Below are 56,114 nucleotides of genomic sequence, written 5' to 3'. Positions count from 1 at the left end.
CCCGCGCGCTCCCGCTTTCAGGTTGTTGAGCGATTCACGCAGAGGCTGGAGGACGGCAGGGAACTGCCGTTGACGCGGGTGATGCTAACCCCGCAGACCGGGCGCACCCATCAGCTGCGCATTCACTGTCAGCATCTGGGACACCCGATTTTAGGCTGCGATCTGTACGGCGGCCTTTTGCCGCCGGGGACCGGACGCGCGCCGCGGCTGATGCTGCACGCCAGCGAGCTGCATTTTACCCATCCCGCCAGCGGCGAGCCGTTCAGCCTCCGCAGCGCCAGCCCGTTCTGATGCGGCTTACCACATCAAATCGTCGGGGATTTTGAAATCCGCGTACGGATCGTCTTCGTCCTGCACGTCCTGGCTCAGCGCGCTGTGTAACACGATGCTGTCGGCATCGCGCTGGGCGATTTTGTCGGCGACGGCGGCGGGGATGATGGCGTACTGCGCCTCGGCGTTGTTATCCGCCGCCAGACGGGCAATGGCGAGACGGCCGTTAATCAGCTGCGTCTGCGTCAGCTTATCGACCGCGACTTTTTTGATAAGGTTATTATCGGTGAAGTTAAAATCGATAGTCCCTTTGGCCACGGTGATGCGGTTCATCTCAATCAGCTGCTTCACCTGGGCTTTCAGCTCTTTCGACAATACCGCCTGCTTTTGCTGCTCGCTCAGCTGCTTATCGCGCTCAAGCTGCGCCTTTTTATTCTCTTCAACCGCTTCTCTGGCTTCACGCGCCTGCACGCGGGATTTTTTCGCCGTACGCTGGACTTTGGCCATTTTTTTGCTGGTCACTAATCCTGCTTTTAACATCTGCTCTTGTAAGGTGAGTTTTGTCATCGTGGTACCGAAACTATGTGAGTCATGGTCAGGATTATACCCGTAATTGCGGCGACTGTGTCAGGTTGCCGGTTGCGATTTTAGCCTGAACGGACAAGGCGCATTGCCGTGACTCGCCCGCATATTGCATTTGCGCCTGATAGTTTCAATTTGAACTAATTTAGTCCCGGAACAATAGAATATCGCTTTGTGGGTCAAAAATTGCCTAAGATGAAAATCTCCGTCTACACTTGAAAAAAAACAATATCTTGTGTTCTGTGCATTTAAAAGATGCAGCGGAGTTCAGTGAGGTCAACATGTCTGTCATCAGCAGAGATTTGCGCGCTCTTGTCGAAGAACAATTAAAATACACCTTGTGTGTTAGCTTAAATAAGGCTACCAACGGCGATGTGTTTAATGCTGTGGCGCTGGCGGTGCGCTATTTTCAACAGGATCAATTTCTCGGCAGCCAGGCCCGGCAGCGCGCGGAAAAGAAAAAACGCGTTTATTATCTGTCAATGGAGTTTCTGCTCGGGCAGTCGCTGCGCAATAATCTGATGAATATGAATTTGCTGAACGATATGCGCCAGGCGGTAAATGAACTGGGGTTCGATTTTGACAATATTCTTGATGAAGAACCCGATGCCGCCCTTGGCAACGGGGGGTTAGGGCGCCTGGCCGCCTGCTTCATCGACTCAATGGCCACGCTGGATATCGCCGCATCGGGTCACGGTATCAAATATGAATATGGCCTGTTCCGGCAATCGTTTCAGAATGAGCAGCAGATAGAACATCCGGATGACTGGCATTCCATGCACTCCCCATGGTTAGTTGAGCACCATACGCAGCCGATGCTGATCCCCATTGGTGGTTATATTGAACATGCGGATGATGTTAACGGGAATTACAATCCGATGTGGCTGGGGTGGAATACCATCGTCGGTATTCCAAATGACTATTTCGTTTCGGGCTACCGGGGCAGCACCACCAATAAGCTGCGTTTATACAGCGCCGTAGCCTCTAATTCTTTCAATATCCATATTTTTAATCGCGGCGATTATATAAAGGCGGTAAGCGAAAAAATCGCCTCGGAGAATATATCGAAAATCCTGTATCCTTCTGATGAAATCCTGACGGGTAAAGAGCTGCGGCTCACTCAGGAATATTTCCTTGTGGCATGTACCTTGCGGGATATCTTTCGTGAATATGCGGAAACTGAAGCGGATATTTCGTTACTGCCGCAGCATGTGGCTATCCAGCTCAACGATACGCATCCGGCGCTGGCGGTTGTAGAACTGATGCGGATGCTCGTGGATGAATACAGCCTTCCCTGGCCGCAGGCATGGGAAATCACGCAGAAAACCTGCGCGTACACGAACCATACGCTGATGCCCGAGGCGCTGGAAACCTGGCCCGTGGCGCTGTTTGAAAAACTGTTGCCGCGTCATCTGCAGATTATTTTTGAAATTAACCACCGGTTCCTTGACGATGTCGCCACCCGCTGGCCGGACAGGCCGCATTTGTTGACCTCTTTGTCTCTGTTTGCGGGGGACAAAGACAAACACATCCGCATGGCAAACCTGGCCATCGTCGGGAGCCATTGTGTTAATGGCGTTGCCATGCTCCATTCGGAGCTTATCAAAACCCACCTGGTGCCTGATTTTTACTTTATTACGCCGGAAAAATTCATTAATCAGACCAACGGAGTCACACCGCGCCGCTGGCTGCAGCAGGCTAACCCCAATCTTGCCGCGTTTTTGAATCAGCAGCTGGGCGCCAGATGGCCGACGGATTTACATTTGCTTCGCCAGCTGGAGAAAAAGGCGGATGACGCGGGCGTTGTCGATCAAATCCGCGCCATTAAATTCAAAAACAAATCCGCGCTTAGCCAGATTGTTTCACAGCATTATGGGGTTACGCTGGATCCGATGGCGATGTTTGACTGTCAGGTAAAGCGTATTCACGAGTACAAGCGCCAGCTCCTGAACATTCTGCATGTCATTGCTCTCTACCTTGATATCAAGGAGAACGGCAAAACCATCGCGCCTAAAGTGCATCTCTTTGCCGGCAAGGCGGCGCCCGGCTATCGGATGGCAAAACTTATTATTCAGTTAATCAATACCGTAGCCAAAAAAATCAACAGCGATCCGCGCATTGCCGGGCAGCTGAAGGTCGTTTTTCTTGAGGATTACAAGGTCTCGTTAGCCGAAAGCATCATCCCGGCAACCGACCTTTCGGAGCAAATTTCGACAGCAGGTACCGAGGCCTCTGGCACCAGTAACATGAAGTTTGCGCTGAATGGCGCATTAACGATTGGCACGTATGATGGCGCCAATATCGAAATTCGGGAGGCGGTCGGCAAGGATAATTTTTATCTCTTTGGCGCTACTGCCGAAGAAATTACTAAAAGCCGACGCGAAGGTAATAATAATCTCTTATACCATCACGGCAATCCGCAGATTGCGCACATTGTCGATGCCCTGATTTCTGGCGTATTTACCCCAGATCATGACCTTTTTGCCCCTTTACACCATATGTTAACTGCCGCTGATAATTATTGCCATCTGCTCGATTTTGAAAGCTATTGTCAAACGCAGCAGCAGGCGATGGCGGATTTTGAGCACCCGCGGCAGTGGCACCGGAAGGCATTACTCAATATTAGCCGGATGGGGGAGTTTTCGAGTGACAGGACTATTCAGGGCTATGCAAAGGATATTTGGGGAATAAATTGCTAAAATGAAAATCCTTGTACGGAGCTGTTTTATTTTCGGGATTTGCCAGGCAGGGAGCATGGCGTGGGCTACAGAAGGCACTGCGCCAAATACCCCCGCTGTCAGGGTTTTTACCAGTCCGTGGGCGCGTTTATTTTCAGGTAGCGAGTCTTCATTTTCAACCGCATTAACCTACAGCACCACGCTGGATCAGGAAATTGTGAAGGTTCCTACGGGGGAGGACAGCTACGAGCTACACGACAGATATAATCAGCGCGTGCTGCTGAGTATGCAGTACTCGCCGCTGAGCTACTTTTTTGCCAACATGACGCTGCGGGCGCCGATTCAGGATATTAACAAATACAGCACCAATTTTGTCTATAGTTTCGGCTATGACGACTGGCATCCCGGTACGTTTAGCCTGGTGTACGGTAACTATAGCGACAACAACTATTTTTACCCCGCGAAAGAGGTGCAGCGTACGCGTTTTGAACAAGGGACGTGGACATTTGCGTATAAGTTCACATTGCCTCAGAACGTGGAAAAACATCTTCTTATCAATAAAGAGGATGCCCTGATCTGCCAGCTCGGTTATAGCTATGTCCCGCGCTATTTTTCCCTTGCGGATAACTCGGTGCAGCGGAACAAAAATATTTTCCTGGCCAGCTGCGGTTATACCTTATTGCAGCATTATTTTTTGCGGGTATCCGCTTTTTATTACCCTGACAGTCAACAGCAGCAGCCCTGGGATTACGATTATACCTACAGCTTCGGCTACGTCTCCAGTTACCTTCCGGGAGCGATGTCGGTGCACTATGATAACTACACGGGGACACGTTACCCCTGGCGCGGCAGCCCCGATGCCAACTTCCGGCATGGGACAATTAATGTGAGCTGGACACTCCCTTTCTAGGATGAATGAACCGTGACAATAACAGTGGCTGACGGTATGGATCAAAAATCCGAATTAACGCTTTTGATTGTCGATGACTCGAAAAGTTATCGCCATTTGCTGGCGAACATCTTAAGCCAGTGGGGATTTCATGTTTTACAGGCTCAGGATGGCCTGCAGGCGCTTACCATACTGAATGAAAACAGCATCAATGTGGTGATAAGCGACTGGGAAATGCCGGAAATGGACGGCGGAGAACTGTGTCGACAGGTTCGCCGGCATGATTACGGCCACTACATTTACATTATTCTGGTCACCGCCCGGCAAACCACGGACGATTTAGTGCTAGGGCTGGAATCCGGCGCGGATGATTTTTTATCAAAACCGATTCATCAAAGCCAGCTCCGCGCCCGGCTGCATGTCGCGGAGCGCATCCTGATGCTGGAAAATAAGCTTGAGGTGCGAAACCAGCGTTTGAGCACCGCTTATCAGCAAATAGAACAGGATTTGCAGGCCGCGGCCCGCCTGCAGCGTCGCGTCTTACCGGCGACCGCGCTGAATTTTGAGGGGTACCAGGCCGACTGGATATTTTTACCTTCAGCCTATGTATCCGGTGATTTACTGAATTATTTCATGCTCGATAAGCACCATATTGCGTTTTATAGCATCGATGTGGCGGGCCATGGCGTGAGCGCGGCGATGCTGTCACTCGCCGTGTCCCGGGAATTTCTTTCCGGTCGGATTAATGAACGGCTCTTAATTGTTGAAGGCCAGATTATCCCACCGCATGACGTCGTTGCGGCGCTGAATCAGCGCTTTTGTCTTGATAATGAGGATATTACCAGCTATTTCACGCTTATTTATGGGCTGATTGATACCCGAACGGGAAAGGGATCGCTTTGCCAGGCCGGACATCCTACCCCCTTTATTATTCGTCAGCGCGGGGAGCTTGTTTCCATAGGGCAGGGCGGGGTGCCGGTGGGATTGTTCCCGGACTCCGAATACCAAAGCTGTGATTTCTCCCTGGAGCCCGGCGATCGCCTGTATTTATACAGCGACGGGATTAGCGAATGTGAGAATCTTGACGGAGAATTATACGGCGAGACGCGGTTGCAAAATATGATGATAGCGCTGCGTGACAAAGACAAAATAGCGCTTTTCCAGCTGGTTGAAGAGGCGCTGGTACGCTGGTGTCAACCTGAGCCGCAGGAGCGCACCGAATATTCACGATTCTTTAATGATGATATTTCATTACTGGCGATCGAACGTATCGCGTAATTCCTGGAACCCATACCGAGGATGCTTATGAACTTTGAAATGCACAGTGAAAATGGCGTAGAGATCGTTGTTCCATTGGTACGCAGGCTGGACGCTTCTGTCGCGCTGACCTTTAAACAGCAGGTGCTGGAGGTTATTGGACAGAACAATAAAAATATATTGCTGGATTTTAGCCATGTAGATTTTATTGACAGCAGCTGTCTTGGCGCACTGGTATCGATACTCAAAAGCCTGAACGGGAAGGGGGAACTGGTGCTGTGTTCGCTCAATAGCAATATCCACAACCTCTTTAAGCTGACCCGCATGGATCGTATTTTTTCTATCAGGGATAATCGTCAGGATGCTTTGCAGATGTTGATGGGCTGATATCACAACGCTTTTTCGGTGGATAATGATGGAAAAAGTCAACACGGTATTTCGCTTACCCACATCACTCGAAAATCTGGAAACGCTGAGCAGCGCCATCCGGCAATTTATCGCTCAGCTTGAGCTTGATCCGGCCGTGGTTTATCAGCTCGAGTTAGCCACGTGCGAAGCCTTCAGCAATATCGTCAGGCATGGCGTAAACCACGATCCCGAGCAGTCTGTCGGGGTCACGTTGTCCTATGCGGATGGCGGGGTAGAGATTGTGCTTTCTGATTCCGGCAAACCGATACCCCAGGCAATACTGCGCGCGCTGGCGGGACGCGATAAATCCCTGCCCGAACCCGATCCTCACCGGCAGGCGAGCTGGCCGGAGAGCGGGATTGGCCTGAAGCTGATTTTTGCCATGATGGACGATGTCAGCTACCGGTCGCAGGAAGGGCGCAATGAGCTTATCCTGATTAAACATGTATAAGCCCATGGCGCGATATCCGCGGGTTTATTTAGCCGTTACTGAAAAATAGCGGCTGTTCTTTCCTAATGTATTACCTGCATGGTCCTGGAGTTCGGTCACCAGGAGCAGGGTTTGCGCCGTGGGCGGTACCAGCGCAAGTTCCGTAACCTTATGGCCGCTGTCCGCCGGGAGATCCAGCGTCAGGCTGCCCCGCGCGAGTTCGCGCCCCCCTTGCAGCACAAACCAGCTGAGCCGGGCGTCCGGGTAATTCAGCCAGCGGTCGTTAATCGCCCAAAGACCTATCCTGCCGCGTTCTCCCGGATGCCAGGTGAGGGTGATTGGCTCAATGGACGGCAGCACCGGCTGGTAGGCTTTCTGTAAGGCAAAATACCCTTTCTTCGGAATGCGCCGGTAGTCGACGACGGCCCAGTTAATCGATGGCCAGGTTTCGCTGAACATAAACTGGAAAAGCGCCGCAACGGGCTGATAGCGTTGACGGCGATAGCTTTCTGCCGCCATCTGCACCACCTCTGCCTGATACGCCTGCGTGTTCGCAATAAATTCCTCTGGCGTACGGCCCCTGGATAATTTGGCTATCCCAAAGGCCTCTGCGGGCTGGAAGTCATGGTATTTCCAGACATCCCAGCCCGGATCGTCAGGCGCGGCGGTGGCAGGCCACATTTTGTTCGCCGGAATGATCGTCCGTAAGGTTGCCATCCCGGGGAGCGCCTGGGCCCCAAATTCGCTGATGATGCTGCTTTGCGCCGCTTTAAGAAAATCGGTCGGTACGCCGAAATACCACCCCTGCCAGTAGTGTTCGGTGACTGACGACCAGCGGTGGACTATCCGGCTGGGATCTTCACGCAGCGCGGCGGCGACGCTTTCCGCCAGCGGTCGGTTCAGGTCCGGCGTCCAGTCGGCAAACCGTTGTTTCATCCAGGGGGAGTCAAACGGGGGTTCGTTTTGGCCCGCCCAGACAATCACCGAGGGGTGATTTCCCCACTGCTTCAGCAAGTCTTTCGCCTGGCGCGAGGCCTTATGGGCAAACGCAGCGCTGTCGTCATACCCCCACTGCAGCGGCATATCCTGCCATATCAGCATGCCGGACTCGTCCGCCTGATCGTACAATGCCTGGCTGGCGACATGCGCGTGCACCCGCACCGCGTTAATGTGGGCATCGCGCATTAACTGCAGGTCCCGCCGGTAGAGCGCGCGGGTCATCGTCCCCAGCCAGGGCGAGCCGATATAATTGGTTCCCCTGATGAACAGACGATGTCCGTTAAGCATCCAGGCATGGTTATCAGGCGCCCAGCGGATTTCCCGCAGGCCGGTTTGCCCCTGTTTTTGATCCATGATGCCGTGGACATCCGACAGCGTCGCCTCAATACGGTAGAGGTTTTGCGCGCCATAGGCGTAAGGCCACCACAGCCGGGCGCGCGGCATCTGAACAGAAACAGCAAGCGGCATGGGGGTTTGCGCGGAGCCGGTCAGCTTTACCCGCCGGGTGTGTTCATAGCGCTTACCCGTAAAATTCAGCGGCACCAGCCGCACAGTAAGGCGCGCCTCGCGCGGACGGTTCACGCGATAGTCGAGGCGAATATTGAGCGTGGGGTTATCAAGCCCGTTGCGCCAGTCGGGTAAGGCGGTGATGTTATCAATAACGGCACCGCGGCTGATGTGGAGCGTGACCGGCTGCCAGATCCCCCCTGAATTCGCATCCTGTGCCTCAGACGACCAGGCTCCCCCCGGGCGCGTATCGTGTTGCGACAGGACGCCTTTGATTGCCTGCTTATGCAGCGGCCAGATTTTGCCCGGGGCTTCAAAAGGGCTGTTTACTTTGACCAGCAGCTGGTTTTGCTGGCGCAGCGCGCGGGTGACATCGAACTGAAAACGCTGGAAATAGCCTTCATGCCGGCCGATAAACCGTTTGTTGAGCCAGACGTCCGCCTGATAATCGACCGCGTTAAAAATGAGCGTTGCCATCCGATCGGCGCTCCGCTCAGGGCCGGTAAAATGGGTGCGGTACCAGAGCGCGCCCTGATGGTTGACGCCTGCGCTATACCAGTTTGCCGGTACCGGAATGGTTTTCCACGGCAGAGAGGCGCCCGTCGCCTGCGTCATGTCCGCAAAGGGCGGATTCGCATCATGATACTGCCACCGGCCATCAAGCGAGAGGGAGTCCGTTGAGGTGGGCTGGGCGGCCTGCGTCGCACAGCCCAGCAGCAGAGCGCCGCACAGGATCCCCTTATTCATTCGACCTCCATCACCGCGAGCAGCGCGCTATGCAGCTGTTGGCACAGTGCTTCAAGCTGCATTTGCTCACGGGTAATGGTATCAAGGGCGTGTTCGATGGCCGCCAGCTCAATGGCCTTCAGGCAGTTTTCCAGAGGCTTGCAGACAAAATGCAGTGTTTCGCCTTTAAAACGATGGGCGCTACGCCGAATGTTATCGAAGGACCGTCCGCTGATTGCCGTATTTATTTCAGCCAGCAGGTGGGGCAGCTCATCAATAAACATCATCGCCAGCTCATCAAACAGCTGCCGGTCGTTGTTCAGCTGGGCGAGCGCCGCCTGAAAGTCAAAGGCCGGAAGCGCGGGCGCTTCTGCGGTCATGACCATATCGATCTCTTTGTCTAACAGCTCCAGGCGAATAGGCTTGGCAATATAACCGTCAAACCCGTGCTGCAGGAATCTTTCCCGGTCTCCTTTCATCGCGTGGGCCGTCATGGCAATAATCGGCTGGCGCGGCGCGCCTGACGGTAGCCGCTCTTCCGCCTGGCGAATGGCGGCTACCGTTTCGACGCCGTCCATTTCGGGCATCTGTAAATCCATCAGAATCACGTCGTAGCGGGCGTTTCCGAGTTTTTCAATCACCTCCAGGCCATTACCGGCAAGGTCGGCGCTGTGCCCTAATTTCCCCACGAAGTTAAGCGCCAGCTTCTGGTTTATCAGGTTATCCTCAGCGATCAGAAGATGGTAATGCGGCGACGTCGAGACGGATGCGGCGGGGGCGGCGCTGCCGCTGTCTTTGACGCCCGCCGTCGGTACCGGCGGCATTGACGACAGTGCCTGCACCATGGTCGCAAAGAGCTCCTGCGCGTCAATGGGTTTCGTGAGAAAGAAAGAGACCCCCACTTTTTTTAGTACGTCTTTGTCGATGCGGTTTCCCGTTGAGCTGAGCATGATGAGCTTGCTCTGGCGCAGGGACGGCGTGGACATAATTTCCAGCGCCAGCGCCATACCGTCCATTTCCGGCATTTGCGCATCCAGCAGCACCAGCGGGAACGCCGCTCTGGCGTTCATGATATCCAGCGCTTCTTTGCCCGAATTTGCGGCGATGGGTTTGAGCCCCATGTTGCGCAATAGCCCCGAGAGCAGGCGCAGATTGGTGTCATTATCGTCGACCACCAGCACCTCCACGCCCGAGAGCGTCGGGGGCCAGGACAAGAGTTTTTTACGGGCGCCCGGCAGCACGGGCAGCGAAAAGGAGAAGCAGCTCCCCTGGCCGACCTGGCTTGTCAGGTGCAATTCTCCGCCCATTTTCTCCACCAGCCTTGAGGAGATGGTTAATCCCAGCCCGGTACCGCCATACTTGCGGGTCGTCGAGTTATCGGCCTGGCTGAAGGATTCAAAAATAACTTTTTGTTTGTCTTCAGGTATGCCGATACCGCTATCATGAAGGCTAAACAGAAGCCTGTGGAGCGCGTCAGGCACCGGCAAAATACGCAATACCACCTCGCCGTGCAGGGTGAACTTCAGGGCATTGCCGATAAGATTGGTCAGCACCTGCCGTAAACGCAGCGGATCGCCGTGGATCTCGATGGCCACGTCAGGGTGAATATCCACCAGCAGCTCAATGTTTTTTTCCGAGAATTTTGGCATTAACGGCCGGGTAATTTCCTGAATGAGCGGGCGAATGGCGAAGTCTTCAGCGTTTAAGGTGAGTTTCCCGGCCTCAATTTTGGAGAAATCCAAAATTTCATTAATGATGTTCAGCAGCGCGCTGGCCGAACTGTGCGCCATATTAATATAGTCACGCTGGTCGGCGGTCAGGTCCGTCTCCAGGCAAAGCTGCGTCATCCCCAGGATACCGTTCATCGGGGTACGAATTTCGTGACTCATATTGGCCAAAAATTCGCTTTTGGCCTGGTTCGCGGCTTTTGCCGCCTCAACGGCCTGCCGGGAGGCGGCTTCGGCGTTTTTTTGCTCGGTAATATCCTGCAGGGTGCCAATGACTTTCTGTGCCGAACCCTGCAGGCTCAGGGTCATGATTTGGCCCTGAATCAGCATCCATCCGTAGGTTTCATCGGCGCGCAGTACGCGCATCTCACAGGTGAAAATGGGCAGCACTGCCCGCGTTGCGTGGTGAATACTCTGATGAAAGTGGGCAAGATCGTCCGGATGAAAGGCCTGCGTCCATAGATCGCTCGTCAGGATGTTTTGCTCGCGCTGAATACCCAGCAGCAGCAGCAGCGCCTCGTTCACCTGTAGTTCATCGCTGTGGTATTCCCAGTCCCAGATGCCAATATGCGAGGTTTCCGCGGCCAGAATAAAATCGCTATGCAGATGTTGTTCATTTTTGATGACATCGGCATACCGACTGATATCGGTATGGGTGCTGATAATGCCGCCTTCGGGCGTCCGCTGATATTGAATGTAGAGCGTGCGTTTGGTGACGCGCCTGACTTCATAGTGATTATTGCGCCGATAGTTCGCCAGCATCGATGCCATCATGCGCTTTTTGCTTTCGGCATGGATGGCCGGGTAAGCGATATCCAGGGACATACGCAGGACATCGGTGAGCTGAACCCCCCGGTGCAGCCAGTCCGCCAGGGCGGGGTAGTACTCAATAAGACGTTGATTCCAGTACTGTAAGTTTTCCTGCTCGTCATAAATGGCCAGCGCGACATTCGGCGCGTTGAGCGCGGCATGCAGTTGCTCATGGCTTATCATGCGGACCCCTCCTGAGCGGGAGGCTTATGGTTTAGCTCGGCCTGTCGGCGCATAAACTCAAGGCCCGGGGCCAGGACAATCGCCCAGGCGGTGATGATTTCTTCATCGCATTCCGGGTCAAGATCCCGGACGGTTTGCAGCACCGCCCGGCGCCATAGCGCATAGGCCGAAGGGGGCAGGTTGAGATTTTGCGGGTTGCTTTCCCGCGTTATTTTCACCAGATAGTCGGCGACAATATGCGTATTGGCGACCGACAGCATATAGAAAAAGGTTTTGTAGATGATTTTTTGCTTTTCCAGGCGCCGGGCCACGGAGTGCGCAGAGGTTTCATCATCGGTACTTTTGGTAAACAACGTGTAGAAATGGGTAAAAAAGCGGTCTCCCTTATCGCCGGGCAAAATTCGGGCATAGCTGTTATTGAATAACTCCTCGTAATTAATCCCCATTCAGTCCCCCTTTCTTAATAACCTGCGGATTTCTCTCCGGCGGCAGACAGTGGCGCGGCCAGTTAAAAACGTCCTGCATTCGGGCGTCAAGGTAACCGCCGTGGTGTACCGGTTTGATGAGCGGGCCGGCGGTGTGCTTATAAAGCATAGCCTCAAGAACAACGGTATTCGTCGTCAGAGTGTAGGTGCGGTTGTACCCGCCGCTGTCTTCATAGCGGCCTTCGAACCACCCATGTTCAGTATCGCGATGCAGGCGTCCAAGCTGCATAAGCGCGTCGGTAAACGGCGTGTCCCAAAGCGCCCACAGGCCGAAAATCGCACGCGTCGAGAGGAGCGAGAGTTCGGGCATGTAGCGGTTGCCATCGGCGAGCGTATTCCAGGGGTAGCCGTTAGCAAAAATACTGTCATAGACCTCCCAGGGGGCGGCCGAGCGGGAATACTGGGCGCGGGCGGTCAGGATTTTGTCCTTTTGCCAGCGCATTTCCTGCACCTGGTAAATCAGCTTTGCGCGGTTTTCCATACGCGTACTGGCTGACGACAGGCCCTCCGGCATCGTCCAGCCGAGTTCGATACCGGTCAGAATATAGGGCGTGCTCTCGACGCCCGCCGGTGAGCCGCTCAGGCGCGGATCGCGGGTCGTGTAGTCAATGGGTAATCCAGACAATATCGCCGTTTTGAACGGCAACGGCTGTTCGGAGGGCCTGAACCCCCACAGCGCGAATGCCGCCCGACTGTAGTCCGAATATTCCGTATCGACGACGGCCTGCGTGCGCCACTGGTTACTCTGCTGTTGTCCATCGAGCGGCAGCCCCTCTTTATCGACGACAGAGCAAAAGTTCCAGCGCATGGCTGCGCGTTCGAGATAGGTGCGGTACTCAGGAAAATAGCCGATGACCATGCGCATACCGGCCAGCAGGCGGGCCAGATCCTGCGCCTTCGTGGCGGCAGACTGCTGGCGGCTCAGCGACCCATCCGCCGCGTTATACAGCGACCCCGGCGTTCCCGCGGGCGTCAGCGGGAGGCTGGCGAGCGTCGTCAGCAGCGTCGATAGCCGCGCATCAAATTCGGCCTGGCTGATGATGTCAAGGCGTCTTGCGGCGGTCAGGGCAATCAGCGTATCCCCGATGTTCCAGAGCGAGGTCACGGGATACTGCTCTTTGCCGTTGACCAGGCCTGAACCGGGCTGGGTGTTGTTCTGCACATAGCGCCAGGCCGTCTGCGCCCACTGCCGCTGTTCGTCGTCGGGCGTTCCCCCGCTGAGCAGGGAGGGCGGGTCGGAGCGCGCCATCATGCTCATCAGCACCGTAAAGGTAATGGCGATCGCCGCCGCGAAGAGAAGCGCTATTGTTTTAAGCATGATGTTGCCACCGGAGGCAGTTTCACAGGCGCGTTAATGTCACACTGCGGACATTTGCAGGCCTTGCAGGACGGCGCATTACGCAAGGCGATACCGGTCTGCTGACACCAGGTTTTCAGGTTCTTATCAGGCTGAATAAAGGGGCGGTTAAACGGCGTGTTTTTATCATCGAACGTATTCACCAGGGTTTTATCCCACAGCGACGGCGCATATTTCGCATCGGTCTGATTGCTGGTGTTGAATTTGAGGAGACGCCCCTCTTTTTTGAACAGCAGGGCCTCCAGCATGATCCCGTTATTGTTGGCGGTGAACTCATGAATCGGGCCGCTGCCGTTTTCGTACAGACCTTCGTAAAAGCCTTTGTCTTTTTCATTGGCATTTTCTATGGCGTCAAACAGCCTGTCGGTATAGGGCGACTGCCACAGGCTCCACATACCCAGCGCGGCTTTCAGCGAGACGGCGGCCATGTCTGGCACAAACTCGCCTTTATCGGTAATGGTGTTCCAGTCAAAGCCATCGGAGTAGACCGTGTCATAAACGAAGTAAGGGGCTTTATCGAGCTGGTGCTCCGAGCGCGCCGTCAGTTTGCCGGTGATTTGGTAGCGGTTTTCCTGGACCTGATACACCCGGTTCGCGAAATCCTGCATCCAGGGGTGGCTATGCTTGCTGTTATCTGCGGAGCTATCGTCGCTGGTGTCCCATCCCATTTCCAGACCATGCAGAACATAAGGCTCTGACGCGACATAGTTATGCTGGCTGCTGGTGCGGGGATCGCGGGAATCATAAGGAACCAGCACGCAGTAAATGTCGGCAAGCTGATAAGGCTCGGGCCGCGAGGCCTGGCAGGTAGAGAAGCCCCAGAGCTGGAAACCGCTGGCCGCATATTCTTCATAGCCAAGCCGTCCTTCCTGAACGTACATCGGCTGCTTGTTGGCATCCAGAACCGCGCCATACAGCGTTCCGCAATCATCCACTACGTGGCTGAAATCCCAGCGAAGTACGACGTTATCGACGTCATTGGCATATTCCGGGTAGCGTTCTTTAATGATTTTCAGCCAAAGCAGCATCCTGCCGATGTCGATAGCGGAAAAGCCAATCTCGCCGGGCTTGTTCAGGTAGTCCACTTTCTCGGCGTTGATCGTGTTATAGGCTTTATTGGGGATTTGATTCTGAAAGAGCTGCAGCGTGTTCAGCGTGCCGAGGAACTTAATCAGGCGCTGATCGAAGGCCTCTTTGTTGATGATGCCGAGCTCACGGGCCGCGGTGAGCGCCGCCAGGTAAGAGGCGCTGTCCCACAGGGTTGTCGACGGATAATTATTCACGGCGTTGACCAGCCCGGTGGTCGGCTGGTAGTTGGTCACAAAATAGGACCACGCTTTGTTCGCGATAGCCTGTTCGCGCGCGGTCAGCTCCCCGTGACGCTGCGGATATCCCGCCGCTGGCAGCTGGGTATCGCCCATCGCGGCCGGAAGCACCATCAGTAGCAAACCGCCCAGCAGGAGCCGTTTGAAAGCGTTGAGCCCCGCGCTAAACGGCCTGACAGAAAAAGACATGTGCATAGTTGCTCCTTTATTGCAGATTATGGCTGCTGGCCGTCAGCGGGCGTTGAAGAGGATGCCGGCATACAGTTCTGGCAAAACAGAGGGCCTTGCGAGAGATAAACAAGACTTTCTAAAACGGCGGCGTTGGTGGTTGCGCTGATGATATTGCTGCGCTGCTGGCTGCCTGAGACGATGCCGTCGTACCAGCCCCGGCCTGGCTCAAAAAGCGCAGCCGACCGTTGACGCATCATGGTGTTCCACGGGGTGCGAAAGAGCGCATACCAGCTAAAAACGGAACGGGTAGACAGCTGTAGCGCGGTATTACTCACTTCTCTGCGCGTCTTGTCGATAGCGGCGGGAGGGCGATGCGCGAGAGTATCGTTCTCAAAACGCGGTAAACGTTCTTCGTAATCGGTCCCCATCCAGGCGAGATCGCCCGTGCTTTTATAGCGGCTTTCCTGCACTTTCATGATCCGCCAGCTCATTTCAGCCGAGTTAATATCAAAACCGACCTCTAATCCCGTGAGCAGGAAAGGCAGGTTTGAGACGACCGGGTGGTCGAGTTTGCCAATGTTCACCAGACCGTCATAAGGAATGTTGACGCCGTCGATGCTGATGATGTGTTGTGAAGGAAAAGGGGCGCTGAGTACCGAGCCCGCCAGAATACTGGTTCTGCGCAGGCTGTTAAGCGCATAGAGCTGATAACCGTAGCTTTGTCGGTTATCCTGCGAGATCAACTGCCAGGTTTTGGGTTCGCGTAAACTCAGGCTCTTTTTCGGTTCCCGCTGGACAAAAAGAGCGTCAAAGCGCCAGCGCCGTGTGAGTTGCTGGATGGCTGGCGCATGTTCCGGGTACAGCCATGCGCTGATGTTCAGGGACATCAATAACCGGCTGATATCGACAGCGGACCAGTCTGGTTGACTCTCATTGTGATCCAGGCTGCGCAGTCGAATCAGTTGCTGGGCGTGATAGTAAACGGCGGGCAGCTTTCCATCAGTGAGGGGGAGCGCGGAAAGTGCGGAGAGTACGGAACGCATCCTGTCGTTGAGCTCATGATGCGAAATGATGCCGAGTCGCTCGGCGCTGATCATCGCGATAAGGTAATTGCCCGTATCCCACATCGTGGAGTAGGGCTGCTTATCAATGCTATTGACCAGCCCCGCAGGCTGGGTGTTATTCACAAAATATTGCCAGGCGATGCGGGCCCAGATCGCCTCATTCAGGGTTAACGCCCGGGGCTCAGGCAGGTCAGGGAAATCATGGCTCAGCGTTAATTCATTCTGCACGGGCTTGCTTTGCGGCATATGTGTTTCAACATATAAAACCACACCGGAAGCAATCAAAAAGCCAATCATCACAGCAAGATAGCTACGCGCCCGCAGCAGGTTCTGTTTCCATGACATCTTAAGCCGCCTCCTGCGCAGAGGACGATTCATTCTCCTCTGGACGCCATAACGCGGCTAACACCATGGGCAGCATGGCGACAATGTTCACGCCGCCCCAGAAAAGATTAATGATATAGCCGGAGGGGTCCGTAACATTGCCCAGCCAGAGCTGTAGCCCGCCCCATATCAGGCCCAGCAGCGTCAGCGCGATAATACACAGTTGGGGCTTCACCAGCGTCAGAAAATTACCCTGCTGGCGCTCTTTGGGCGTGACATGGAATTTGATTTTTTCACCGCGCAACACCGTATCCAGTGCGCGAAGGTTCATGGAGAACAGTGAAAGATAGGACGATTTTCCATCCCATGCGGATATCCCCCACGTACCGAACATAAACGCCAGTTCAGAGAACAGAAAGAACGGCAAAAAGTGGAGGTAAAACGGCGTGGAGTAGGCGGAAACAGGAGGGATACCGGTAAAAAGATACACCAATGGCGAGATTAAAAAGACGGTATTCCACAGGCAGGCAAGGTACGACCAGAAGGTGGTGCCGTACATCAGTTTCTGCGCAATGCTCAGTTTAACCTTACGGTTGCGGAATATCGTGTCGTGCAACAGGATGTCGAGAGAGCCCGCCGCATACTTAAAACGCTGGATCATCCAGGTTAACAGATCCTGCGGCGATAACATTTTTGATTCAACCTCAGGATGCATGACCGAGCGCCAGCGATGCTCACGATCGCCGTGCAGCAGAATAGAGGTATAGATATCTTCAGAGACATGGAATTTATAGGGCGTCAGCTCCGTGTCGTACGCCACATGCATTTTCATGGCCTGACGCAACTCTTCCCGCAGGGCGCCGTCCGGGACCTGTCGGGTATAACGCGTGATTTCTGATTCCACCGTATGGGCATAATGACGCAGCGCGCTCTGCATGATGGCTTCCCTGCGATGGATGGACGCGGCCCCGCAGCAAAACGCGGCGTTAGCCCAGTTCCTGCGCCGCAGTATGACGTCGTAAAACATCTGAGGATCGTTAAAAAAAGGGTCGCGACCGAGAGTGAGCGGCCCTACCAGTTTTTCCACTAACCAGCCAAATGTCTGGCCTGGTCGGCCTAATTTTTTTCGCAGTACGGTGGGCAGGCGTTTCCCGGCGGGGAGATCGTAAAACCACTGGGGCGTCTGCACCCAGGCGACGGCCGGGTCGCGGAAATACCCCAGGGTATTGGTTAAGATCGAGGGGAACACGCGCGTGTCTGCATCGCAAATGACAATAAAATCGCCGTCGGTGTGCTCCATGCCGTTGCGCAAATTACCGGCCTTAAAACCTATATTGGTTTCCCGGCTTAAATAATTGACGCCTTCCTGCTCTGTCACCTGGCGCATTTCCGGGCGTTTGCCGTCATCCAGCACGTGGATTTTATACTCGATCGGGAAAGGGTAGGTGACGCGTTTGGCGTCCTGAATCGATAATCTGACTAACTCGGTATCCTCTGAATAGGTGGCAATAAATAAATCCACTTTGATCGGCCGCGGAGCGCTATTCAGCTCGGGCTCAAGACATTGAGAAATACAGTCCGGCGCTGATTTTTTCTCAACGTCCCGGACCTGCCAGAGATTAATCGTAAACAAAATCGTGCCCATAAAGGCCAGGGTTTCGGCAACGACCAGGGGAACGGCATACCACAGCGCATCATAATTTAATGACTCCATCCAGCGCCAGCGAATGTAATTTATGCCGATAATAATGACCACAACAGATAACACCTGCCAGATAAACTCGATGACCGGATTGTGCTTTAGTGGAGGTGGTGGTCTTCTTTTTTCAAAACATGAAAAATAAAAATTCGCCATGTCATATCCATATTATACTAATGCTATAAAAATAGAGTCTAGACAAGGGTAAAGGATATGCAAGGACGACGCGTAAATTATAAAATAGTCCTGATTTTCAACATGCTGACTAAAAAATGTAAGTCTGTACAAACGCTTTATTCGCGTACATATTTTACGGCTGAAACTATTTTCTTCTGAAGTAATCCGATAGTCATGCCTCTGTCCGGCAATAAATACAGGGTTGTCCCATGAGTGTACATGATACCATTTTACGTCCGGTGTCGGGCTTACAGTATGTATCAGAAGGCAAACGTGATTTACGTATTGATATGCTCCGCGGCATCGCCCTGGTGATGATGGTGGTTGCGCACGTGGAGATTTTATCGGCCTTTAACGTCGTTACCTGGGAGCGCTTTGGCCTGACGACCGGGGCGGAGGGGTTTGTTATTCTTTCCGGGTTTGTCCTGGGGTTCCTTAAACGCCGACAATTGCATACTGAGCCGCTGTTAAGCGTGTCCTATTCTCTGGTCAGGCGCGCCGCGACGTTATATATCGTGAATATTGTCATTATTCTCACCATTCTTATTTTCCGGCATTTCAGCTTTATTGATACATTCGAATTAACGCATTTTACCGATCGCTATTCCGGTGTTGCTTACGCGATGTACCCGGTCAGTGAGCAGGTAAAAGAGGCGTGGTACAATGAAATTCTCTTTTTACAGATTGGCCCGCACCAGTCGCAGATCCTGGGGCTGTATTTTTATCTGCTGCTGCTGAGCCCGATTTTTCTGTGGCTGTTATACTCCGGACGGGCGGTGATTCTGCTGAGTATTTCGCTGATCGTCTACGGCTACTTTCAGGTAACCCGGGAACATCTTATTTCCGCTGAATTTGATTTTGCTTTTCCGCTCATGGCCTGGCAGTTTATCTATGTGCTGGGAATGTGCTGCGGATGGTACAAAGAAGAGCTGCTCTCTCTGGCCAGAACCCAATCCGGCAGGGCGGTTGTGTCCGGTATGGTGCTGATTGCCGTTGTCATGATGTTTATTGCGCAGAACCATACGAACCCGTTTATGCCGCGCTTCCTGCTGCTGCATGTGATCCCCGCCAAAAATTTCGACTGGCTTTATCATAACTTTGCCGGAAAAAATGAGCTGGGTCCGCTGAGAATACTGAATGATGCATGCCTGATCGTCTCCGTTTATCTCGTTCTGACCTATTTCTGGGCACCGGTTAATAAACTGGCGGGCTGGTTTCTTATTCCGCTGGGACAGAACTCGCTGTATGTCTTTATCCTGCATGTGTATGTCGTTTTAGCGGTGAGTCAGTTTGTGACGTTTAATTTGTGGGAGAGAAGCTGGGTATTGAACACTGCGATCCACGCGTCCTGTCTGTCATTTTTATGGCTGATGGCACGGTTTGGCGTGTTGAAAAAGATAATACCGAACTAGCGCCCGGGATGGCCGAACCTTCACGCGGCTCGTCGCGATAGCCCCGACCCAAAGGCCGGGGCGCGTCTGTTTTAGTGCACCGTGACCCAGCGCGGCGCTTTTAACTCTGCCGCAAACAGCCACACCAGCTCGCACAGCAGGCCCGTCAGCGTGCGTTCGGCTTCCGGCGGCAGCGCCTGGCCGCACAGCAGCTGCGTCAGCGACTGGCAGTAGTCGCACAGTACGTCGGCATCCGGCTCAAAGCGCTGCGCAACGTCGGGCAGTTCGGTCACGGTAAAGCGCGCGATCAGGTGCGGCGGAATGGTCTCGCCCAGCGTCGGGCGGAGCAGGGCAAGGCAGGCGCCGATACGGCCCAGCAGCGCCATTTTCTGTGCCGGGTCGCGGCATTCGATCAGGGTTTCGGCAAAGCGGTCGCAGCAGTCGGCCAGATCGGTAAAATCCGTGGCGGCGCTGAAGGGGATGGTCAGTAAATCGTCGTTGGGATCGAGGAATGTAGCCATAGAGGCAGCCTCCAGTAAGTGGTTTTTTGAACCGCCAACGGAGAGGCTAATCTCACGGGTGGCGGACCGGGCGGGGTTAGCCTTACCGGCCTTACTGGACACCGGCGCGTCTTGCGACGCCCCCGCCCGGCCCACCATTGAGGTGTAGCCGTGCGCACGACACAAAAAAGGCGCGGACGCGCCATTGTGTCGCCAGTAAGGGTAACATCCAGGAGGCTAATCCCGACACCTGATTTTGCAGGTGCGGCGTGAGGGTACTGCGGCTGGGGGGAAGGGGACAAGGACGGAATTGGACTTTTTGTTGGGGGGGATTGGGATGTTATGGTTGCCGGTGAGAGCGAGAATCGGACGTTTCCGGTGCACTTCATTCTTTAGGATCCCTGAACCGATTTTTGACAACGCACTTAGCTCTTCCCCTCCAGTCTCACAATTAGCGAACGTAGAAAATCCCTTAATCGTTCTGCTGGAATTGACAGCGGTTGTCCGGTGTTGGTGACCACGCCGACGTCCATGTAGGTGATGCAGTCCTCAATCGTCCGGCGAATGACTCGCTGACCGTTTAGCGACCAGGGGCGGTAGACCAGGTCGGATAAGATGGTGATTCCGTTGCCCTGGGCAACGAGGCTGCGAACGGCTTCAAAGGAATTACTGCGAAAATGGATGCTGGGCTGATAGCCTGCGAGCTGCCAGACATTGGTGATCACCGTGGGATATTGATCGGTTTCGAGCATCAAAAAGGGTAGCTTCTCGATATCCCGCAGGTGGATAACTGACTGACTCAACAACGCATGTCCCGGGGCGATCCACAACTGGCGCAGCGATCGAATAATGGTTTCCACCTCCAGGTCGCTGTCGCGCTGAATGTTCGACGTGAGCAGTAGGCAAAAATCAACCTTCTGCTGGCGCAGAGCGGTCAGCAGGTCAGGTGCTGTGGCCTCGAAATAGTCGATTTCCAGTAAGGGAAAACGATTTTCAATGTCACTCAGCATCTCCGGTAACAGGTATGCCGAGAGCGTCTGGGCTATCCCTATCCGCACTTTTCCGGCGGTCGTTTCCGGTTGGCGATGCAAATCTTCCAGGGCGATGTGGCTGCTGCTGATGATCGTACGGGCATGCGTCAGAAAGCGTTCCCCGGCCAAAGTGAGCCGGATCCCTTTTGGCAGGCGCAGAAAGAGCTGTGCATTAAGCGCCTCTTCCAGATTACGCAACGCGACTGTCATGGAGGACTGTGAAACGTGACAGCGGCTGGCAGCTTTAGACACCTGCAGTGTTTCTGCTAAGGCGATGTAAAATTCAAGTTGCCTGAGGGTGAATTTCATAGTTTAAAACGATACCATCTGAGCAAAACTTTATATTAGCATCTCTATTTTCTTCGCGGTAATGTTTCGGGGAACAAAATTGTATTATTGATGGGGTGGTTATGCCTTATTTATTGCTCACTCTCGCCGCGTGTTTTTGGGGCGGGAATTATGTGGTAGGACATCTGTTAGTCAGTCTTGTCGACCCTGTTTTATTATCCTCTGCTCGCTGGATATTCACTGCCATATTGCTGGTGGCGCTCTATCACCGGCAAATTCGTGGGCAATGGCAGGCTATGCAGCGTTCTTTTCACATCATCACTTTTCTGGCTTTGTTTGGGCAGGTGTTATTTCCACTGACCCTGTACATTGGTCTGCAATATACCTCATCGCTTAATGCTGCTATTTATTTATCAACAACTCCGGCATTGGTCTTATTGATTAATAAGACTATTTTTAAAGAAAAAATAACAACTCAGAATATCTCTGGGGTTATTATCAGTTCTTTCGGTGTGGTCTGGCTGGTGATGCAGGGGGATTTATGGCACCTGGATACCCTAAAGAATCTCAATCGTGGCGATCTGTGGACGATGGGCTCGGCAGCAAGCTGGGCTGTATATTGCGCGTTTCTGCGCATTAAACCCCGTGAAGTGGGGGGAAATGCGTTTGTGGCCATTAGTGCAGCGATAGGTGCCATAGTGCTTCTTCCAATATTGATTTTCTCTATGGTAAAAAATGGCATTCCAGCGCTTGCCGAATTTAGTCACAGCGGCCTGGCTATTGGTCTGCTGTACCTGATTATTTTTCCATCGTGGCTCTCGTATTTGTTGTGGAATAAAGGCATTCAGGCCATTGGCGCGACGCGTGGAGAAGTGTTTTCCCATTTCATCCCGCTGAGTGGTGGTTTATTCAGCGTGCTGTTTCTCAGTGAGCCATTACATGTATATCATCTGGTTAGCGCGCTACTGATTATCTGCGGTATTGCTCTCTGTTCTGGCAAACCCGCGAAAAGAGCGGCCAACTCTGTCGTGTCATAAACCAAACATACTGCGATAAAAGTGATTTCCGCTCCTGGCACAGAGCGGACTGGTTAACTTGCCTGGAGGTCCGCTATGAGCGAAGAACTGACGTTACCGACCCCCGTCGATTTTTACTGATGCAGCACCTCTAATAGGTACATGACTTGAATCAGGTTCAACTTCGTTACTACATATGAAAAATAATGTGTTGATGTATAAATTATTTTTTCTTATGTTAATTCACTCCAACATGAGCTCAAGACCTCTTTCTTAACAACGAAGGGCCATAAAATGAACATTGAGGCATTTGCTTTTGGCACCACCAACTGGGATGAAGTCGAAAAAACAGAACATCCAGGGGAAACAGGCATGGCCTACTGGCGCACACAATTGTTTGGCCACAAGCCGAACCAAATCCGAGTGCGAATGGTTGAATATACCCCAGGTTACCTTGCGGATCATTGGTGCAGTAAAGGCCATGTCCTTTTCTGTATGGAGGGAGAACTTGAAACACTGCTCGCAGATGGCCGTAAATTCACGTTAACTGCGGGGATGAGTTATCAGGTTGGTGATAACGCAGAACCACATCAGTCCAGAACGGCAATAGGAGCAAAACTCTTTATTGTGGACTGACGGATTCGTCGTTGTTGCGATTGCAACGTCCGTTCCTGGCACGGAGCGGACAAATAAAGGTCCGATGTGAGCGAAGATCGGAAGTTTTCACTTATTCTGCGTCTGTACTGGCAATCCCGATTGTAAATTAACATGATCCAAACAGTGGACTTTCTATTAGCTCGGGCGATAATCAATAGCAATCTTGCATTTACTGCGTATACAAAACAATGGCACTAAAAACGATTTACCGACATTTTCACACTGCTTGGAAGGATACGCCGCATGGACCTTTGAGTGATGTTCAACTTGCCAAGATCGCCCTAAATTGCGGCCGTGATGAAATCGCCGCAATCCACTTCGGTTTTAAACTGTTCAGATCAGAGCTTGCTGGTTGTCCTGATTGGGATTTCGATATGAAATATCAGTTATGGGGATCTATTGATACTTTTGAGCGCTTGCTGAAGCAAATAGAACAAGTACAGCCCTGACTGATGAACACAGTCAAATCAGACTTCGCTATCAGCAACGTCCGCTCCCCGCTCAAAGCAGACCTGCAGGTCTGCTTTGAGCGGGGAGCGGACGTTTAACTTCACCATAAGCAGGATGTCTTGGGCACCCTCGCTTGTCGTAAGATGGCCGTTTGTGGACGGCCATCATCGATTATCCCCTACACACTCTATGTCCGAAACCTCAGCCATCCGTTGAACGGGTGAGTATTTCCCATTGTTCAATTTCCTTACCTAACGCTTCGAGCTTCTGCCGCACCAAACTTAATGCATCACTGCCTAACAAGAGATGTGCGGGGGGATTCTGGCTCTCGATCAATTCCAGCATAGCGTGAGCAGCTTTAACGGGATCGCCGAGTTGATAACCGCTTTTTTCCTTACGCGTTTTACGAACAGGTTCAAATAAAGTGTCGTAGTCAGGGATACTGCGGGGACTACGTACCATTGAGCGCCCGGCCCAGTCTGTTCGAAATGAACCAGGTGCCACGGCAGTGACGTGTATGTTGAACGGAGCAAGCTCTTTACTTAACGTCTCTGATATCCCTTCCAGAGCGAATTTGCTGCCGCAGTAATAACTGATGCCTGGTAAGGTAATGAAACTACCCATTGAGGTGATATTGATAATGTGTCCGCGGCGGCGCTGGCGCATACCGGGCAACACGGCTTTGATCATAGCCACCGCGCCAAACACATTTACGTCAAACTGGCGGCGTATCTCTGCGAGCGGGGATTCCTCCAGAATGCCTTCATGGCCGTAACCGGCATTGTTCACCAGCACATCAATCGGGCCGACAGCGGATTCAATCTCTCCAGCCACCTCGTCAATACGCTCAACGTTCGTGACATCAAGCAGGTAACCAAAAGCCCGCTGCGTATCGAGACCCTCGAAAGCCTGCAATGCTTCGCTGGTACGTACAGTCCCTATAACCCGATGGCCCATTGCGAGGGCTTCTCTCGCCAGTGCCTGACCAAAGCCACTGCTGACGCCGGTAATGAAAATCGTTTTTGCAGATGCCATATAAAGAACTCCCATGAATAGTGAAGGTTGCATGGTATTCTCTGTTCTGCCGCACTTTTAGGCCGTATCTTCTCTTTTTCTTGCCTGATTTTATGAGGTGATGTGATGTCCGACATGATTGCCATGATGAAAACGCTTGCGGTACAGGAAGGGTACAACCTCACTTCCATGGCTGATGTACGAATTTTGCGTTCCGATCGCCCGCTAGCCAGAACGCCTGTGCTTTACGATCCAGGGATCGTAATCGTCTGCCAGGGCAGCAAGCGCGGCTATTTCGGTCAACAAACTTATTTATATGATGAGCAACACTACCTGGTGGTTTCAGTTCCAGTGCCGTTTGTAATGGAAACCGAGGCATCGGAAGAGCATCCGTTGCTGGCGATTTATATGCATCTGGATTTTCAGCTTGCCGCTGAACTGATGTTGCAGATTGAACAGCATGGTGCCCCGCGCCCTCCTGTCGCTCCGCAAAGCATGATGTCGAGTCCGATGGACAACGCGGTAAAAACGGCTGTTTTACGTTTACTTGAAGTCCTTAACAGCCCGCTAGAGGCGGCGCTCCTCGGCCCTTCGCGGGTGCGTGAACTCTATTTTCGCGTACTAACAGGTGCACAGGGCAACGCAATGCTTGCAGCCCTGGCTTTGCAGGGGCAGTTTGGCAAAATCGGCAAAGTGTTGCAGCATATCCACGCCACTTACGCTGAGTCGTTAACGCTAAATCAACTGGCGACGCAAGCCGGAATGAGCGTGCCAACTTTTCATAGCCATTTCAAGGCAATAACTCAGATGCCGCCGATGCAGTATGTGAAATCGGTGCGCCTGCATCAGGCAAGGATGCTGATGGTACGCCAACAAATCACCGCCGCCGCGGCGAGTTACGCCGTTGGCTATGAAAGCCCATCGCAATTTAATCGTGAATTCAAACGTCTGTTTGGCCTGCCACCGGCCGAGGAGATAAAGCGCATGCAGCGTAACTTCTCGGTTCCGCCAGAACATCAAGCGTCCGTATTTGTTTCATCGCATTAAGACTTATTCGGTATGGCAAACTCAACCTTCAGGTATGTAATGCCACGCTGCTGGCACGTGGCGGGTGAGTTGGCGGAGCTAAAGTTCAGCTGAGAGCGAGTGTAAGCATCCCTGCAAAACGAACCATTCACTTTTAGAGAGCTTCCGACATACTGATTATGTCCCCGGAGGAGATCACCATGCGTAAAGCCCGATTCACCGAACACCAGATCATTGCCGTTCTGAAGTCCGTCGAAGCCGGACGTACCGTTAAGGATGTCTGCCGTGAAGCCGGTATTTCTGAAGCCAGCTATTACAACTGGAAAGCGAAGTTTGGCGGTATGGAAGCGTCTGATATCAAGAAGATGAAAGACCTGGAGGATGAAAACCGGCGATTAAAACAAATGTTTGCTGATCTCAGCCTTGAATGCCGGGCACTGAAAGACGTTATCGAAAAAAAGCTTTAAAACCAGCGATAAAGCGGGAGCTCGTCAGCTATCTGACGGCACAATTTGCCATGAGCATCCGCCAGGCCTGCAGGACATTATCGCTGAGCAGGACGGTCTATCTTTACCAGCCCGATACCCGGCGCGATGAACCGGTGATCCAGCTGCTGACTGAGCTGGCAGAGCGCTACCCGCGATACGGTTTTAAGAAGTTGTTCCAGTTGCTGCGCAGGCAGGGTAACAGCTGGAACCATAAACGCGTTCACCGGATTTATTGCCTGCTGAAACTGAATTTTCGCCGCAAGGGGAAGCAACGTCTGCCGGTACGTAACCCGGCGCCACTGGTGAGGCCTGAGGCACTTAACCAGAGCTGGTCTATAGACTTTATGCATGATGCGCTGGTCTGCGGCAGGCGTTTCCGGACCTTCAATGTGGTGGATGACTTTAACCGCGAAGCCCTCGCAATAGAAATTGATCTGAATATCCCGGCGCAGCGGGTGGTCAGAGTGCTGGACAGGATAGTGGCGAATCGGGGGTATCCGCTGAAACTGAGGATGGACAACGGCCCGGAACTTGTCTCGCTGACACTTGCGCAGTGGGCTGAAGAGCATGGTGTGGCACTGGAATTTATCAAGCCGGGTAAGCCGACGCAGAATGCCTTTATCGAACGGTTCAACCGGACGTACCGGACAGAAATACTGGATTTTTACCTGTTCAGAACGCTGAATGAAGCACGGGAAATCACGGAACGCTGGATGAATGAATACAACAGCGAGCGTCCCCATGAATCCCTGAATAACCTGACGCTGGAGGAATACCGGCTGATGGCTGAAAAACCGGAACTCTCAAAAAGTGCGTGGAACTAAAGCAGGTGTGCTTACACAGATATCCCAGTCTGTAATGTAAATCGCGTTTTAATACTCAGTATTCATTCAAAGCATTTCTACTACATTATCTAGCCAGTCGGGGAGATGCTTCTTGTACCAGTTGAGGTATAAAGAAAATGCTGGCTTTTGGCGCTCATTAAGCAGCGTAATAACTTCGGTGACAATCCATGCTTTGGCAATGGCAATTTCCCTCGCCAGTGCATAGAAATTAGGGATGTTAGATAGTTGGCAATAGCGTTCTGCAAGTTCTGTATACGCTTGCTTTGTTCCCATTCCTTTTATGAGGGGGGCCAGATCGATAGCCGGGCTCCCTGTTCCAAATCGTTCCCAGTCGAAGAGAACTAAATCACCGTTTTCTCTTCTTCCCCAGTTGCCCGCATTGCTATCACCTGAAATCAGGCGCTGACAGCCAAACAAAACATCACTACACTGCTGAAAGCGCCGTAGTTGTTGTGCACTTTTATCAGGTAGCGCCAGAAGGGTGAGGGAATTTTCAAGCGCTGATGCTGACCATAAATGAGCGTGGTAAAGCCATTCAGAATTCGGAGGATAGCGATGTAAGCGCCCCAGCATAGTCAGTGCGTCATCATTTGCAACCGAGGTCTGGTCGACCTGCAGAGGAATATACTCCATTCTTAACTTATGCAGGGTGGCATCAACCGACAAAAGCTTTGGCGTGGTAATCCCTGCCTGTTTAAGCTCCGTCGCTGCATATCTATAAAAAGCGTACTCCACTTCTCCAACAGGGCATTTCTCAATAACCTGATGATTACAGCCATTAACAACAAGCGCCACTTTAGCGGTGCCCATTTTGGATAAATCGCTACCAGACATAACCTCTCTCTTTACAATACAATTAGCAGGTTGGTTGTGCCAATTATAGAGTGTAATGCAGATTGGAAATCTTAAGGATAGCGTTGCATCGACCCATTGAGCTCACAGCACTTAGCGCTCCTTCAACCCGACCGCTAAGTGCCAGGAGCGATGACGGTCCTCGCTAACTGGGTGCACTAACGGACACATCCCCGTTTATCCGTGTGCCAGGCTGACTGTGTTTTTTATCAAATACGTCGCCTTAGCGAGCCCACTGGCTTTCGCGGAAGAATCAGGAGAACTCCATGATCGCTTTATGCAAAACCTGCGGTACATCCTATGAGATAACCGATACCCACCCAGTGCATTGCAATATCTGCGAAGATGAACGCCAGTATATCCCCATTACGGGGCAGGAATGGGTCGATTTCGACGCTCATTGTGCTTCACACACAAATAAGTGGAAACAACACGACAGCTCTCTTCTCAGTATCCTCACCGTTCCTGATTTTGCGATTGATCAGCGCGCGTTTATTCTGCGTACCCCGGAAGGTAATATTCTGTGGGACTGTATTGCGACGCTCGACGAGGCCACGAAAATGCTAATAACCACCCTGGGTGGGCTTAAGGCCATCGCGATATCGCATCCTCATTACTACACCACCATGCAGGACTGGGCTGAAGAATTTAACGCCCCGATTTACCTTCATGCCAGTGACAGGAAGTGGGTAATGCGCGACAGCCCCTGGATCACCTTTTGGGAGGGCGACACCCTTGAACTGACCCGTGACGTCAGTGTGATACGTCTCGGCGGGCACTTTGCCGGCGGCTGTGTTCTGCACTGGGCGCGGGATGAAGGCGTGGTGCTTTCCGGCGACATCGTTCAGGTCACCCCTGGCGCGCAAACAGTCTCTTTTATGTGGAGCTACCCTAACTTGTTGCCGTTACCAGCCGCAACGGTCAGTGACATTATCCAGCGCCTGAGTAAGGTGAAATTCAAGAAACTCTATGGCGCGTTTGAAGGACGCGATATTACTGAGAATGCCGATGATATCGTGCGTCGTTCAGGCGAAAAGTATATTTCCTGCCTCAGGCAAACGGGCGAAAAATAACGGTTGGCGGATGGCTGCGCCTGGGAAAATACCGGCCTGAAGAATCGCCCGTCTTCCGATGCTGACCGAAATATCTTACTTAGCCCGGTAAGGGCATAGCCCGAATTACAGGAGCACTTAGATTTTAAGTGCAGCAAGGATTGCGGCTTCCATTTTCTCTGGGGTGGTGAACGGGGCAAAACGCTTGAGCGGTTTGCCGTCGCGCCCGATCAGGAACTTAGTGAAGTTCCATTTGATCCGACCACCCAGCACGCCGGGCAATTCGTCTTTCAGGTAACGAAACACCGGGTGGGTGGCAGCACCGTTGACCTCCACTTTCTCGAACATTGGGAAGCTCACACCGTAGGTGATGTGGCAGGTCTGCGAAATTTCGTCGGCGTCGCCGGGTTCCTGCTTCCCGAACTGGTTGCAGGGGAAACCAAGAACCACCAGCCCCTGGGCTGCGTACTTCTGGTAGAGCGCTTCCAGGCCTGCATATTGTGGCGTGAAGCCACAATGACTGGCGGTATTAACCACGATAACCAGTTTGCCAGCGTAGTCGGCCATAGTGATGAGCTGGCCACGTAGACTGGTGGCCGTCAGTTGATAAAAAGTGGTCATGGCGGAATCCTCAGTGCAGAACCGGTTTGACGCCAATATCGCTACGCAGCGCATACAGCGTGGAACGTGTGCAATACATCTTTGCAAAGTCGAACGAAAAGGACAACAAACAGGCGGCCTTTGATATGCCCACCTTGATGGACACACAGTTATATCAAATGTGTTGCATCCATCGATTAAACTCACAGCGAAGAGCGGAAGTTCGCAGTTTATCGCTACCGGATGTGCATTGATAATATTTCCATATATGATTAGCGGTGAGCAGGTCACCGCCACTACTCTTTAAAAAATGACGCCACTCCAACAAGGCCAACAAAAAGAAGGTTGTCAGAATAATCTTTTAATTCTTTAAGATATTCATCGTCATTTTTTTTCATCTTCGCTATAGCGTCCTGAGCACTTTCAGCTTCGACCTCGAAAAAATGCTTTTTGTAACCTTTCCTTTTGAGAAGGTCCTTTGCCTCTTTATTTACGCTACTTTTGGTAAAGACTCTTGCACCAGATTCGTTGTAGTAAAAAACATATACACTCACAGTAAACCTCCATGGTGGATAGCGCGGCTATTTCCTTTAATAACTTATCACTGCACACTTATACAAGTGTAGTAATATCATTAAATACAATGATTACACTGTTGTTTTTTGACTCCAGTTCTGCGACGTGTGCCGTCAGTGCGTCAATCGGTACCATTAACGCCTCATGGGTCAGCGCTGCTGCAACGCAGTTCGGTCCCGACAGAACACATTCGCTTCCACATTACAGTCTGGCAGTGTCACTCTGACCAGCCCTGAAGATTAGCTCATTCCGATGTTAGCAACGCCCGCTCCTGGCACTAAGTGGACTAATTAACTTGCCTGCAGGTCTGCTCTGAGCGAGAAGCAGAAGTTGGCACTTATCACACAAATCAGGGGCAAGTAGCCAATGGGCGCTGTTCCAGAACCGTATTGGTAACAAGATTTATACTTAATTCCAGATGTTCCGGGAATAGGGGCTTGCCATGGAGAGCAACCCGTTTTTCTCACGGCTGCATTCTTTTGTTCATCCTGAGCCGATACAACTTGAGCGTGCTCGGGAACACCTTCGTCACCCTCTCCGGCGTGAGCAGCGGTGGATGGACAAACCAAAGTGACGATACATCTGTTTTTCCGGGTGCGGAAGCACGCAAGATGGCGTTGGAGGAAATGGGGGTGATTGAAGGCGGGAACCAAACCCTGGCGCGCCTCGCAGACTATGTAATCAAAACGCAATCAAAGAGGAAATCATGAGAAAAATAGTTTCGTTTGTCCATGTGTCGCTGGATGGTTTTGTCGCTTCTACCGCTGAGGGCCTGGCGAGTCTGGCCTGGATAAGCATAAGCCCCGACTTGTTTGAATATGTAGAGCAGCGGATTCAGCAGACCGACACCGCCTTATATGGGCGCATCACCTACCAGATGATGGAGTCGTACTGGCCAACTGCTGCCGATAAGCTAGACGCCAGCCCGCATGACCATGCGCATTCGCGTTGGTATAAATCTGCCCACAAAGTGGTGTTGTCGAAAACCCTGTTAGAAAAAAATCACCCTAATACGCAAATTATTAGTAGCAATTTAAGCGACGAAATCAGCAAGCTCAGGCATAGCGCGGGCAGCGAAATCTTAATTTTTGGCAGTCCCTCAGCGACTCACGCGCTAATGGCGGAAAACCTTATTGATGAGTATTGGCTATTCGTCAATCCGATTCTGCTGGGGCAAGGCATTCCCTTGTTCAAAAACATCAAAGACAGAACCTCACTCATGCTGGTGAAGAGTAAAGTTTTCCCGTCGGGAGTAGTGTGCCTGCAATACGAGGTGAAACGAAATCAATAATGCAAGGTTCTGACTGTTCTGCCAGAGGCAGAAAAACCTCCGAACGGCTGCATTTCTGCGCAAGTGTAGCCAATCGATGTTTTGCGGTTACCCTGATTGACAATAGCGCCTAAGGGTCAACACATCCGCTTCTGGCTGTGAGTTCAGCCGATGGATGCAATACACGCGCTTCACTGTACAAATCAGGCCATCTCAAAACGTACTCGCTTTCAACCCAACCGACTCAACCTCCCCAAAATCGTCGGCAAAAACTCCGCCACCGTCGGGTGCACCGGCAGCGCCTGCATCATCAGCCGGTAGCTCGCCCCGGTCGCCATATAATTGGAAATCACCGCCACAATCTCATCGCCGCCAGTTCCCAGAAACGTTGCGCCGAGAAAGCGTTCGCTGTCGGCGTCGACAATCAGCCGGATAAGCCCTTGGGTCTCGCTTTCCTCCTTTGCGCGGCTGACGTCGGCCATGCTGAATTCTGCTGTCAGGATGTTTTGCCCGTGGGCCGCCCGTTCCTGGGCCTGCGCCAGCGTTATGCCCACGCGGCCGAGCGGCGGGTCGGTGAACATGGCGTAGGTGACGACGCGCTGGTCGGCGTCGCGCCACTGCCCGTCCGGGGTCTGACCGTCGAGTTCCGCCAGCACAATCTGGTAGTCATGGTAGCTGGTGTGGGTGAACGCGCCGCGCCCGTTAATATCGCCGAGGGCCTTAATGCCGGGCACGCTGGTGTTGAAGTGCGCATCGGTGCGGATAAAGCCGCGCGGGTCCGTTTCCACGCCGACGGCGGCAAGGTTGAGCCGCTCGGTGTTGGGGATGCGCCCGGTGGCGAACAGGATATGGCTGCCGGTCAGCGTGCGGCCATCGCTGAGCCGCACGCTCACGCCGTCGCCGTATGGGGAAAGGGCGCTGATGGCGGACTCCAGATAAAAGGCGATCCCCTCGTCCTGCAGAAAATCGAGGATCGCCGCGCTGACGTCCTCATCCTCCCGTTCGGCGATGCGCGCCGCGCGGTGGATGACCGACACCTGTGCGCCCAGGCGGCGGTATATCTGCCCCAGTTCGAGGCCGATGTAGCTGGCGCCGACGATAATCAGATGCTGCGGGCACGCCTCCAGCGCCAGCAGGATGGCGTTGTCGAGATAAGGCACCCGGTCGATGCCGGGGAGCGGGGGGATAAACGCCCGGGTGCCGGTGTTGAGATACACCTGGCGGGCGCTGAGGGTCTCGCCGTTCACCTCTATCAGAAAGCGCTCGCCGTCGAGGCCCAGGAAGCGGCCCCAGCCGTGGATCATCTCAAGGTTTTCCGTGCCCTCAAGCCACTGCACCAGCCCGCTGCGCGAGGACTCGACGCGCGCGCGCATCCGCTGGATGGCGGCGGCATAGATAACGTTAACCGGCCCGGTGACCACGCCGAACTCCGCCGCGTGGCGCGCCAGATGGGCGATACGTGCAGACTTTCGCAGCGTTTTGGTCGGCGTGCAGCCGAAGTTCACGCAGGTGCCGCCATAAAAGTTGCCTTCAATTATGACGACCGTTTGCCCGCGGGCGGCGAGGGCCACCGCCAGGGAAGGCGCTGCCTGACCGGCGCCAATCAGAACCGCATCAACATGCCGCATCGGTATTCCTCATTGAGTTTGCCTGAAAGGGCTACAGATTGAGCGTAGCGCAGCGCGTTATCCATGACAAACGCCCGGGGAATTGCCCTTTTTTGGCGCATTACGCTCCCTTTTGGTGCGCAGATTTACGACAAATCTCGCAGACGATCACAGTTCATGAATTAAGTTTTACTAATGAATAATGTTGCGATTATTAGTGCCTCTAATGGCCTGTCAAACCCTTTTTATTCACTTTCTATGCATTAATTGTGAATAGCTACGAATTGTAAGTTATTGATATTAAGTTTAGAACCCGCGTTTATGCACTTTTGCCGCTGGCTGGCACGATGTCTGCAATATACATTTACAGCACAAACACTCATTTTTATTAACACAACGATAACCTTATATTTACCGGAAGAAGAGGTCGCTATGAATCAGTCAGTAACGCGTGGAAATTTTGACGATTGGATGATGCCGGTTTACGCTCCGGCGGCGTTTATTCCGGTACGCGGCGAAGGCTCCCGTCTGTGGGACCAGCAGGGTAAAGAATATATCGATTTTGCCGGCGGTATCGCGGTGAACGCGCTGGGTCATGCGCATCCGGCGATGATCAAGGCCCTGACCGAGCAGGCGGGTAAGTTCTGGCACACCGGCAACGGCTACACCAACGAGCCGGTGCTGCGTCTGGCGAAGCAGCTGATCGACGCCACCTTTGCCGAAAAGGTGTTTTTCTGTAACTCCGGTGCGGAAGCGAACGAAGCGGCGCTGAAGCTGGCGCGTAAGTACGCTCACGACAAGTTCGGCACGCATAAAAACGGCATTGTGGCGTTCAAGAACGCCTTCCATGGCCGGACGCTGTTTACCGTCAGCGCGGGCGGCCAGCCTGCCTACTCGCAGGACTTCGCGCCGCTGCCGCCGCAAATCCAGCACGCGGTGTACAACGATATCGACTCCGCGCGCGCGTTGATCAATGACGATACCTGCGCGGTTATCGTCGAGCCGATGCAGGGCGAAGGCGGCGTAGTCCCTGCCGCTCCGGCGTTCCTCAAAGAGCTGCGCGCGCTGTGCGACCGCCACAACGCGGTGCTGATTTTCGACGAAGTGCAGACCGGCGTCGGCCGCACCGGCGAGCTGTATGCCTATATGCACTACGGCGTGACGCCGGATGTGCTCTCTACCGCTAAGGCGCTGGGCGGCGGCTTCCCGATCGGCGCGATGCTGACCACCGACAAATTTGCCAGCGTCATGGTGGTGGGCACCCACGGCACCACCTACGGCGGCAACCCGCTGGCGTCCGCCGTCGCGGGCGCGGTGTTCTCCCTGATCAATACCCATGAGGTGCTGAACGGTGTCAAACAGCGCCACCAGTGGTTCACCGAACGCCTGAGCGCCATCAACGCGCGCTACCCGCTGTTTGATGAAGTGCGCGGCATGGGGCTGCTGATCGGCTGCGTGCTGAAGGCTGAATATGCCGGCAAAGCGAAGCAGATCAGCCAGCTGGCGGCGGAACACGGCCTGATGGTGCTGATCGCCGGGGCCAACGTGGTGCGCTTTGCGCCTGCGCTGATTATCAGCGAAGAAGAGGTCAAAACCGGTTTCGACCGCTTTGAGCTGGCCTGCGCCCGGTTCCTCTCCGGGGTGACATCATGATGGTGATCCGCCCGGTCGGACGCGAGGATTTGCCCGGCCTGATGGCGCTTGCAGGGAAAACCGGCGGCGGTCTGACATCGCTGCCTGCGGATGAAACCACGCTGTCGGCGCGTATTGAACGCTCGATCCAGACCTGGGAGGGCGTACTGCCGAAAGGCGACCAGGGGTATGTGTTTGTGCTGGAGGATACCGCCAGCGGCAGCGTGGCGGGGATCTGCGCCATTGAGGTGGCGGTGGGGCTGAATGACCCCTGGTACAACTACCGGGTGGGCACGATGGTGCACGCGTCGAAAGAGCTGAACGTCTACAACGCGCTGCCGACGCTGTTCCTCACCCACGATCACACCGGCAGCAGTGAGCTGTGCACGCTGTTTCTCGACCCGGCCTGGCGCAAAGAGGGCAACGGCTATCTGCTGTCGAAATCGCGCTTTATGTTTATGGCCGCCTTCCGCGATCGCTTTAATGAGAAGGTGGTGGCGGAAATGCGCGGGGTGATTGACGAGCACGGCTATTCCCCGTTCTGGGAAAGCCTCGGCCAGCGCTTTTTCTCCATGCCGTTTGCCCGCGCCGACTACCTGTGCGGCACCGGACAGAAGGCGTTTATCGCCGAGCTGATGCCCAAACACCCGATCTATACCGATTTTCTGTCGGAAGAGGCGCGCGCGGTGATAGGCCAGGTGCACCCGCAAACCGCCCCGGCGCGCGCGGTGCTGGAAAAAGAGGGCTTCCGCTACCGGAACTATGTCGATATTTTCGACGGCGGCCCGACGCTTGAGTGCGACATCGACCGGATCCGCGCTATCCGGAAAAGTCGTCTGGTGGAGGTGGCGGAAGGCCAGCCGGCGCCGGGCGATCTGCCGGTCTGCCTGGTGGCGAACGAGCAGTATCAGCACTACCGCGCGATGCTGGTGCAGGCCGACCCGCACACCGATAAGCTGCTGCTGAGCGCGCAGCAGCTTGATGCCCTGAACTGTCATGCAGGCGACCGCGTACGGCTGGTTCGTCTTTGCCCGGAGGAGAAAAAAGTATGAGCTTATGGATTAACGGCGACTGGGTGACAGGCCGCGGACAGGCGCGTAATAAACAGAACCCGGTAACGCATGAGGCCGTCTGGCACGGTAACGATGCGGACCTTGAGCAGGTGGTGCAGGCCGTCGGCGCGGCGCGCGCCGCGTTTCCCGGCTGGGCGAAGCAGCCCTTCGACGCCCGCCAGGCGGTTGCCGAACGCTATGCCGCGCTGCTGGAGGCCAACAAAGAGCAACTGACGGAAATCATCGCCCGCGAAACCGGGAAACCGCGCTGGGAATCCGCCACCGAAGTTACCGCGATGATCAACAAGGTGGCGATTTCGGTGAAGGCGTACCATAGCCGCACCGGCGAGCAGAGCACGCCGATGCCGGACGGCGCCGCCTCGCTGCGCCATCGTCCGCACGGTGTGCTGGCGGTATTCGGCCCGTATAACTTCCCCGGTCATCTGCCGAACGGACATATCATCCCGGCGCTGCTGGCGGGGAACACCGTGGTGTTTAAGCCGAGCGAAATGACGCCCTCCACTGGCGAGGCGATGGCCAGACTCTGGCAGCAGGCCGGGCTGCCGCCGGGCGTGCTTAACCTGCTGCAGGGCGGCCGGGAAACCGGCGAAGCGCTGGGCGGGCAGGCGGATATCGACGGCGTGCTGTTTACCGGCAGCTCGGCGACCGGGTTCTCGCTGCACCGCCAGTTAGCCGGGCAGCCGCAAAAAATGCTGGCGCTGGAGATGGGCGGCAACAACGCGCTTATCGTCGACGAACCTGACGATATCGACGCTGCGGTGCATACCACGATTCAGTCGGCATTTATTACCGCCGGGCAGCGCTGCACCTGCTCGCGCCGCCTGCTGGTGAAGCGCGGCGCGAAGGGCGATGCCTTCCTGGCCCGCCTGGTGGAGGTCAGCCGCCGGATTGTGCCGGACCGCTGGGACGCGCAGGAGCAGCCGTTTATGGGCGGCCTGATTTCCGCGCAGGCCGCGCAGCATGTGCATAGCGCCTGGCGCCAGCACGTGGCGAACGGCGGGGTGACGCTGCTTGAGCCGCGCCTGCTTGAGGCGGGGACGTCGCTGCTGTCGCCGGGCATTATCGAACTGACGGGCGTGAGCAAGGTTGCCGATGAGGAAGTGTTCGGGCCGCTGCTGTGCGTCTGGCGCTATGACACGTTTGCTGAGGCGATCGCGCAGGCGAACGCCACCCGTTACGGTCTCTCCTGCGGCCTGATTTCTCCGGATCGCGAAAAGTTCGACCAGCTGCTGCTGGAGGCGCGCGCCGGGATCGTCAACTGGAACAAACCGCTGACCGGGGCGGCCAGCACCGCGCCGTTTGGCGGCGTGGGCGCCTCCGGCAACCATCGCCCTGGCGCCTGGTATGCCGCCGACTACTGCGCCTGGCCGATGGCGAGCCTCGAATCCGCCTCGCTGGCGCTGCCGGGCACGCTGAACCCGGGGCTGGATTTTTCCCGTGAGGTGCAATCATGAAAGCCTGGGAAGTGAATTTTGACGGTCTGCCGGGGCTGACGCACCACTACGCCGGGCTGTCGTTCGGTAATGAAGCGTCGACGAAGCACCGTTTCCGCGTCTCGAACCCGCAGCTGGCGGCGAAGCAGGGGCTGCTGAAGATGAAGGCGCTGGCGGACATGGGCTTTAAGCAGGCGGTGATCCCGCCGCAGGAGCGCCCGAACGTCGCGCTGCTGCGCCAGATTGGCTTTAGCGGCAGCGATGAGCAGGTGGTGGCGCGCGCGGCCGCGCAGGCGCCGCAGCTGCTGTCGGCGGTCAGTTCGGCTTCGTCGATGTGGGTCGCTAACGCCGCGACCGTCTGCCCGTCCGCGGATGCGCTGGACGGCCGGGTGCATCTGACGGTCGCGAACCTGAACAACAAGTTCCACCGCGCCAGCGAAGCGCCGACCACAGAAGCGATTCTGCGGGCGATTTTCCGCAATGAAAGCGCCTTTGCCGTCCACGGCGCGCTGCCGCAGGTGGTGCTGTTTGGCGACGAAGGCGCGGCAAACCATAACCGCCTGGGGGGCGAGTACGGCGCGCCGGGTCTGCAGATGTTTGTGTACGGCCGGGAGGACGGCGGGGCGCATGCGCCGCGTCGTTACCCGGCGCGGCAGACGCTGGAGGCAAGCCAGGCGGTCGCCCGGCTGAACCAGGTCAACCCGCAGCAGGCGATTTTTGCGCAGCAAAACCCGCAGGTGATCGACCAGGGCGTATTCCATAACGACGTGATCGCCGTCAGCAACCGCCAGGTGCTGTTCTGCCATGAGCAGGCGTTTGTGCAGCAGGACGCGCTGCTGGCGCAGCTGCGCGAGCGGGTGCCGGGCTTTGCGCCGGTAGTGGTGCCAGCCTCGCGGGTGTCGGTAGACGATGCGGTGGCGACCTACCTGTTCAACAGCCAGCTGCTCAGCAGGCCGGACGGCAGCATGCTGCTGGTGCTGCCGAAAGAGTCGCAGGAGCACGCGGGTGTGTGGGCGTATCTCAACGATATGCTGGCGATGGATAACCCGATCGGCGAGCTGAAGGTGTTCGACCTGCGCGAAAGCATGTCCAACGGCGGCGGTCCGGCCTGTCTGCGCCTGCGCGTGGTGCTTAACGAGGCCCAACTGCAGGCGGTGAACCCGTCGGTGCTGATGAACGATACGCTGTTCGCCACGCTTAACGACTGGGTGGATCGCTACTACCGCGACCGTCTGACCCAGGCCGACCTGGCGGACCCGCAGCTGCTGCGGGAAGGGCGCGAGGCGCTGGATCGCCTGACGCAGATCCTCGGCCTTGGCGCTATCTACCCGTTCCAGCAATAACAGGAGGCTTTCATGGAGGATTTTCTGGCGCTGACGCTTTCGGGCGTCAGACCGGCGTCGACCGTCGGCGAGACGGCGCAGTTTCGCTGGCGCTGGCGGGATACCGGGATACTGGAGCTGACGCCGCGGGCGGGCGCTTCGCGGGCGCTGGTGCTCTCGGCGGGCGTGCACGGTAACGAAACCGCACCGGTCGAGATGCTGAGCGGCCTGCTGGCGGGCCTGTTTCGCGGCGACATTCCGCTGCGCTGGCGCCTGCTGGTTATCCTCGGCAACCCGCTGGCGCTGGCGGAGAATAAGCGCTACCTGCACAGCGACATGAACCGCATGTTCGGCGGGCGCTGGCATGATTTTGTCCCGTCGCAGGAAACGGCGCGCGCCGCCCGGCTTGAGCACGCGCTGGCGGCGTTTTACCAGCCGGACGACGAAGCGCGCTGGCATCTTGACCTGCATACCGCCATTCGCGGCTCGCACCATGTGCGCTTTGGCGTGATGCCCGCCCGCGCCGCGCCGTGGGATGACGCCTTCCTGGGCTGGCTGGGGGCCGCGGGGCTTGAGGCGCTGGTATTTCACCAGAGCCCCGGCGGCACCTTTACCCACTTCAGCTGTGAGCACTATCAGGCGCTCGCCTGTACGCTTGAGCTGGGCAAGGCGCTGCCGTTCGGTCAGAACGATCTCACGCAGTTTGCGACCACGCAGCAGGCGCTGGCGCAGCTACTGCAGGGGGTAACGGACGCAGGGCGCATTCCGCTGCGCTATCGCGTGGCGCAGCAGATAACCCGACACAACGATCGGTTCCGGCTGCATATGTCGAATGACACCCTGAACTTCGCGCCGTTTCGCGCCGGTACGCTGCTGGCGGAGGAGGGGGAGACGCGCTACGTGGTGGAGCATGAGATCGAGTATGTGCTATTCCCCAACCCGAGCGTCGCGCCTGGTCTGCGGGCGGGGCTGATGCTGGTGCGGGAAAACTAAGCGCAACGCGGCGGCGCTATTCAGGCCGCCGCTGCGTTACGGGAAATTTAAATAAACACGTTTTTTTTATCGTTCCAGATTTATCCTGGATAAATGCTTTATTATTCGCCGCTGCTGATTTAAACTTCTCCATAAACCCTTCCAGATCAGCCTGTTGTATTTCTAAAATTGCAACTCTTCATGCTTTATTCTTATTTTCTCCATAATTGGTCACAAAGTCGTTTTTGTGCTTTCAGTGTTTTACGCTTACTCTGATTAATTGACGTATAACCTCGTAAAGTTAATCCCGTCAACACGGCAATGCGCCGTAAAAATAACTGAAAGTAAGGATCATATGATGAAAAAGATGACTGCTCTGATTGTTGCTTCTACTCTGGCTCTGGGCGCGGCTAACCTGGCGCATGCGGCGGATACCACTACCGCAGCACCGGCGGAAGGCACGCAAATGATGCACCATAAAGGCAAGCCGGGCATGATGCATGATATGATGTTCAAAGGTCTGAACCTGACGGATGCGCAGAAACAGCAGGTCCGCGACATCATGAAAAGCCAGCGTGAAAACATGCCTCGCCCGTCCGTTGACGAACGCCGCGAGATGCATAGCCTGATCGCCAGCGATACCTTCGACAAGGCGAAAGCGGAAGCGGCTATCGACAAGATGGAAGCGCAGCACAAAGCCATGGCGCTGTCCCGCATGGAAACACAGAACAAGATCTACAACATCCTGACCCCGGAACAGAAAAAACAGTTTAATGCCAATTTTGAGAAGCGTCTGACAGAACGTCCGGCGGCAGAAGGTAAAATGGCGCCGTCTGCTGAGTAAATCAGCACGCTGACTTAAAGACCGCCGGTCTTGCCCATACGCATTTTCGCTGTGGGCAGGGCCGGCGGTTTTTCTTTGACTCCCTTTTTGCCTGTTGTACTAAGGCTCTGCGTCGGCGTGCCGATAACCGATGGTGGTGACGAAAAAATAACAAGAGTGGTCGCAGGGGTAGCGGGCGGCCAGGGGTAACCCTTCAGGAGTGATGATGGACTACTTTGATATCCGCAAAATGCCGGTCAGCCTGTGGAAAAACGGCGCGGGCGAAACGCGCGAGCTGTGCTGCTTTCCGCCCGCGACCCGCGATTTTAACTGGCGCGCCAGTATTGCTTCCATTGCCGGTAGCGGCGAGTTCGCCGTCTCGCCGGGCGTGGACCGCGTTATCACTCTGCTGGAGGGCGGCGAAGTGACGCTCGACGGCGGTAAGGCTTTCCATCACACGCTAAAGCGCTTTCAGCCGTTCCGCTTTGCCGGCGAGCAGCCGGTGCGGGCGCAGCTCACCGAAGGGCAGATGTCGATGGATCTTAACATTATGACCCGCCGCGACCGCTGCGAAGCGAAGGTGCGCGTCGCCGACCGAACCTTCACCACCTTCGGCTCGCACGGCGGCATGGTGTTTGTGCTGAGCGGCGCATGGCAGCTTGGCGATAAGCTGTTGACCGCCGATCAGGGGGCTTACTGGCAGGACGGGCGGCACACGCTGCGGCTGCTGAAAGATGAAGGGCAGGTGCTGTACAGCGAAATCCGCTGGCTGCCGACGTTTTCCGTGGCGGAGTGCGTATAGCGTAAAAAGCCCCGGCGCAGGCCAGGGCTGTGGGGCTTAGCGTTTCCAGAAATCGTCGAACACGGTGATCGGCGGGCGACGCTTGTGCTCGGTTTTCAGATACCAGTTCTCGATGATTTTCGCCGTACCGGCATCCAGCGTTTTCCCTTCAAGATAGTCGTCAATGTTCTCGTAGGTCACGCCCAGCGCGGCTTCGTCCGGCAGGGAGGGGCGGTCGTCTTCCAGATCGGCCGTCGGCGCTTTGTTATACAGGTGCTCCGGGCAGCCCAGGCGCGCCAGCAGCTGTTTGCCCTGACGTTTGTTCAGGCGGAACAGCGGGTTGATGTCGGTGCCGCCATCGCCGTATTTGGTAAAAAAGCCGGTCAGCGCTTCGGCGGCGTGATCGGTCCCCACCACCACGCCTTTGGTCATTCCGGCGATGCTGTACTGCGCCTTCATCCGCTCACGGGCCTTCTCGTTGCCGCGCACAAAGTCGCTCAGCTCGATACCGGCCTCGCGCAGCGCCTGCTCGCTCGCCAGCACCGATCCTTTAATATTGACCGTGAGCACGCGGTCGGGCTGGATAAAGCTTATCGCGTCCTGGCAGTCCTGCTCGTCCGCCTGCACGCCGTACGGCAGGCGCACGGCGATAAACTGCAGCGTCTGGTCGCCGGTTTCATCGCGCAGCTCGCTGATGGCCGTCTGGCACAGTTTGCCCGCCAGCGTCGAGTCCTGACCGCCGCTAATCCCCAGCACCAGCGACTTAATAAAAGGATACGTTTTCAGGTACGACTTCAGAAAGTCTACGCTGCGGCGAATCTCCCGATCGGCATCAATCTGCGGCTTTACGCCGAGCGCCGCGATAATCTCTTGTTGCAGAGCCATTTACCCTTCTCCCATAAAAGTGATGCGTTAAAGCTACCTCTTTGGCGATAAAACGACAAGGATCACAGTTTTGACCGCAGCAAATTACCGCGTTTTCGTGCCGCACGGCGGGTTTATCAACGTCTGGCGATGTTTGTCTGGTTGAAAAATAGCACTATTTATTCCAGGCTTATGACACGCTAATAAAAAGAGGATGGAATATGAACAAGAATGTCGCCGGATTTTTAGGTATTGCAGCAGTATTAACCTTAGTGGCGGGGTGTACGGCCTACGATCGGACAAAAGATCAGTTTACCCAGCCGGTGGTAAAAGATGTGAAGAAGGGGATGTCGCGCCAGCAGGTGGCGCAGATTGCCGGCAAGCCGGCCTCTGAAGTGACGATGATCCATGCGCGCGGCACCTGCCAGACCTATATCCTCGGTCAACGGGATGGTAAAGCTGAGACCTACTTTGTCGCACTGGATGAGACCGGACGTGTGGTCAACTCCGGCTACCAGACCTGCGCCGAGTACGATACCGACCCGCGTGCGGCGAAGCAGTAACTCCCACATTTTCCTGATATCTACGAAGACCCGGCCCGAGCGCCGGGTTTTTTTATGGCGGGCGGCGCTTATTTAATTGCGCGAATTATTTGCCAAAGTGTGAAGGTAGTCATAACGGAAGGTCAATGAGAAACAATTTCAGTCTACCAGGAATTATCCACCCCCTGTGGGATGCCGTATACTCATCCCATAAACACAAAGTAACAAATGGTTACCGTTGTTCCCCAGCACGAAGGTATATACGCGTCTGAGCGCAGACATGTATATAAGGAGAGTCATCCTGAAGGCTGAAATGCTGGCAGAGATTACAAATTGAGGAAGCGTGTATGGAAAAGAAACACATCTATCTGTTCTGTTCTGCTGGAATGTCGACATCGCTGCTGGTGTCTAAAATGCGAGCACAGGCCGAGAAATATGAAGTCCCGGTGGTGATTGAGGCATTCCCCGAAACGCTGGCTGGTGAAAAAGGCCAGAATGCCGATGTCGTATTACTCGGCCCGCAAATTGCTTATATGTTGCCAGAGATTCAACGCCTGCTGCCGAATAAACCGGTAGAGGTTATTGACTCCATTCTGTATGGCAAAGTAGATGGTTTAGGTGTACTTAAAGCCGCCGTTGCATCGATTAAGAAAGCAGCTGCGCAATAATTTTTTTATTTTTCCCGTCAAAGAGTTATTTCACATACAATCGCCGTAATATTTTATTACGGCCTTTAAGGGTATTTTTCTATGAGTAGATTTATCAGTTCACTTGAAAAGGTACTCCTTCCTTTTGCTGTTAAAATAGGAAAGCAGCCGCACGTTAACGCGATTAAAAACGGCTTTATTAAGCTGATGCCATTGACCCTTGCCGGGGCAATGTTCGTCTTAATCAATAACGTATTTCTGAGCTTTGGCGACGGCTCGTTCTTCTATTCTCTTGGTGTTCGTTTAGACCCCTCGACCATTGAAACCCTGAATGGTTTTAAAGCCATCGGTGGCAACGTGTACAACGGTACATTGGGTATTATGTCACTGATGGCGCCTTTTTTTATTGGCATGGCGTTGGCGGAAGAACGAAAAGTTGACCCACTCGCGGCAGGCTTATTGTCCGTCGCGGCCTTTATGACCGTAACTCCGTACAGCGTGGGCGAAGCGTATGCGGTCGGCGCCAACTGGCTGGGTGGTCAGAACATTATTTCCGGTATGATTATCGGCCTGGTGGTGGCGGAGCTGTTCACCTTCGTCGTGCGCCGCAACTGGGTCATTACGCTGCCTGACAGCGTGCCGTCCTCGGTATCGCGCTCCTTCTCGGCGTTAATTCCTGGCTTCCTGATCCTGTCCGTGTTCGGGATTATCTCCTGGATGCTGACCCACTGGCAGACCAACTTCCACCAGATAATCATGGACTCTATCTCCTCGCCGCTGGCGGCAATGGGGAGCGTCGTGGGCTGGGCGTACGTTATCTTCAACTCCCTGCTGTGGTTCTTCGGGGTGCACGGTTCGCTGGCGCTGACCGCGCTGGACAACGGCATCATGACCCCGTGGGCGCTGGAAAACATCGCGCTGTACAACCAGTACGGCTCTGTTGAGGCCGCTATCGAAGCGGGCAAACAGTTCCACTTCTGGGCGAAGCCGATGCTCGATTCCTACATCCTGCTGGGCGGTTCCGGCGCGACGCTGGGCCTGATCATCGCCATCTTTATCGCCTCCCGCCGTGCGGATCACCGTCAGGTGGCGAAGCTGGCGCTGCCGTCAGGCATCTTCCAGATTAACGAACCGATTCTGTTTGGTCTGCCGATCATCATGAACCCGGTGATGTTCATCCCGTTCATTCTGGTGCAGCCGATTCTGGCGGCGATCACCCTGGCCGCCTACTCGATGGGCATTATCCCGCCGGTGACCAACCTGGCGCCGTGGACGATGCCGACCGGTCTGGGCGCCTTCTTTAACAGTAACGGCAGTATCGCCGCGCTCTGCGTCGCGCTGTTCAACCTGATGGTAGCGACCGTGGTTTACCTGCCTTTCGTGGTGATTTCTAACAAAGCGCAGAGCACCATTGAGCAAGAAGAAAGCGAAGAAGACATCGCCAATTCACTGAAATTCTAAATGTAGCGCGGTACGGGACGCGCGCCCGTACCGCCAGCGTAGTGAGGGAATCATATGTTCGATTTGGATAATATCGTCGCTGACGACGTCAAGGAAAACGACCTCGAAGAAGTGGTTATGGGGTTAATCATCAACTCCGGACAGGCGCGCAGCCTGGCCTATACCGCGCTGAAGCAGGCCAAGCTTGGCGATTTCGAGACCGCAAAAGCCACTATGGAGCAGTCCCGTATCGCGCTGAGCGAAGCGCATCGCGTCCAGACGCAGCTGATTGAAAGCGACGAAGGCGAAGGAAAAATGAAGGTGAGCCTGGTGCTGGTACATGCGCAAGATCATCTGATGACCTCAATGCTGGCGCGCGAGCTGGTCGCCGAATTGATTGAGCTTCACGAGAAGGTACAATAACAGGCTGATACCACGATGAGGCAACCAAAGATGATGACCACGGAGATCAGTACCGCCCTTGAACAACAGCTGTTTAACGGTAAGGATTTTCATGTTTTCATCTACAACAAAACGGAAAGCATCAGCGGGCTGCACCAGCACGACTACTACGAGTTCACGCTCGTACTCACCGGGCGCTATTACCAGGAAATTAATGGCAAACGGGTGATGCTGGAGCGCGGGAATTTCGTCTTTATCCCGATGGGGTCGCACCACCAGAGCTTTTATGAGTTCGGCGCCACCCGGATCCTGAACGTCGGCATCAGTAAGCGTTTCTTTGAGAAACACTACCAGCCGCTGCTGCCCGGAGTGTTGGTTGCATCACAGGTCTATTCTGTAAAAAGTACCTTTCTCAGCTATATCGAATCGGTTGTGGCATCGCTGAATTTTCGTGAAAACGAATTTGATGAATTTATTGAAGTGGTCTCGTTTTATGTCATTAACCGCCTGCGCCATTATCGTGAAGAGCAGGCGCAGGATGTTACGCCGCAGTGGTTAAAAAACACCGTGGAAGCGATGCACGATAAAAATAAATTCGGCGAAAGCGCGCTGGAAAACATGGTGGGCCTTTCCGGGAAATCGCAGGAATATTTAACCCGGGCCACGCAGCGTTTTTACAGTAAAACGCCAATGCAGATTATTAATGATATCCGCATTAATTTCGCCATGAAGCAGCTGGAAATTACGAACTACTCGGTGACGGATATTGCTTACGAATCAGGTTACAGCAGCCCCAGTCTGTTTATTAAGACGTTTAAAAAGCTGACCTCATTTACGCCAAGCAATTATCGTAAACAGCTCACCAGTATTAATTAACCCGGTACGGCCCGGCCGTACGCACCGAATTACATTTGTACTCTAAATAATTCGAGTTGCAGGAATGCAGCCAACGCACATGCAACTTGAATTATGACGAGTATAGCTATCCGCGCGTACGTGGAGAGTCACCCACGCATCGTTTGTGGATCCCCAAGGGAGAACGTTATGAGCCAGAAATTAAAAGTCGTTACGATTGGCGGCGGCAGCAGCTATACCCCGGAATTACTCGAAGGCTTTATTAAACGCTACCATGAGCTGCCGGTCACGGAGCTGTGGCTGGTTGATGTTGAAGAAGGCCAGGAAAAGCTGGATATCATTCACGCCCTGTGCGAGCGGATGGTGAAAAAAGCGGGCGTACCGATGAAGGTCTTTAAGACCCTGAACCGCCGCGAAGCGCTGCAGGACGCCGACTTTGTCACCACCCAGCTGCGCGTGGGCCAGCTGAAGGCCCGTGAGCAAGACGAGCGCATTCCGCTAAGCCACGGCTATCTCGGCCAGGAAACCAACGGCGCGGGCGGCCTGTTTAAAGGGCTGCGCACCATTCCGGTCATTTTCGACATCATTAAAGATGTCGAGGAAATCTGCCCGAACGCCTGGGTCATTAACTTCACCAACCCGGCCGGGATGGTCACCGAAGCGGTGTACCGCCACACCGGCTTCAGGCGCTTCATCGGCGTATGCAACATTCCGGTCGGCATGAAGATGTTCATCACCGACGTGCTGCAGCTGACGGCGCAGGACTCGCTGTCTATCGACCTGTTCGGCCTCAACCACATGGTGTTTATCCGCGACGTGGTGGTCAACGGCGAATCCCGTTTTGCTGAACTGCTGGACGGCGTTGCCTCCGGTACGCTGACCGCCAACAGCGTGAAGAACATCTTCGACCTGCCGTTTAGCGAAGGGCTTATCCGCTCGCTGAACCTGCTGCCGTGCTCTTATCTGCTGTACTACTTCAAGCAAAAAGAGATGCTGGCGATCGAAATGGGTGAATACTACAAGGGCGGCGCCCGCGCGCAGGTGGTGCAGAAGGTCGAAAAACAGCTGTTCGAGCTGTATAAAAACCCGGATCTGAACGTGAAGCCGAAAGAGCTGGAGCAACGCGGCGGCGCGTACTATTCCGACGCCGCCTGCGAGGTGATTAACGCTATCTACAACGATAAGCAGACCGAGCATTACGTCAACGTGCCGCACCACGGTCATATCGACAACATTCCGGCCGACTGGGCGGTAGAGATGACCTGCCTGCTGGGCCGCGACGGGGCGAAACCGCATCCGCGCCTGACCCATTTTGATGATAAAGTGCTGGGGCTTATCCATACCATTAAAGGGTTTGAAATTGCCGCGAGCCGGGCGGCGATCGGCGGCGAATTCAATGACGTCCTGCTGGCGCTGAACCTGAGCCCGCTGATTCACTCCGACCGCGATGCCGAGGTGCTGGCGCGCGAGCTTATCCTGGCGCACGAGAAGTGGCTGCCGAACTTTGCCGCCACAGTGGAAAAACTCAAGCAGTAACGGGAGTTGCAGATGGAACGTGTGTTAATCGTCAATGCTGATGACTTTGGCCTGAGCAAAGGCCAAAACTACGGGATTGTGGAAGCCTGTAAGAACGGTCTCGTGACCTCGACAACGGCGCTGGTCAACGGTACCGCGATTGACCACGCAGCGCTGCTGAGCCGCTGTTTACCGGAGCTGGCGGTGGGGATGCACTTTGTCCTCACCCTGGGCTCGCCGCTTTCCGCCATGCCGGGACTGACCCGCGAGGGTAAGTTCGGCAAGTGGATTTGGCAGATGGCGGAAGAGGACGCGCTGCCGCTCGATGAGATAGCCGGCGAGCTGGACCGTCAGTATCACCGCTTTGTCGAGCTGTTTGGTAGTGAACCGACGCACATCGACAGCCACCATCACGTGCATATGATCCCGCAAATTTTTCCGCTGGTGGCGGAGTTTGCGAAGTCAAAAGGGGTGGCGATGCGTATCGACCGCGGCCTCGCGGCGCGGTATCAGCTTGACGACAGCGGCGTGCGCAGCAGCGACGGTTTCGCCAGCGAGTTTTACGGCGAGGCCATCAGCGACAGCCTGTTCCTGCAAACGCTGGATACGTCGGCGGGTCAGGGAGAGCGGTCGCTGGAGGTGATGTGCCATCCGGCGTTTGTCGATAATACCATTATGGGCAGCGCGTACTGCTACCCGCGTCTGGCGGAGCTGGATGTTCTCACCTCGCCGTCGCTGAAATATGCGGTGGCGGAGCGCGGGTACCGTCTGGGAACCTATCGCGACGTCTAATCTCCGGCGCCCGGGAGCGATTTTTCTTCCGGGCGCGTCCCCATTTTGTCCAGAAAGAAAGCACGCAGGGCGCGACGTTCAGGGGCACAATCGGCTATCATAGTGATTTTCCGCCTTTGTTATTTCTCTGGTGAATTTTCTGTCATGAAACCGCTGCGCCATCAAAACCGCCCTGTTATCAGCTATGTTCCCCGCGTTGAGCCCGCGCCGCCGGACCATGCGTCGAAAGTCGACGGTTTTCGGGACGTCTGGCTGCTGCGGGGGAAATACGTGGCGTTTGTGCTGATGGGGTCCCACTTTCGTCGTTCGCAGGCGTTCAGCGTACCGGAAGCCGCCCAGCGATGGGCGTCGCAGATGCGCCAGGAAGGGGAAATCGAAGAGTAAAAAAAACCGCCGAACGTTCGGTAATGCCAGTCAGTTAAGCGACTGACTGGCTGTTTTTCTCCAGGTTTTACTGTATTTCTGGGGCCTTTCTTTTACTGTTCGCGGGAAGGCTCTTTCCCTTCTTATCGGTAATTTCACCAACTGTCCCATGCTTTCAAGATCACGCATCAGCTCCGGGATACGACCTGGCGAAGCGCCCTGCAGAGTCATCAGCATTCGCATCACCATTCCACATGATTCTGAGAAGCTTAGCTGATTCGGCCAGTATCCCTTCAGGCTTCCCGCCATTTTAATCATCTGATATCTCACAAGATTATAGGCCAGTAACACTCCCCAGAGCTCCTGTTCTACAAGCTCTGGCTTTTTACTTCTCAGCGTCAGTCTGCTCAGTTGCATCGTCTGTTTTATCTCCCTGTAACCCAGTTCGATTTCCCACCGATGGCCGTACAGGTCTGCCATCTCACCGCCCGGGAAGCGCATTGCATCCGTCATTGACGTCAGCAGATGGCAGACTTTTCCTTTACGAGTGAACGTCAGCAGTCGCGCTGTTATTTCTTCACCCAGCTCCGGCCATTTTTTCCGTGCCTGCGGGCTGGTTTTCAGCGTGACCAGGTGATCGCCTTTACCCAGCTTTCTCTCCTCTTCATACTGTGCTCCCTTTTTCAGCGGGATCATCCAGTGCCGGTGTTCTCCCGCCAGGCTCCAGGCGTTCAGCAGACCCAGCGAGTAATAACCTTTATCCATCAAAGTCAGTGTGTTATCACCTGTCTGAGATATCAGCTGCTCTGCGAGTGCATTTTCGCTCTCTTTCATTGTGCCAAAGGCTGCAGCCGTGAGCAGATGGCTGGTCAGCTCCATCTGGCAGACCATTTTTACCTGCGGATAGAGTCCCGGTTTTCCGCCGTGTGTCTGACGCGGGAAGGCTGTATCATTTTCCGGCGTATCCTGTGTTCGCCAGACCACGCCATCCACGGCCAGCAGCGTCAGGCCGCACCAGTGTGGATGTGCCGTGGCTCCATGCCAGAGTTGTGCGGTTTGGGTGAATACACGGCGAACGGCCTCACTCCCCAGACGCTGGCGGGCCTGAATAACGGCACTGGGGGCGACGAAAGGACGGTCGCCCGGCAGCATGATATCCAGGCGATTAACAATCTGGTGAAGAGGCTCCTTACGCTCAAGCGCCATACCGACAATACACCAGACCATCATTTCCAGCGGCAGGCGGCGCTTGCGCAGGGTGACTGTGCCGGACTCAGCAAGGCAACGTGAGATAAGTTCAGGGTCGAGATAATCCCCTAAAGAAGTCAGTGGGTTACGCAAAGAATCGTAACGGGAAACAAGATCAAGAGCCTGTCCAATGTGCATAAAAAAATCCGGAAACGGGTGAGCATTTCCGGATTCTTACACAGCCACTGGATCGGTCAACCGATCCTTAACTGATCGGCATTACCGAACGTTCGGCGGTTTTTTTGTTGTTAGCGGTGGGCCAGTTCGACTTCGTCGTCGCTGTCGAGAACGGCTTTATCCGTCTGGCGCAGCCACTGGCTGGTGAGGGTGCCTGCGGTCATGGAACCGCTGACGTTCAGCGCGGTACGCCCCATATCGATCAGCGGCTCAACGGAAATCAGCAGCGCCACTAAGGTTACCGGCAGGCCCATCGCCGGCAGCACGATCAGCGCGGCGAAGGTCGCGCCGCCGCCGACGCCCGCCACACCGGCGGAGCTGACGGTGACGATACCGACCAGCGTGGCTACCCACAGCGGATCCAGCGGGTTAATGCCGACGGTCGGCGCCACCATCACGGCCAGCATCGCCGGATACAGGCCCGCGCAGCCGTTCTGGCCAATGGTCGCGCCAAAGGAGGCCGAGAAGCTGGCGATGGATTCCGGTACGCCCAGGCGGCGGGTCTGCGCTTCCACGTTCAGCGGAATCGAGGCTGCGCTGGAACGGCTGGTAAAGGCAAAGGTCAGTACCGGCCACACCTTACGGAAATATTTCAGCGGGTTAACGCCGTTGACGCCGAGCAGCAGGCCGTGCACGACAAACATAATCGCCAGGCCCAGGTAGGACGCGACCACAAAGCCGCCAAGCTTAATGATGTCCTGCAGGTTGGAACCGGCCACCACTTTGGTCATCAGCGCCAGCACGCCGTACGGCGTTAACTGCATCACCAGACGGACCAGCTTCATCACCCAGCTCTGCAGCGTGTCGATAGCGGTCAGCACGCGCTGGCCTTTCGGTTCGTCATCTTTCAGCAGCTTGAGCGCGGCGACGCCGAGGAAGGCGGCAAAGATAACCACGCTGATGATCGAGGTCGGGTTGGCGCCGGTGAGATCGGCAAACGGGTTTTTCGGAACGAAGGAGAGCAGCAGCTGCGGGACGCTGAGGTCAGCGACTTTACCGACATAGTTGCTCTGGATAGCGTTCAGTCGCGCGGTTTCCGCGCTGCCCTGCACCAGGCCTTCCGCGGTTAAGCCGAACAGATTGGTGACCAGCACGCCGACCAGAGCGGCAATCAGGGTGGTGAAAAGCAGGGTGCCGATGGTCAGAAAGCTGATTTTCCCCAGCTGAGAGGCGTTGTGCAGACGGGCGACGGCGCTCAGAATGGAGGCGAAAACCAGCGGCATAACGATCATCTGCAGCAGCTGAACATAGCCGTTGCCGACAATATTAAACCACTGTACGGAGTCTTTCAGCACCGCGCTGTCGGCGCCGTAAATCAGCTGCAGCGCAAGGCCAAAGACCACGCCCATCGCCAGACCTACCAGCACCTTTTTGGCCAGACTCCACTGTTTGTGGCGGGTTTGCGCTAGAGCAAATAGCAACACCGCGAACACGATAATGTTCGCTATTAATGGAAGGTTCATCCCCGTTCTCCTGATTATTATCTGGCCCTGTTGAGGGCGCATCTGTAATGGCGCAAGAGTATCAGAAGTGCGATGTCGCGCTTATATCCATATGGAATGGGTTATTCCAAAGTGAAGCGTTTCGCCTGGTTATTGTCCCGTCTGGTGATTAATAAAGCGATCGAAGCGCAGCTGCAGGGCGCTGATGAGGGTGGATGACCAGCGTACGGCGTTATTTTCCGGCAGCGACTGCGGCATCCAGACGGCCCAGACGAACAGCGCCATGCACAGCACGCGCTCCAGCTGGTTGCCTTTGCGCGGCGCCAGAATCGGTACGCGAAAGCGCCAGCGGCAGGGCCACAGCAGCGGGACGCCGGCCGGGGTCAGCATATCGGCAAGGATATGGCTGAGATAGCCCAGCACCAAGCCCTGTACCGCATCGGCGGGGATAATCCAGCTGTCGGGCACTTTGAGGTAAAACAGCGTCAGGGCGCCAAACACCGCCAGCAGGCTGTGGGTGAAGCCGCGGTGGCCGAAGGCCCGGGCGATGGGTTTGGCTATCCAGCTTAGCCGCTGGCCGAGAAACGACTTCGGGTGGTCGATATCCGGCAGCAGGCAGGTCAGCACGGCGGCGGGTACAATATGCCACCAGTCGCCCTGCGCCAGCACGGGCGTCAGCTCGGCGTTTTTGGCAAAAACCGCGCAAGCGATGGAAAAGAGAAGGTGGCCTTCCGCCGTCATGATCGTACCCGTAAAACTGTCAATTCATACAGTATAGGGTTTTTATACAGTAGGCGGAAGAGGTGACGGTGTAACTCTTTGTCACAAAGCGGACATATTCCCCTCAGCCGCAGCGGGCGACCGAGGGCGCAGCGGTTATTCGCCCAGCAGATGAACCGCGCGAAGCTGTTCCAGCGAGCCGAGCCGGACGTCGGCCAGCGCATAGCGCGGGTCGCCGGCGTTCTCATGCTCCGGCACCACGATGGAGCGCATCCGCGCCGCTTTGCTGGCGACCATGCCGTTAACGGAATCTTCCAGCGCCACGCAGGACAGCGGGCTGACACCGAGCCTGTCGGCGCAATCGATATACACCTGCGGGTGCGGCTTGCTGTAGGGCAGCTTTTCGGCGGAGGCAAGCGCGTCAAACTGGTCGCGCAGCTCGAACATCGTCAGCACTTTTTCCAGCATATGCAGCGGAGAGGCCGACGCGAGACCGACCTTCAGCCCCTGCGCTTTGCACAGCGCGACCGCTTCGCGAACGCCCGGCAACAGCGGACGCTCTGCTTCAACCAGCGCGATGGCGCGGTTAATGATGGTTGCCGTCACTTCGTCGCGGCCTGGCCCCTGCCACGGCTGCTGGGCAAACCACAAGTCCACCACCATGTCGATGCGTAACCCCAGCGTGTCCGGCAGCTCGTTACGGCGGGAAATATCAACCCCCAGCCCGGCAATGACGTCCAGTTCGGCCCGATCCCAGAGGGGTTCGGAATCAATCAGTAAACCATCCATATCAAAAATAGCGGCAAGAATTTGGCGCTGGGCTGCCATAAAGCGACTCCTGTAGGGTAGTAAGACATAAGCATCGCAACAATCGTACACCATATCGCTTTTAAAGCGCAGGCGAAAACCGTCAACTAAAGGTAGACTTACAGCCAAACAGAGCGCGTCTTAACAAGGGGAACCCATGACGTATCAACAAGCTGGACGCATCGCCGTGCTGAAGCGTATTGCTGGCTGGGTGATTTTTATTCCAGCCGTAGTTTCCACCCTGATTTCCATTCTTAAATTCATGTATGAGCACAGCGAAAAGCAGCCGGGGATCAACGCGGTGATGCTCGATTTTGCCCACGTGATGATTGAGATGATGCGCTTTAACACGCCGTTTCTGAACGTTTTCTGGTACAACTCGCCGCTGCCGGATTTCCACAACAGCGCCAATATACTGTTCTGGATTATCTATGTGCTGGTGTTCGTCGGGCTGGCGCTGCAGGCGTCCGGCGCGCGGATGAGCCGCCAGGCGAAATTTTTGCGCGAAGGGGTTGAGGACCAGATGATCCTTGAGAAAGCGAAAGGGGCGGAAGGGTTGAACCGGGAGCAAATCGAAGCGCGTATCGTCGTACCGCACCACACCATCTTACTGCAGATCTTCCCGCTGTATGTGCTGCCGGTGGTGATTATCGTCTGCGGCTACTTCTTCTTCTCGCTGCTGGGCTTTTTATAATCGCGGATGGCGGCCACAAAAAAGCCCGGTATTTCACCGGGCTTTTTGCATTTATACCTGCGGCAGAGCGCGGGGTTTGCCTTCGCTGTCCACCGCCACATAGATAAACAGCGCTTCGGTGGCTTTATAGCGCTGGCCGATAGGCTCGGAGGAGACCTTTTTCACCCACACCTCAATGTTGATGGTAATAGAGGTGTTGCCGCGCTTTACGCAGCGGGCATAGCAGCAGACCACGTCACCGACGGCGACCGGACGCAGAAAGGTCATACCGTCAACGCGGACGGTGACGACGCGGCCATGGGCAATCTCTTTGGCCATGATCGCGCCGCCGATATCCATCTGCGACATCAGCCAGCCGCCAAAAATATCCCCGTTGGCGTTTGTGTCGGCAGGCATCGCCAGCGTACGCAGCACCAGGTCGCCCTGCGGCGCATCGATCTTCACGGTCATTATTTGTCGTCCTGCGGCATATGGCGGTAAATATAGATGCCGCTAAGCAGCGTAAAGACCAGCGTCAGGGCGGTTAACCCGAAGACCTTAAAGTTTACCCAGATGTTCTGCGGCAGCCAGAACGCGATATAGATATTCGCCAGGCCGCAGAGAATAAAGAACACCGCCCACGCAATATTGAGGCGCGACCAGACAAACTGCGGCAGAGTCAGCTCTTTACCCAGCATGCGCTGAATCAGCGGCTTTTTCATGACCCACTGGCTGACCAGCAGGGCGCCGGCGAACAGGACGTAAATCACGGTAACCTTCCACTTAATAAACTCATCGTTGTGGAAGAAAATGGTCAGACCGCCAAAAACGGCGACCAGCACGAAGGTGATCAGCGCCATTTTTTCGACTTTGCGATAGCGTACCCAGCTGTAAATCAGCACCACAGCGGTGGCGACAATCAGCGCCGTGGTCGCGGCATAAATGTCGTAAAGTTTATAGAAGGCGAAGAAGACCACCAGCGGTAAAAAATCCAGAAACTGCTTCATACATCGGTTCCGTAATTCAGTAACGGCCAGGCAGCGCCTGGCCTGGAAAGATTAGCTACGAATAAGCATATACAGGCGGAATAAATAGATCAGCAACAGCGCCGAAATAAGGTTGCTGATGCAGTTTACCACCACGGCGCCGACTTCCGGCGTAAGAACGGCGAAGCCCGAGGCAAACATCAGCAGCAGGGTTTTCGCCAGCAGCCAGCTGATGACCGCAGGCGCCACCAGGCGCATGTTGTTCCAGGCCAGACGCATGCTGCTGCGCATGGCGGTGAATATCCCCAGTTTGTCCTGCACCAGCATGATGGGGGCGAAAGCCAGCACGATGGCCAGCAGGACGCCCGGTACGACGACCAGCATCACGCCCAGCTGCACCATAAAGGTGGTGAGGAAGATCAGCAGAAACAGCTTCGGCAGCACCGGCGCGCTGGCGCCAATCGCCCGCAGGGCGCTGACGCGCTGGCCCGCGGAGACCATCTGGATCATCAGCAGAACGCCGCCTGCCAGAATGGCATTGCCGATAAGCCCGGAAAAAGTCGATGCCGCAGAGGCCCGCAGCAGGATCTGCTGCTGTTCCGGCGTCATGTTCTGCACCAGTTCAAACAGCCCGCCGCTGCCGGCGAGATTATCGCCATCGCGAAGGACCGCCATCTGCTCCTCGCTCGGTGAAAACGCATGGCCAAGCACCACCGTGATAAACGCACACAACAGCGCAATCAGCAGTACGGTAACGAACTGATTACGAAAAAAATTACCCGTGTCACGGTAAACGGACTTCGCCGTGATAGACATGCACTCTCCTTGAGTATTGCAGATGTTAGCTAGCCGGTAATTGTAACTCAGTTAGCGCCGTTCTGGCAGCATCCTGTCCCGTATGGAAAAGCATATCTTTGTAAAGAGGCGGTAAGTCGTAGCGCGCGCGCGCGCGGTTGCAGGCGTCATTCACCTGGCCGTCTTCGCCGGACATGGCGAACTCCCGGCAGGGAGAGGGACGATTTTCATACACCGAACAGCTGACGGCGCCGCCGATATCGCCCTGCAGGGCAACGCAGCGAACCTGCTTTTGGTTGGTGCCGCCCATACAGCGGAGAAATGGAGACAGGGGCTCGGTCAGCGCGGCGGGCACGCTGCCGCCGGCATCATCGGCTTCAGCCCAGTAGAAAGAGACTCGAAAATACGCACAACAGGCACCGCACGTCATGCACGGGTTTATATCGCTCATAGCCACACCTGAAAAAAACGCATCAACACATTGTCGTCCGCTAAATTATCCAGCCGAATTGCGCTGCGCAAGGGGGGCGCTGCACAATTTTTTGTAACACCGGAAAACCTGAAAATTGATGTGGATACGAATTTGCTTAACGAAAACGGCCATAAAAATTAATCAAGATCAATAAATGTTAAATCTAAGGATTGTGTGTGATCTGCGTTGGATCGTTTTTACTCATTTGTGGGTATAGTCACCGCGCTTTTAAAACCATAACGAAGGAGTGGATATGAAAAAATTAGCAGTGGCAGCGCTGGTTTTAAGCAGTTTCTCTGGTGGCGCATGGGCCCATGACGCGGGTGAATTTTTTATTCGTGCAGGTACTGCGACGGTGCGTCCGACGGAAGGCTCGGACAACGTGCTCGGCAGCCTTGGCAGTTTTCAGGTCAGCAACAATACCCAACTGGGGCTGACGTTTACCTATATGGCAACGGATAACATCGGTATTGAGCTGCTGGCGGCGACGCCGTTTCGCCATAAGGTCGGCACCGGTCCTACCGGCACCATCGCCACGGTGCATCAGCTGCCGCCAACGCTGATGGCGCAGTGGTATTTCTTTGATGCGAAGACCAAGCTGCGTCCG

Annotated in this window: 56 protein-coding genes and 1 pseudogene (2 of these 57 running past the window's edge); 32 read left to right on the top strand and 25 right to left on the bottom strand. The window is 55.0% G+C overall.

Going from position 1 to position 56,114, the window contains the following annotated elements; all coding sequences use genetic code 11:
* Positions 1–291 carry the end of an RluA family pseudouridine synthase gene (locus tag ENTCL_RS12875; protein ID WP_013366570.1) on the top strand. Its footprint begins 408 nt before the window's first position, so the window shows 291 of its 699 coding nt (coding positions 409–699); the start codon falls outside the window, past its left edge; the stop codon is at positions 289–291.
* A 6-nt stretch (positions 292–297) separates the two neighbouring features.
* On the opposite strand, the gene ENTCL_RS12870 is transcribed toward ENTCL_RS12875, so the two are convergent.
* Positions 298–837, bottom strand: coding sequence for a DUF2058 domain-containing protein (locus ENTCL_RS12870; protein ID WP_013366569.1), 540 nt, complete (start codon positions 835–837; stop codon positions 298–300).
* A gap of 296 nt (positions 838–1,133) precedes the next feature.
* On the opposite strand from ENTCL_RS12870, the gene ENTCL_RS12865 reads away from it, so the two are divergent.
* The 5 genes from ENTCL_RS12865 to ENTCL_RS12845 are packed head-to-tail and all read left to right on the top strand — an operon-like array spanning position 1,134 to position 6,535.
* Positions 1,134–3,551, top strand: a complete 2,418-nt coding sequence (locus ENTCL_RS12865) for a glycogen/starch/alpha-glucan phosphorylase (protein ID WP_013366568.1) — start codon at positions 1,134–1,136, stop codon at positions 3,549–3,551.
* A gap of 55 nt (positions 3,552–3,606) precedes the next feature.
* A complete protein-coding gene (locus ENTCL_RS12860) occupies positions 3,607–4,440 on the top strand; it encodes a hypothetical protein (RefSeq protein ID WP_013366567.1) in 834 nt (277 codons plus the stop codon).
* Between the two features lie 36 nt (positions 4,441–4,476).
* Entirely contained in the window at positions 4,477–5,697 is a 1,221-nt protein-coding gene (locus ENTCL_RS12855; RefSeq protein WP_044611968.1) for a PP2C family protein-serine/threonine phosphatase, read from the top strand.
* Positions 5,698–5,724: 27 nt separating this feature from the next.
* On the top strand, positions 5,725–6,063 hold the full coding sequence (locus ENTCL_RS12850) for an STAS domain-containing protein (protein ID WP_013366565.1): 339 nt from the start codon (positions 5,725–5,727) through the stop codon (positions 6,061–6,063).
* A gap of 28 nt (positions 6,064–6,091) precedes the next feature.
* Positions 6,092–6,535, top strand: a complete 444-nt coding sequence (locus ENTCL_RS12845; RefSeq protein WP_013366564.1) for an ATP-binding protein — start codon at positions 6,092–6,094, stop codon at positions 6,533–6,535.
* A gap of 24 nt (positions 6,536–6,559) precedes the next feature.
* On the opposite strand, the gene ENTCL_RS12840 is transcribed toward ENTCL_RS12845, so the two are convergent.
* Genes ENTCL_RS12840 through ENTCL_RS12810 form a run of 7 tightly spaced genes read right to left on the bottom strand, consistent with a single transcriptional unit; the run spans position 6,560 to position 18,047 of the window.
* On the bottom strand, positions 6,560–8,767 hold the full coding sequence (locus ENTCL_RS12840; RefSeq protein ID WP_013366563.1) for a glycoside hydrolase family 2 protein: 2,208 nt from the start codon (positions 8,765–8,767) through the stop codon (positions 6,560–6,562).
* Positions 8,764–11,466 carry a response regulator gene (locus ENTCL_RS12835; protein WP_013366562.1) on the bottom strand — a complete coding sequence of 901 codons (2,703 nt, stop codon included), beginning with the start codon at positions 11,464–11,466 and terminating at the stop codon, positions 8,764–8,766. The genes ENTCL_RS12840 and ENTCL_RS12835 overlap by 4 nt, the downstream gene beginning before the upstream one ends.
* On the bottom strand, positions 11,463–11,912 hold the full coding sequence (locus ENTCL_RS12830) for a hypothetical protein (RefSeq protein WP_013366561.1): 450 nt from the start codon (positions 11,910–11,912) through the stop codon (positions 11,463–11,465). The genes ENTCL_RS12835 and ENTCL_RS12830 overlap by 4 nt, the downstream gene beginning before the upstream one ends.
* The gene (locus ENTCL_RS12825) at positions 11,902–13,269 is read right to left on the bottom strand and encodes a DUF3131 domain-containing protein (protein ID WP_013366560.1); all 1,368 of its coding nucleotides are present in this window, start codon (positions 13,267–13,269) and stop codon (positions 11,902–11,904) included. Before ENTCL_RS12825 ends, ENTCL_RS12830 begins: the two co-directional genes overlap by 11 nt.
* Positions 13,254–14,828 (bottom strand): DUF3131 domain-containing protein, encoded by a 1,575-nt coding sequence (locus ENTCL_RS12820; RefSeq protein ID WP_013366559.1) that lies wholly within the window; start codon positions 14,826–14,828, stop codon positions 13,254–13,256. The genes ENTCL_RS12825 and ENTCL_RS12820 overlap by 16 nt, the downstream gene beginning before the upstream one ends.
* Positions 14,829–14,848: 20 nt before the next feature.
* Complete coding sequence (locus ENTCL_RS12815; RefSeq protein ID WP_013366558.1) at positions 14,849–16,213, bottom strand: DUF3131 domain-containing protein; 1,365 nt, start codon at positions 16,211–16,213, stop codon at positions 14,849–14,851.
* 1 nt (position 16,214) lies between these two features.
* Entirely contained in the window at positions 16,215–18,047 is a 1,833-nt protein-coding gene (locus ENTCL_RS12810; protein WP_013366557.1) for a glycosyltransferase family 2 protein, read from the bottom strand.
* A 230-nt stretch (positions 18,048–18,277) separates the two neighbouring features.
* Between ENTCL_RS12810 and opgC the strand changes: the two genes are divergently transcribed.
* Positions 18,278–19,480, top strand: coding sequence for an OpgC domain-containing protein (gene opgC / locus ENTCL_RS12805; RefSeq protein ID WP_013366556.1), 1,203 nt, complete (start codon positions 18,278–18,280; stop codon positions 19,478–19,480).
* A 71-nt stretch (positions 19,481–19,551) separates the two neighbouring features.
* Here opgC and ENTCL_RS12800 read toward each other — a convergent pair whose 3' ends face one another.
* From ENTCL_RS12800 to ENTCL_RS12795, 3 genes and pseudogenes are all read right to left on the bottom strand, one after another.
* Positions 19,552–19,980: a hypothetical protein gene (locus ENTCL_RS12800; protein ID WP_013366555.1), complete on the bottom strand. Its 429-nt coding sequence runs from the start codon at positions 19,978–19,980 to the stop codon at positions 19,552–19,554.
* Positions 19,981–20,022: 42 nt separating this feature from the next.
* A pseudogene (locus tag ENTCL_RS24170) lies at positions 20,023–20,118 on the bottom strand (host cell division inhibitor Icd-like protein); the annotation flags it as partial.
* Between the two features lie 266 nt (positions 20,119–20,384).
* Positions 20,385–21,299, bottom strand: a complete 915-nt coding sequence (locus ENTCL_RS12795; protein ID WP_013366554.1) for a LysR family transcriptional regulator — start codon at positions 21,297–21,299, stop codon at positions 20,385–20,387.
* 101 nt (positions 21,300–21,400) lie between these two features.
* Here ENTCL_RS12795 and ENTCL_RS12790 point away from each other — a divergent pair, with 101 nt between their 5' ends.
* From ENTCL_RS12790 to ENTCL_RS12780, 3 genes are all read left to right on the top strand, one after another.
* Entirely contained in the window at positions 21,401–22,315 is a 915-nt protein-coding gene (locus tag ENTCL_RS12790; protein WP_013366553.1) for a DMT family transporter, read from the top strand.
* Between the two features lie 273 nt (positions 22,316–22,588).
* Positions 22,589–22,930 (top strand): DHCW motif cupin fold protein, encoded by a 342-nt coding sequence (locus ENTCL_RS12785; RefSeq protein WP_013366552.1) that lies wholly within the window; start codon positions 22,589–22,591, stop codon positions 22,928–22,930.
* A 209-nt stretch (positions 22,931–23,139) separates the two neighbouring features.
* On the top strand, positions 23,140–23,400 hold the full coding sequence (locus ENTCL_RS12780; RefSeq protein WP_157865549.1) for a hypothetical protein: 261 nt from the start codon (positions 23,140–23,142) through the stop codon (positions 23,398–23,400).
* Between the two features lie 202 nt (positions 23,401–23,602).
* On the opposite strand, the gene ENTCL_RS12775 is transcribed toward ENTCL_RS12780, so the two are convergent.
* A complete protein-coding gene (locus ENTCL_RS12775) occupies positions 23,603–24,436 on the bottom strand; it encodes an oxidoreductase (protein WP_013366551.1) in 834 nt (277 codons plus the stop codon).
* 105 nt (positions 24,437–24,541) lie between these two features.
* Between ENTCL_RS12775 and ENTCL_RS12770 the strand changes: the two genes are divergently transcribed.
* Both ENTCL_RS12770 and ENTCL_RS12760 read left to right on the top strand, forming a co-directional pair.
* Positions 24,542–25,462 carry an AraC family transcriptional regulator gene (locus tag ENTCL_RS12770; protein WP_013366550.1) on the top strand — a complete coding sequence of 307 codons (921 nt, stop codon included), beginning with the start codon at positions 24,542–24,544 and terminating at the stop codon, positions 25,460–25,462.
* A gap of 179 nt (positions 25,463–25,641) precedes the next feature.
* Positions 25,642–26,753, top strand: a protein-coding gene (locus tag ENTCL_RS12760; RefSeq protein WP_157865548.1) for an IS3 family transposase whose coding sequence is annotated in 2 segments (ribosomal slippage) — positions 25,642–25,903 and positions 25,903–26,753 — 1,113 coding nt in all. Because the reading frame shifts where the segments join, the coding sequence is not laid out codon by codon here.
* Between the two features lie 66 nt (positions 26,754–26,819).
* Here the strand turns inward: ENTCL_RS12760 and ENTCL_RS12755 are convergent.
* Entirely contained in the window at positions 26,820–27,608 is a 789-nt protein-coding gene (locus ENTCL_RS12755) for a phosphotransferase family protein (RefSeq protein WP_013366548.1), read from the bottom strand.
* Between the two features lie 284 nt (positions 27,609–27,892).
* Here ENTCL_RS12755 and ENTCL_RS12750 point away from each other — a divergent pair, with 284 nt between their 5' ends.
* A complete protein-coding gene (locus ENTCL_RS12750; RefSeq protein WP_013366547.1) occupies positions 27,893–28,699 on the top strand; it encodes an MBL fold metallo-hydrolase in 807 nt (268 codons plus the stop codon).
* 117 nt (positions 28,700–28,816) lie between these two features.
* On the opposite strand, the gene ENTCL_RS12745 is transcribed toward ENTCL_RS12750, so the two are convergent.
* Together ENTCL_RS12745 and ENTCL_RS12740 are read right to left on the bottom strand one after the other, a co-directional pair.
* A complete protein-coding gene (locus ENTCL_RS12745; RefSeq protein ID WP_013366546.1) occupies positions 28,817–29,299 on the bottom strand; it encodes a glutathione peroxidase in 483 nt (160 codons plus the stop codon).
* 275 nt (positions 29,300–29,574) lie between these two features.
* Positions 29,575–29,832 carry a hypothetical protein gene (locus tag ENTCL_RS12740; protein WP_013366545.1) on the bottom strand — a complete coding sequence of 86 codons (258 nt, stop codon included), beginning with the start codon at positions 29,830–29,832 and terminating at the stop codon, positions 29,575–29,577.
* 459 nt (positions 29,833–30,291) lie between these two features.
* Between ENTCL_RS12740 and ENTCL_RS12735 the strand changes: the two genes are divergently transcribed.
* Together ENTCL_RS12735 and ENTCL_RS12730 are read left to right on the top strand one after the other, a co-directional pair.
* Positions 30,292–30,564: an SRPBCC family protein gene (locus ENTCL_RS12735; RefSeq protein WP_157865547.1), complete on the top strand. Its 273-nt coding sequence runs from the start codon at positions 30,292–30,294 to the stop codon at positions 30,562–30,564.
* The gene (locus ENTCL_RS12730) at positions 30,561–31,145 is read left to right on the top strand and encodes a dihydrofolate reductase family protein (protein WP_013366544.1); all 585 of its coding nucleotides are present in this window, start codon (positions 30,561–30,563) and stop codon (positions 31,143–31,145) included. Before ENTCL_RS12735 ends, ENTCL_RS12730 begins: the two co-directional genes overlap by 4 nt.
* 209 nt (positions 31,146–31,354) lie before the next feature.
* On the opposite strand, the gene ENTCL_RS12725 is transcribed toward ENTCL_RS12730, so the two are convergent.
* On the bottom strand, positions 31,355–32,752 hold the full coding sequence (locus ENTCL_RS12725) for a mercuric reductase (RefSeq protein WP_013366543.1): 1,398 nt from the start codon (positions 32,750–32,752) through the stop codon (positions 31,355–31,357).
* Between the two features lie 411 nt (positions 32,753–33,163).
* Between ENTCL_RS12725 and astC the strand changes: the two genes are divergently transcribed.
* The 7 genes from astC (at position 33,164) to ves (ending at position 40,788) form a co-directional block, all read left to right on the top strand.
* Positions 33,164–34,384, top strand: a complete 1,221-nt coding sequence (gene astC / locus ENTCL_RS12720; RefSeq protein ID WP_013366542.1) for a succinylornithine/acetylornithine transaminase — start codon at positions 33,164–33,166, stop codon at positions 34,382–34,384.
* A complete protein-coding gene (gene astA, locus ENTCL_RS12715) occupies positions 34,381–35,415 on the top strand; it encodes an arginine N-succinyltransferase (protein WP_013366541.1) in 1,035 nt (344 codons plus the stop codon). Before astC ends, astA begins: the two co-directional genes overlap by 4 nt.
* Complete coding sequence (astD, locus tag ENTCL_RS12710) at positions 35,412–36,890, top strand: succinylglutamate-semialdehyde dehydrogenase (RefSeq protein ID WP_013366540.1); 1,479 nt, start codon at positions 35,412–35,414, stop codon at positions 36,888–36,890. Before astA ends, astD begins: the two co-directional genes overlap by 4 nt.
* Positions 36,887–38,212, top strand: coding sequence for an N-succinylarginine dihydrolase (gene astB / locus ENTCL_RS12705; RefSeq protein ID WP_013366539.1), 1,326 nt, complete (start codon positions 36,887–36,889; stop codon positions 38,210–38,212). The genes astD and astB overlap by 4 nt, the downstream gene beginning before the upstream one ends.
* A gap of 12 nt (positions 38,213–38,224) precedes the next feature.
* Positions 38,225–39,184 carry a succinylglutamate desuccinylase gene (gene astE / locus ENTCL_RS12700; protein ID WP_013366538.1) on the top strand — a complete coding sequence of 320 codons (960 nt, stop codon included), beginning with the start codon at positions 38,225–38,227 and terminating at the stop codon, positions 39,182–39,184.
* Positions 39,185–39,518: 334 nt separating this feature from the next.
* Positions 39,519–40,007, top strand: a complete 489-nt coding sequence (gene spy / locus ENTCL_RS12695; protein ID WP_162098841.1) for an ATP-independent periplasmic protein-refolding chaperone Spy — start codon at positions 39,519–39,521, stop codon at positions 40,005–40,007.
* Positions 40,008–40,212: 205 nt separating this feature from the next.
* On the top strand, positions 40,213–40,788 hold the full coding sequence (gene ves, locus ENTCL_RS12690; protein ID WP_013366536.1) for an environmental stress-induced protein Ves: 576 nt from the start codon (positions 40,213–40,215) through the stop codon (positions 40,786–40,788).
* Between the two features lie 36 nt (positions 40,789–40,824).
* On the opposite strand, the gene nadE is transcribed toward ves, so the two are convergent.
* Complete coding sequence (gene nadE / locus ENTCL_RS12685) at positions 40,825–41,652, bottom strand: ammonia-dependent NAD(+) synthetase (protein ID WP_013366535.1); 828 nt, start codon at positions 41,650–41,652, stop codon at positions 40,825–40,827.
* A gap of 200 nt (positions 41,653–41,852) precedes the next feature.
* Between nadE and osmE the strand changes: the two genes are divergently transcribed.
* The 8 genes from osmE to cedA all read left to right on the top strand — a co-directional run bounded on the left by osmE (position 41,853) and on the right by cedA (position 48,208).
* Entirely contained in the window at positions 41,853–42,194 is a 342-nt protein-coding gene (osmE, locus tag ENTCL_RS12680) for an osmotically-inducible lipoprotein OsmE (protein WP_013366534.1), read from the top strand.
* 326 nt (positions 42,195–42,520) lie between these two features.
* Entirely contained in the window at positions 42,521–42,841 is a 321-nt protein-coding gene (gene chbB, locus ENTCL_RS12675; RefSeq protein ID WP_013366533.1) for a PTS N,N'-diacetylchitobiose transporter subunit IIB, read from the top strand.
* Between the two features lie 81 nt (positions 42,842–42,922).
* Positions 42,923–44,281 carry a PTS N,N'-diacetylchitobiose transporter subunit IIC gene (gene chbC, locus ENTCL_RS12670; protein ID WP_013366532.1) on the top strand — a complete coding sequence of 453 codons (1,359 nt, stop codon included), beginning with the start codon at positions 42,923–42,925 and terminating at the stop codon, positions 44,279–44,281.
* Positions 44,282–44,335: 54 nt separating this feature from the next.
* The gene (gene chbA, locus ENTCL_RS12665) at positions 44,336–44,683 is read left to right on the top strand and encodes a PTS N,N'-diacetylchitobiose transporter subunit IIA (RefSeq protein ID WP_013366531.1); all 348 of its coding nucleotides are present in this window, start codon (positions 44,336–44,338) and stop codon (positions 44,681–44,683) included.
* A 15-nt stretch (positions 44,684–44,698) separates the two neighbouring features.
* Entirely contained in the window at positions 44,699–45,538 is an 840-nt protein-coding gene (gene chbR, locus ENTCL_RS12660; protein ID WP_044611965.1) for a transcriptional regulator ChbR, read from the top strand.
* Positions 45,539–45,706: 168 nt separating this feature from the next.
* Positions 45,707–47,053, top strand: a complete 1,347-nt coding sequence (locus ENTCL_RS12655) for a 6-phospho-beta-glucosidase (RefSeq protein WP_013366529.1) — start codon at positions 45,707–45,709, stop codon at positions 47,051–47,053.
* A 12-nt stretch (positions 47,054–47,065) separates the two neighbouring features.
* Positions 47,066–47,824, top strand: coding sequence for a chitin disaccharide deacetylase (gene chbG / locus ENTCL_RS12650; protein WP_013366528.1), 759 nt, complete (start codon positions 47,066–47,068; stop codon positions 47,822–47,824).
* A gap of 144 nt (positions 47,825–47,968) precedes the next feature.
* A complete protein-coding gene (gene cedA, locus ENTCL_RS12645) occupies positions 47,969–48,208 on the top strand; it encodes a cell division activator CedA (RefSeq protein ID WP_013366527.1) in 240 nt (79 codons plus the stop codon).
* 30 nt (positions 48,209–48,238) lie between these two features.
* Here the strand turns inward: cedA and ENTCL_RS12640 are convergent, their stop codons facing one another.
* From ENTCL_RS12640 to hxpB, 4 genes are all read right to left on the bottom strand, one after another.
* A complete protein-coding gene (locus ENTCL_RS12640; protein ID WP_013364229.1) occupies positions 48,239–49,573 on the bottom strand; it encodes an IS4 family transposase in 1,335 nt (444 codons plus the stop codon).
* Positions 49,574–49,683: 110 nt separating this feature from the next.
* A complete protein-coding gene (locus ENTCL_RS12635; protein ID WP_013366526.1) occupies positions 49,684–51,075 on the bottom strand; it encodes an L-cystine transporter in 1,392 nt (463 codons plus the stop codon).
* 129 nt (positions 51,076–51,204) lie between these two features.
* Positions 51,205–51,795 carry a metal-dependent hydrolase gene (locus ENTCL_RS12630; protein WP_013366525.1) on the bottom strand — a complete coding sequence of 197 codons (591 nt, stop codon included), beginning with the start codon at positions 51,793–51,795 and terminating at the stop codon, positions 51,205–51,207.
* A gap of 135 nt (positions 51,796–51,930) precedes the next feature.
* Positions 51,931–52,602: a hexitol phosphatase HxpB gene (hxpB, locus tag ENTCL_RS12625; protein ID WP_013366524.1), complete on the bottom strand. Its 672-nt coding sequence runs from the start codon at positions 52,600–52,602 to the stop codon at positions 51,931–51,933.
* Positions 52,603–52,738: 136 nt separating this feature from the next.
* Between hxpB and ENTCL_RS12620 the strand changes: the two genes are divergently transcribed.
* Positions 52,739–53,275 carry a YniB family protein gene (locus ENTCL_RS12620; protein WP_013366523.1) on the top strand — a complete coding sequence of 179 codons (537 nt, stop codon included), beginning with the start codon at positions 52,739–52,741 and terminating at the stop codon, positions 53,273–53,275.
* A 51-nt stretch (positions 53,276–53,326) separates the two neighbouring features.
* Here ENTCL_RS12620 and yciA read toward each other — a convergent pair whose 3' ends face one another.
* From yciA to ENTCL_RS12600, 4 genes are read right to left on the bottom strand one after another with little or no spacing between them, the layout of a single operon-like run.
* On the bottom strand, positions 53,327–53,725 hold the full coding sequence (gene yciA / locus ENTCL_RS12615) for an acyl-CoA thioester hydrolase YciA (RefSeq protein ID WP_013366522.1): 399 nt from the start codon (positions 53,723–53,725) through the stop codon (positions 53,327–53,329).
* Entirely contained in the window at positions 53,725–54,261 is a 537-nt protein-coding gene (locus ENTCL_RS12610) for a septation protein A (RefSeq protein WP_013366521.1), read from the bottom strand. Before ENTCL_RS12610 ends, yciA begins: the two co-directional genes overlap by 1 nt.
* A gap of 51 nt (positions 54,262–54,312) precedes the next feature.
* Positions 54,313–55,056 (bottom strand): YciC family protein, encoded by a 744-nt coding sequence (locus tag ENTCL_RS12605; protein WP_013366520.1) that lies wholly within the window; start codon positions 55,054–55,056, stop codon positions 54,313–54,315.
* A 25-nt stretch (positions 55,057–55,081) separates the two neighbouring features.
* Positions 55,082–55,486, bottom strand: coding sequence for a YkgJ family cysteine cluster protein (locus tag ENTCL_RS12600; RefSeq protein ID WP_013366519.1), 405 nt, complete (start codon positions 55,484–55,486; stop codon positions 55,082–55,084).
* 274 nt (positions 55,487–55,760) lie between these two features.
* Between ENTCL_RS12600 and ompW the strand changes: the two genes are divergently transcribed.
* Positions 55,761–56,114, top strand: partial view of an outer membrane protein OmpW gene (gene ompW / locus ENTCL_RS12595; protein WP_013366518.1) — the 5' portion only. 282 nt of this gene lie beyond the right edge of the window; 354 of the gene's 636 nt are visible here — the first part of the coding sequence; the start codon lies at positions 55,761–55,763; the stop codon falls past the right edge of the window.

This window comes from [Enterobacter] lignolyticus SCF1 (genome assembly GCF_000164865.1).
Classification (GTDB): domain Bacteria; phylum Pseudomonadota; class Gammaproteobacteria; order Enterobacterales; family Enterobacteriaceae; genus Enterobacter_B; species Enterobacter_B lignolyticus.
Note: the sequence above shows the minus strand (reverse complement) of the source record. Positions and strands in the feature narration are given on the sequence as shown.

Excerpts from the sequence above, each read along its gene's own strand:
- ENTCL_RS12870 (WP_013366569.1), bottom strand. The coding sequence starts at position 837 with ATGACAAAACTCACCTTACAAGAGCAGATGTTAAAAGCAGGATTAGTG.
- ENTCL_RS12865 (WP_013366568.1), top strand. The coding sequence starts at position 1,134 with ATGTCTGTCATCAGCAGAGATTTGCGCGCTCTTGTCGAAGAACAATTA.
- ENTCL_RS12860 (WP_013366567.1), top strand. The coding sequence starts at position 3,607 with ATGGCGTGGGCTACAGAAGGCACTGCGCCAAATACCCCCGCTGTCAGG.
- ENTCL_RS12855 (WP_044611968.1), top strand. The coding sequence starts at position 4,477 with ATGGATCAAAAATCCGAATTAACGCTTTTGATTGTCGATGACTCGAAA.
- ENTCL_RS12850 (WP_013366565.1), top strand. The coding sequence starts at position 5,725 with ATGAACTTTGAAATGCACAGTGAAAATGGCGTAGAGATCGTTGTTCCA.
- ENTCL_RS12845 (WP_013366564.1), top strand. The coding sequence starts at position 6,092 with ATGGAAAAAGTCAACACGGTATTTCGCTTACCCACATCACTCGAAAAT.
- ENTCL_RS12840 (WP_013366563.1), bottom strand. The coding sequence starts at position 8,767 with ATGAATAAGGGGATCCTGTGCGGCGCTCTGCTGCTGGGCTGTGCGACG.
- ENTCL_RS12835 (WP_013366562.1), bottom strand. The coding sequence starts at position 11,466 with ATGATAAGCCATGAGCAACTGCATGCCGCGCTCAACGCGCCGAATGTC.
- ENTCL_RS12830 (WP_013366561.1), bottom strand. The coding sequence starts at position 11,912 with ATGGGGATTAATTACGAGGAGTTATTCAATAACAGCTATGCCCGAATT.
- ENTCL_RS12825 (WP_013366560.1), bottom strand. The coding sequence starts at position 13,269 with ATGCTTAAAACAATAGCGCTTCTCTTCGCGGCGGCGATCGCCATTACC.
- ENTCL_RS12820 (WP_013366559.1), bottom strand. The coding sequence starts at position 14,828 with ATGCACATGTCTTTTTCTGTCAGGCCGTTTAGCGCGGGGCTCAACGCT.
- ENTCL_RS12815 (WP_013366558.1), bottom strand. The coding sequence starts at position 16,213 with ATGTCATGGAAACAGAACCTGCTGCGGGCGCGTAGCTATCTTGCTGTG.
- ENTCL_RS12810 (WP_013366557.1), bottom strand. The coding sequence starts at position 18,047 with ATGGCGAATTTTTATTTTTCATGTTTTGAAAAAAGAAGACCACCACCT.
- opgC (WP_013366556.1), top strand. The coding sequence starts at position 18,278 with ATGAGTGTACATGATACCATTTTACGTCCGGTGTCGGGCTTACAGTAT.
- ENTCL_RS12800 (WP_013366555.1), bottom strand. The coding sequence starts at position 19,980 with ATGGCTACATTCCTCGATCCCAACGACGATTTACTGACCATCCCCTTC.
- ENTCL_RS12795 (WP_013366554.1), bottom strand. The coding sequence starts at position 21,299 with ATGAAATTCACCCTCAGGCAACTTGAATTTTACATCGCCTTAGCAGAA.
- ENTCL_RS12790 (WP_013366553.1), top strand. The coding sequence starts at position 21,401 with ATGCCTTATTTATTGCTCACTCTCGCCGCGTGTTTTTGGGGCGGGAAT.
- ENTCL_RS12785 (WP_013366552.1), top strand. The coding sequence starts at position 22,589 with ATGAACATTGAGGCATTTGCTTTTGGCACCACCAACTGGGATGAAGTC.
- ENTCL_RS12780 (WP_157865549.1), top strand. The coding sequence starts at position 23,140 with ATGGCACTAAAAACGATTTACCGACATTTTCACACTGCTTGGAAGGAT.
- ENTCL_RS12775 (WP_013366551.1), bottom strand. The coding sequence starts at position 24,436 with ATGGCATCTGCAAAAACGATTTTCATTACCGGCGTCAGCAGTGGCTTT.
- ENTCL_RS12770 (WP_013366550.1), top strand. The coding sequence starts at position 24,542 with ATGTCCGACATGATTGCCATGATGAAAACGCTTGCGGTACAGGAAGGG.
- ENTCL_RS12755 (WP_013366548.1), bottom strand. The coding sequence starts at position 27,608 with ATGTCTGGTAGCGATTTATCCAAAATGGGCACCGCTAAAGTGGCGCTT.
- ENTCL_RS12750 (WP_013366547.1), top strand. The coding sequence starts at position 27,893 with ATGATCGCTTTATGCAAAACCTGCGGTACATCCTATGAGATAACCGAT.
- ENTCL_RS12745 (WP_013366546.1), bottom strand. The coding sequence starts at position 29,299 with ATGACCACTTTTTATCAACTGACGGCCACCAGTCTACGTGGCCAGCTC.
- ENTCL_RS12730 (WP_013366544.1), top strand. The coding sequence starts at position 30,561 with ATGAGAAAAATAGTTTCGTTTGTCCATGTGTCGCTGGATGGTTTTGTC.
- ENTCL_RS12725 (WP_013366543.1), bottom strand. The coding sequence starts at position 32,752 with ATGCGGCATGTTGATGCGGTTCTGATTGGCGCCGGTCAGGCAGCGCCT.
- astC (WP_013366542.1), top strand. The coding sequence starts at position 33,164 with ATGAATCAGTCAGTAACGCGTGGAAATTTTGACGATTGGATGATGCCG.
- astA (WP_013366541.1), top strand. The coding sequence starts at position 34,381 with ATGATGGTGATCCGCCCGGTCGGACGCGAGGATTTGCCCGGCCTGATG.
- astD (WP_013366540.1), top strand. The coding sequence starts at position 35,412 with ATGAGCTTATGGATTAACGGCGACTGGGTGACAGGCCGCGGACAGGCG.
- astB (WP_013366539.1), top strand. The coding sequence starts at position 36,887 with ATGAAAGCCTGGGAAGTGAATTTTGACGGTCTGCCGGGGCTGACGCAC.
- astE (WP_013366538.1), top strand. The coding sequence starts at position 38,225 with ATGGAGGATTTTCTGGCGCTGACGCTTTCGGGCGTCAGACCGGCGTCG.
- spy (WP_162098841.1), top strand. The coding sequence starts at position 39,519 with ATGATGAAAAAGATGACTGCTCTGATTGTTGCTTCTACTCTGGCTCTG.
- ves (WP_013366536.1), top strand. The coding sequence starts at position 40,213 with ATGGACTACTTTGATATCCGCAAAATGCCGGTCAGCCTGTGGAAAAAC.
- nadE (WP_013366535.1), bottom strand. The coding sequence starts at position 41,652 with ATGGCTCTGCAACAAGAGATTATCGCGGCGCTCGGCGTAAAGCCGCAG.
- osmE (WP_013366534.1), top strand. The coding sequence starts at position 41,853 with ATGAACAAGAATGTCGCCGGATTTTTAGGTATTGCAGCAGTATTAACC.
- chbB (WP_013366533.1), top strand. The coding sequence starts at position 42,521 with ATGGAAAAGAAACACATCTATCTGTTCTGTTCTGCTGGAATGTCGACA.
- chbC (WP_013366532.1), top strand. The coding sequence starts at position 42,923 with ATGAGTAGATTTATCAGTTCACTTGAAAAGGTACTCCTTCCTTTTGCT.
- chbA (WP_013366531.1), top strand. The coding sequence starts at position 44,336 with ATGTTCGATTTGGATAATATCGTCGCTGACGACGTCAAGGAAAACGAC.
- chbR (WP_044611965.1), top strand. The coding sequence starts at position 44,699 with ATGAGGCAACCAAAGATGATGACCACGGAGATCAGTACCGCCCTTGAA.
- ENTCL_RS12655 (WP_013366529.1), top strand. The coding sequence starts at position 45,707 with ATGAGCCAGAAATTAAAAGTCGTTACGATTGGCGGCGGCAGCAGCTAT.
- chbG (WP_013366528.1), top strand. The coding sequence starts at position 47,066 with ATGGAACGTGTGTTAATCGTCAATGCTGATGACTTTGGCCTGAGCAAA.
- cedA (WP_013366527.1), top strand. The coding sequence starts at position 47,969 with ATGAAACCGCTGCGCCATCAAAACCGCCCTGTTATCAGCTATGTTCCC.
- ENTCL_RS12640 (WP_013364229.1), bottom strand. The coding sequence starts at position 49,573 with ATGCACATTGGACAGGCTCTTGATCTTGTTTCCCGTTACGATTCTTTG.
- ENTCL_RS12635 (WP_013366526.1), bottom strand. The coding sequence starts at position 51,075 with ATGAACCTTCCATTAATAGCGAACATTATCGTGTTCGCGGTGTTGCTA.
- ENTCL_RS12630 (WP_013366525.1), bottom strand. The coding sequence starts at position 51,795 with ATGACGGCGGAAGGCCACCTTCTCTTTTCCATCGCTTGCGCGGTTTTT.
- hxpB (WP_013366524.1), bottom strand. The coding sequence starts at position 52,602 with ATGGCAGCCCAGCGCCAAATTCTTGCCGCTATTTTTGATATGGATGGT.
- ENTCL_RS12620 (WP_013366523.1), top strand. The coding sequence starts at position 52,739 with ATGACGTATCAACAAGCTGGACGCATCGCCGTGCTGAAGCGTATTGCT.
- yciA (WP_013366522.1), bottom strand. The coding sequence starts at position 53,725 with ATGACCGTGAAGATCGATGCGCCGCAGGGCGACCTGGTGCTGCGTACG.
- ENTCL_RS12610 (WP_013366521.1), bottom strand. The coding sequence starts at position 54,261 with ATGAAGCAGTTTCTGGATTTTTTACCGCTGGTGGTCTTCTTCGCCTTC.
- ENTCL_RS12605 (WP_013366520.1), bottom strand. The coding sequence starts at position 55,056 with ATGTCTATCACGGCGAAGTCCGTTTACCGTGACACGGGTAATTTTTTT.
- ENTCL_RS12600 (WP_013366519.1), bottom strand. The coding sequence starts at position 55,486 with ATGAGCGATATAAACCCGTGCATGACGTGCGGTGCCTGTTGTGCGTAT.